The organism is Methylophilus sp. (assembly GCF_008015755.1).
Taxonomy (GTDB): Bacteria; Pseudomonadota; Gammaproteobacteria; order Burkholderiales; family Methylophilaceae; genus Methylophilus.
The window spans coordinates 1-57,318 of record NZ_SSGF01000022.1; the positions used below are offsets into that span (position 1 = coordinate 1).

General features: G+C 51.9%; 56 protein-coding genes, 1 other RNA gene and 1 pseudogene (1 of these 58 only partly in view). 37 read left to right on the forward strand and 21 right to left on the reverse strand.

Translation table 11 applies throughout. From position 1 onward, the window contains the following. From E6Q52_RS09030 to E6Q52_RS09050, 5 genes and pseudogenes are all read left to right on the forward strand, one after another. A pseudogene (locus E6Q52_RS09030) lies at positions 1-1,017 on the forward strand (PQQ-dependent dehydrogenase, methanol/ethanol family); the annotation flags it as partial. Between the two features lie 243 nt (positions 1,018-1,260). Next, positions 1,261-2,139: a quinoprotein dehydrogenase-associated putative ABC transporter substrate-binding protein gene (locus tag E6Q52_RS09035; RefSeq protein ID WP_292821251.1), complete on the forward strand. Its 879-nt coding sequence runs from the start codon at positions 1,261-1,263 to the stop codon at positions 2,137-2,139. A gap of 226 nt (positions 2,140-2,365) precedes the next feature. Beyond that, positions 2,366-2,848, forward strand: a complete 483-nt coding sequence (locus E6Q52_RS09040; protein WP_292821252.1) for a cytochrome c — start codon at positions 2,366-2,368, stop codon at positions 2,846-2,848. A gap of 150 nt (positions 2,849-2,998) precedes the next feature. Beyond that, positions 2,999-3,499, forward strand: coding sequence for a cytochrome c (locus E6Q52_RS09045; RefSeq protein WP_292821390.1), 501 nt, complete (start codon positions 2,999-3,001; stop codon positions 3,497-3,499). Positions 3,500-3,568: 69 nt separating this feature from the next. Beyond that, entirely contained in the window at positions 3,569-4,894 is a 1,326-nt protein-coding gene (locus E6Q52_RS09050; protein WP_292821253.1) for an NAD(P)/FAD-dependent oxidoreductase, read from the forward strand. A gap of 68 nt (positions 4,895-4,962) precedes the next feature. Here the strand turns inward: E6Q52_RS09050 and lplT are convergent, their stop codons facing one another. The 8 genes from lplT to moaA form a co-directional block, all read right to left on the reverse strand. Next, positions 4,963-6,129, reverse strand: coding sequence for a lysophospholipid transporter LplT (lplT, locus tag E6Q52_RS09055; RefSeq protein ID WP_292821255.1), 1,167 nt, complete (start codon positions 6,127-6,129; stop codon positions 4,963-4,965). 20 nt (positions 6,130-6,149) lie between these two features. Beyond that, positions 6,150-7,544: a PhoH family protein gene (locus E6Q52_RS09060; RefSeq protein ID WP_292821257.1), complete on the reverse strand. Its 1,395-nt coding sequence runs from the start codon at positions 7,542-7,544 to the stop codon at positions 6,150-6,152. A gap of 11 nt (positions 7,545-7,555) precedes the next feature. Continuing rightward, the gene (locus E6Q52_RS09065; RefSeq protein ID WP_292821392.1) at positions 7,556-8,017 is read right to left on the reverse strand and encodes a peroxiredoxin; all 462 of its coding nucleotides are present in this window, start codon (positions 8,015-8,017) and stop codon (positions 7,556-7,558) included. Positions 8,018-8,114: 97 nt separating this feature from the next. Further along, positions 8,115-9,587, reverse strand: a complete 1,473-nt coding sequence (locus E6Q52_RS09070; protein WP_292821259.1) for a HAMP domain-containing sensor histidine kinase — start codon at positions 9,585-9,587, stop codon at positions 8,115-8,117. Between the two features lie 6 nt (positions 9,588-9,593). After that, complete coding sequence (locus E6Q52_RS09075; protein WP_292821261.1) at positions 9,594-10,367, reverse strand: energy transducer TonB; 774 nt, start codon at positions 10,365-10,367, stop codon at positions 9,594-9,596. Positions 10,368-10,465: 98 nt separating this feature from the next. After that, entirely contained in the window at positions 10,466-11,731 is a 1,266-nt protein-coding gene (gene glp, locus E6Q52_RS09080; RefSeq protein WP_292821263.1) for a gephyrin-like molybdotransferase Glp, read from the reverse strand. 5 nt (positions 11,732-11,736) lie between these two features. Then, positions 11,737-12,324 carry a molybdenum cofactor guanylyltransferase MobA gene (gene mobA, locus E6Q52_RS09085; protein WP_292821265.1) on the reverse strand — a complete coding sequence of 196 codons (588 nt, stop codon included), beginning with the start codon at positions 12,322-12,324 and terminating at the stop codon, positions 11,737-11,739. Beyond that, entirely contained in the window at positions 12,324-13,334 is a 1,011-nt protein-coding gene (moaA, locus tag E6Q52_RS09090) for a GTP 3',8-cyclase MoaA (RefSeq protein ID WP_292821266.1), read from the reverse strand. The genes mobA and moaA overlap by 1 nt, the downstream gene beginning before the upstream one ends. A gap of 129 nt (positions 13,335-13,463) precedes the next feature. Here moaA and E6Q52_RS09095 point away from each other — a divergent pair, with 129 nt between their 5' ends. The 5 genes from E6Q52_RS09095 to E6Q52_RS09115 are packed head-to-tail and all read left to right on the forward strand — an operon-like array spanning position 13,464 to position 19,588. Further along, positions 13,464-13,943: a formate dehydrogenase subunit gamma gene (locus E6Q52_RS09095; protein WP_292821268.1), complete on the forward strand. Its 480-nt coding sequence runs from the start codon at positions 13,464-13,466 to the stop codon at positions 13,941-13,943. Next, positions 13,936-15,501: an NADH-quinone oxidoreductase subunit NuoF gene (locus E6Q52_RS09100; protein ID WP_292821270.1), complete on the forward strand. Its 1,566-nt coding sequence runs from the start codon at positions 13,936-13,938 to the stop codon at positions 15,499-15,501. Before E6Q52_RS09095 ends, E6Q52_RS09100 begins: the two co-directional genes overlap by 8 nt. Before the next feature lie 20 nt (positions 15,502-15,521). Beyond that, positions 15,522-18,443, forward strand: coding sequence for a formate dehydrogenase subunit alpha (gene fdhF, locus E6Q52_RS09105; RefSeq protein WP_292821272.1), 2,922 nt, complete (start codon positions 15,522-15,524; stop codon positions 18,441-18,443). Beyond that, a complete protein-coding gene (gene fdhD, locus E6Q52_RS09110; protein WP_292821394.1) occupies positions 18,443-19,354 on the forward strand; it encodes a formate dehydrogenase accessory sulfurtransferase FdhD in 912 nt (303 codons plus the stop codon). The genes fdhF and fdhD overlap by 1 nt, the downstream gene beginning before the upstream one ends. A gap of 15 nt (positions 19,355-19,369) precedes the next feature. Then, a complete protein-coding gene (locus E6Q52_RS09115; RefSeq protein WP_292821274.1) occupies positions 19,370-19,588 on the forward strand; it encodes a formate dehydrogenase subunit delta in 219 nt (72 codons plus the stop codon). A gap of 67 nt (positions 19,589-19,655) precedes the next feature. Here the strand turns inward: E6Q52_RS09115 and E6Q52_RS09120 are convergent, their stop codons facing one another. The 4 genes from E6Q52_RS09120 to trxA form a co-directional block, all read right to left on the reverse strand. After that, positions 19,656-21,335 (reverse strand): glycosyl transferase, encoded by a 1,680-nt coding sequence (locus E6Q52_RS09120; protein WP_292821276.1) that lies wholly within the window; start codon positions 21,333-21,335, stop codon positions 19,656-19,658. 149 nt (positions 21,336-21,484) lie between these two features. Continuing rightward, positions 21,485-21,685 (reverse strand): 50S ribosomal protein L31, encoded by a 201-nt coding sequence (rpmE, locus tag E6Q52_RS09125; RefSeq protein WP_019883509.1) that lies wholly within the window; start codon positions 21,683-21,685, stop codon positions 21,485-21,487. 105 nt (positions 21,686-21,790) lie between these two features. Then, positions 21,791-23,050, reverse strand: a complete 1,260-nt coding sequence (rho, locus tag E6Q52_RS09130) for a transcription termination factor Rho (RefSeq protein WP_292821278.1) — start codon at positions 23,048-23,050, stop codon at positions 21,791-21,793. An 81-nt stretch (positions 23,051-23,131) separates the two neighbouring features. Beyond that, the gene (trxA, locus tag E6Q52_RS09135; protein WP_019883507.1) at positions 23,132-23,458 is read right to left on the reverse strand and encodes a thioredoxin TrxA; all 327 of its coding nucleotides are present in this window, start codon (positions 23,456-23,458) and stop codon (positions 23,132-23,134) included. 279 nt (positions 23,459-23,737) lie between these two features. Between trxA and E6Q52_RS09140 the strand changes: the two genes are divergently transcribed. After that, positions 23,738-24,178, forward strand: coding sequence for a TlpA disulfide reductase family protein (locus E6Q52_RS09140; protein ID WP_292821280.1), 441 nt, complete (start codon positions 23,738-23,740; stop codon positions 24,176-24,178). A gap of 9 nt (positions 24,179-24,187) precedes the next feature. Here E6Q52_RS09140 and E6Q52_RS09145 read toward each other — a convergent pair whose 3' ends face one another. From E6Q52_RS09145 to E6Q52_RS09155, 3 genes are all read right to left on the reverse strand, one after another. After that, positions 24,188-24,475, reverse strand: coding sequence for a DUF3579 domain-containing protein (locus E6Q52_RS09145; protein WP_292821282.1), 288 nt, complete (start codon positions 24,473-24,475; stop codon positions 24,188-24,190). A 28-nt stretch (positions 24,476-24,503) separates the two neighbouring features. Further along, positions 24,504-25,088, reverse strand: coding sequence for a BON domain-containing protein (locus E6Q52_RS09150; RefSeq protein ID WP_292821284.1), 585 nt, complete (start codon positions 25,086-25,088; stop codon positions 24,504-24,506). Positions 25,089-25,163: 75 nt separating this feature from the next. Next, positions 25,164-25,520, reverse strand: coding sequence for a YraN family protein (locus tag E6Q52_RS09155; RefSeq protein WP_292821286.1), 357 nt, complete (start codon positions 25,518-25,520; stop codon positions 25,164-25,166). Positions 25,521-25,597: 77 nt separating this feature from the next. Here E6Q52_RS09155 and rsmI point away from each other — a divergent pair, with 77 nt between their 5' ends. Genes rsmI through E6Q52_RS09170 form a run of 3 tightly spaced genes read left to right on the forward strand, consistent with a single transcriptional unit; the run spans position 25,598 to position 28,024 of the window. After that, the gene (rsmI, locus tag E6Q52_RS09160) at positions 25,598-26,452 is read left to right on the forward strand and encodes a 16S rRNA (cytidine(1402)-2'-O)-methyltransferase (protein ID WP_292821288.1); all 855 of its coding nucleotides are present in this window, start codon (positions 25,598-25,600) and stop codon (positions 26,450-26,452) included. A 13-nt stretch (positions 26,453-26,465) separates the two neighbouring features. After that, positions 26,466-27,500, forward strand: a complete 1,035-nt coding sequence (pyrC, locus tag E6Q52_RS09165; protein WP_292821290.1) for a dihydroorotase — start codon at positions 26,466-26,468, stop codon at positions 27,498-27,500. A 26-nt stretch (positions 27,501-27,526) separates the two neighbouring features. Continuing rightward, a complete protein-coding gene (locus E6Q52_RS09170) occupies positions 27,527-28,024 on the forward strand; it encodes a BON domain-containing protein (RefSeq protein ID WP_292821292.1) in 498 nt (165 codons plus the stop codon). 23 nt (positions 28,025-28,047) lie between these two features. On the opposite strand, the gene ung is transcribed toward E6Q52_RS09170, so the two are convergent. Continuing rightward, complete coding sequence (ung, locus tag E6Q52_RS09175) at positions 28,048-28,734, reverse strand: uracil-DNA glycosylase (protein ID WP_292821294.1); 687 nt, start codon at positions 28,732-28,734, stop codon at positions 28,048-28,050. A 67-nt stretch (positions 28,735-28,801) separates the two neighbouring features. Here ung and rnpB point away from each other — a divergent pair. Together rnpB and E6Q52_RS09185 are read left to right on the forward strand one after the other, a co-directional pair. Continuing rightward, an RNA gene (gene rnpB, locus E6Q52_RS09180) (RNase P RNA component class A) lies at positions 28,802-29,136 on the forward strand. A 116-nt stretch (positions 29,137-29,252) separates the two neighbouring features. Continuing rightward, positions 29,253-30,932: a diguanylate cyclase gene (locus tag E6Q52_RS09185; protein ID WP_292821296.1), complete on the forward strand. Its 1,680-nt coding sequence runs from the start codon at positions 29,253-29,255 to the stop codon at positions 30,930-30,932. Positions 30,933-30,978: 46 nt separating this feature from the next. Here E6Q52_RS09185 and E6Q52_RS09190 read toward each other — a convergent pair whose 3' ends face one another. Next, a complete protein-coding gene (locus tag E6Q52_RS09190; RefSeq protein WP_292821298.1) occupies positions 30,979-31,347 on the reverse strand; it encodes a glutaredoxin family protein in 369 nt (122 codons plus the stop codon). Positions 31,348-31,679: 332 nt separating this feature from the next. On the opposite strand from E6Q52_RS09190, the gene mraZ reads away from it, so the two are divergent. From mraZ to E6Q52_RS09295, 21 genes are all read left to right on the forward strand, one after another. Then, positions 31,680-32,126 (forward strand): division/cell wall cluster transcriptional repressor MraZ, encoded by a 447-nt coding sequence (gene mraZ / locus E6Q52_RS09195; RefSeq protein ID WP_292821300.1) that lies wholly within the window; start codon positions 31,680-31,682, stop codon positions 32,124-32,126. Continuing rightward, a complete protein-coding gene (gene rsmH / locus E6Q52_RS09200; RefSeq protein ID WP_292821302.1) occupies positions 32,123-33,112 on the forward strand; it encodes a 16S rRNA (cytosine(1402)-N(4))-methyltransferase RsmH in 990 nt (329 codons plus the stop codon). Before mraZ ends, rsmH begins: the two co-directional genes overlap by 4 nt. Before the next feature lie 11 nt (positions 33,113-33,123). Continuing rightward, positions 33,124-33,402: a cell division protein FtsL gene (ftsL, locus tag E6Q52_RS09205; protein ID WP_292821304.1), complete on the forward strand. Its 279-nt coding sequence runs from the start codon at positions 33,124-33,126 to the stop codon at positions 33,400-33,402. A gap of 20 nt (positions 33,403-33,422) precedes the next feature. Next, the gene (locus E6Q52_RS09210) at positions 33,423-35,156 is read left to right on the forward strand and encodes a penicillin-binding protein 2 (protein WP_292821306.1); all 1,734 of its coding nucleotides are present in this window, start codon (positions 33,423-33,425) and stop codon (positions 35,154-35,156) included. Continuing rightward, the gene (locus E6Q52_RS09215) at positions 35,153-36,598 is read left to right on the forward strand and encodes a UDP-N-acetylmuramoyl-L-alanyl-D-glutamate--2,6-diaminopimelate ligase (RefSeq protein WP_292821308.1); all 1,446 of its coding nucleotides are present in this window, start codon (positions 35,153-35,155) and stop codon (positions 36,596-36,598) included. The genes E6Q52_RS09210 and E6Q52_RS09215 overlap by 4 nt, the downstream gene beginning before the upstream one ends. Further along, the gene (gene murF / locus E6Q52_RS09220; protein ID WP_292821310.1) at positions 36,595-37,974 is read left to right on the forward strand and encodes a UDP-N-acetylmuramoyl-tripeptide--D-alanyl-D-alanine ligase; all 1,380 of its coding nucleotides are present in this window, start codon (positions 36,595-36,597) and stop codon (positions 37,972-37,974) included. The genes E6Q52_RS09215 and murF overlap by 4 nt, the downstream gene beginning before the upstream one ends. Positions 37,975-37,982: 8 nt before the next feature. Then, on the forward strand, positions 37,983-39,086 hold the full coding sequence (gene mraY, locus E6Q52_RS09225) for a phospho-N-acetylmuramoyl-pentapeptide-transferase (RefSeq protein WP_292821312.1): 1,104 nt from the start codon (positions 37,983-37,985) through the stop codon (positions 39,084-39,086). Positions 39,087-39,112: 26 nt separating this feature from the next. Then, the gene (murD, locus tag E6Q52_RS09230; protein ID WP_292821314.1) at positions 39,113-40,483 is read left to right on the forward strand and encodes a UDP-N-acetylmuramoyl-L-alanine--D-glutamate ligase; all 1,371 of its coding nucleotides are present in this window, start codon (positions 39,113-39,115) and stop codon (positions 40,481-40,483) included. Beyond that, positions 40,468-41,634 (forward strand): putative lipid II flippase FtsW, encoded by a 1,167-nt coding sequence (ftsW, locus tag E6Q52_RS09235; protein WP_292821316.1) that lies wholly within the window; start codon positions 40,468-40,470, stop codon positions 41,632-41,634. The genes murD and ftsW overlap by 16 nt, the downstream gene beginning before the upstream one ends. Continuing rightward, complete coding sequence (gene murG / locus E6Q52_RS09240) at positions 41,631-42,731, forward strand: undecaprenyldiphospho-muramoylpentapeptide beta-N-acetylglucosaminyltransferase (protein ID WP_292821318.1); 1,101 nt, start codon at positions 41,631-41,633, stop codon at positions 42,729-42,731. Before ftsW ends, murG begins: the two co-directional genes overlap by 4 nt. Beyond that, positions 42,728-44,122, forward strand: coding sequence for a UDP-N-acetylmuramate--L-alanine ligase (gene murC, locus E6Q52_RS09245; RefSeq protein WP_292821320.1), 1,395 nt, complete (start codon positions 42,728-42,730; stop codon positions 44,120-44,122). The genes murG and murC overlap by 4 nt, the downstream gene beginning before the upstream one ends. Next, positions 44,119-45,024 (forward strand): UDP-N-acetylmuramate dehydrogenase, encoded by a 906-nt coding sequence (gene murB / locus E6Q52_RS09250; protein ID WP_292821322.1) that lies wholly within the window; start codon positions 44,119-44,121, stop codon positions 45,022-45,024. Before murC ends, murB begins: the two co-directional genes overlap by 4 nt. Beyond that, positions 45,021-45,941: a D-alanine--D-alanine ligase gene (locus E6Q52_RS09255; RefSeq protein ID WP_292821324.1), complete on the forward strand. Its 921-nt coding sequence runs from the start codon at positions 45,021-45,023 to the stop codon at positions 45,939-45,941. Before murB ends, E6Q52_RS09255 begins: the two co-directional genes overlap by 4 nt. Positions 45,942-45,958: 17 nt before the next feature. Beyond that, on the forward strand, positions 45,959-46,663 hold the full coding sequence (locus E6Q52_RS09260) for a cell division protein FtsQ/DivIB (RefSeq protein ID WP_292821326.1): 705 nt from the start codon (positions 45,959-45,961) through the stop codon (positions 46,661-46,663). A gap of 37 nt (positions 46,664-46,700) precedes the next feature. After that, positions 46,701-47,939: a cell division protein FtsA gene (gene ftsA / locus E6Q52_RS09265; protein ID WP_019883476.1), complete on the forward strand. Its 1,239-nt coding sequence runs from the start codon at positions 46,701-46,703 to the stop codon at positions 47,937-47,939. A gap of 83 nt (positions 47,940-48,022) precedes the next feature. After that, positions 48,023-49,183, forward strand: coding sequence for a cell division protein FtsZ (ftsZ, locus tag E6Q52_RS09270; RefSeq protein ID WP_194754859.1), 1,161 nt, complete (start codon positions 48,023-48,025; stop codon positions 49,181-49,183). Positions 49,184-49,286: 103 nt separating this feature from the next. Further along, a complete protein-coding gene (gene lpxC / locus E6Q52_RS09275; protein ID WP_292821329.1) occupies positions 49,287-50,222 on the forward strand; it encodes a UDP-3-O-acyl-N-acetylglucosamine deacetylase in 936 nt (311 codons plus the stop codon). A gap of 19 nt (positions 50,223-50,241) precedes the next feature. After that, entirely contained in the window at positions 50,242-50,424 is a 183-nt protein-coding gene (locus E6Q52_RS09280) for a hypothetical protein (RefSeq protein ID WP_292821330.1), read from the forward strand. A 33-nt stretch (positions 50,425-50,457) separates the two neighbouring features. Continuing rightward, positions 50,458-52,437: a transglycosylase SLT domain-containing protein gene (locus E6Q52_RS09285; RefSeq protein WP_292821332.1), complete on the forward strand. Its 1,980-nt coding sequence runs from the start codon at positions 50,458-50,460 to the stop codon at positions 52,435-52,437. An 80-nt stretch (positions 52,438-52,517) separates the two neighbouring features. Next, entirely contained in the window at positions 52,518-53,480 is a 963-nt protein-coding gene (locus tag E6Q52_RS09290) for a complex I NDUFA9 subunit family protein (RefSeq protein WP_292821334.1), read from the forward strand. Positions 53,481-53,499: 19 nt separating this feature from the next. After that, positions 53,500-54,720, forward strand: a complete 1,221-nt coding sequence (locus E6Q52_RS09295; protein ID WP_292821336.1) for a multifunctional CCA addition/repair protein — start codon at positions 53,500-53,502, stop codon at positions 54,718-54,720. A 6-nt stretch (positions 54,721-54,726) separates the two neighbouring features. Here E6Q52_RS09295 and E6Q52_RS09300 read toward each other — a convergent pair whose 3' ends face one another. From E6Q52_RS09300 to E6Q52_RS09315, 4 genes are all read right to left on the reverse strand, one after another. Continuing rightward, positions 54,727-55,662, reverse strand: a complete 936-nt coding sequence (locus E6Q52_RS09300; protein ID WP_292821338.1) for a sensor domain-containing diguanylate cyclase — start codon at positions 55,660-55,662, stop codon at positions 54,727-54,729. Between the two features lie 131 nt (positions 55,663-55,793). Further along, on the reverse strand, positions 55,794-56,018 hold the full coding sequence (locus E6Q52_RS09305) for a DUF2788 domain-containing protein (protein WP_019883468.1): 225 nt from the start codon (positions 56,016-56,018) through the stop codon (positions 55,794-55,796). A 24-nt stretch (positions 56,019-56,042) separates the two neighbouring features. Continuing rightward, positions 56,043-56,636 (reverse strand): nucleoid occlusion factor SlmA, encoded by a 594-nt coding sequence (gene slmA / locus E6Q52_RS09310; RefSeq protein WP_292821341.1) that lies wholly within the window; start codon positions 56,634-56,636, stop codon positions 56,043-56,045. A 65-nt stretch (positions 56,637-56,701) separates the two neighbouring features. Beyond that, positions 56,702-57,318, reverse strand: the 3' portion of a protein-coding gene (locus tag E6Q52_RS09315; protein WP_292821396.1) for a pyrimidine 5'-nucleotidase. Its footprint extends 46 nt past the window's final position; 617 of the gene's 663 nt are visible here — the last part of the coding sequence; the start codon falls outside the window, past its right edge; the stop codon is at positions 56,702-56,704.

The window sequence follows — 57,318 nt, forward strand, 5'->3', positions numbered from 1 at the left end:
GGCTGGCAACATGGTGGCGGTTCCGTATGGGGCTGGTGGCCATATGATGCACGTACAAACCTGGTTTACTACGGTACTGGTAACCCATCCGTATGGAACCCAGATGTACGTCCAGGCGACAACAAATGGTCCATGACAATTTTTGCTCGTGATTTGGACACTGGTGTGGCTAAATGGGGCATGCAAATGACTCCACACGATGAGTGGGACTACGACGGTATTAACGAAGTGATCCTGTTCGACAAAGGTGGCAAAACATACGCATGGCACCATGACCGTAACGGTTTCATCTACACATGGCAAGCTGGTAACGGCACATTGGTAGCTGCTGAAAAAGTACACCCATTCGTTAACTGGGCAACTGATGTTGACCTGAAAACAGGTGTGCCTAACAAACTGGCATCTGCTTCTACTCACCAAGACTACAACGCTAAGGGTGTTTGCCCAGCTGCTCTGGGTACTAAAGACCAACAGCCAGCTGCTTACTCTCCAAAAACTGGTCTGATGTACACACCATTGAACCACGTATGTATGACTTACGAGCCAGTTGAGTCTAAATACGTTGCTGGTCAACCATGGGTTGGTGCTACTTTGACTATGTTTGCTGGTCCTGACGGCGTAATGGGTGGCTTCGGCGCTTACGATCCAATGACCAACAAAAAAGTTTGGTACAACAAAGAGAAATTCTCTGCATGGGGCGGTGCTCTGACTACAGCTTCTAACATCGTGTTCTACGGTACTCTGGATCGTTGGTTCAAAGCTGTTGATGCACAAAACGGTAAAGAACTGTGGAAATTCCAAGTTGGTTCCGGCGTGATTGGTAACGCATTCACATACGGCAACAAGGGTAAACAATACGTTGGCGTACTGTCCGGTATCGGCGGTTGGGCTGGTGTTGCGATGAACTTGGGTATGACCAACGACACAGACGCACTGGGTGCTGCTGGTGGTTACAAAGAGTTGACCAAGTACAACGCTGCTCCTGGCGGCGGTGCACTGAACGTTTTCTCACTGTAATTTGAGCTAGTCTTAAGTTACACGTAGTAATACGTTGACTCCTCAACACCCTGCTTCGGCAGGGTGTTTTTTTTCATGAATATCATGATTCAAAACAATGGGAATAAAATTAAATGTGTTTTGGCTACAAATGAAAACGCATTCACGATAAGATGATTCAGATTGTCGTTGGTTGGCAGAACTTTTGCGCGATGCGAGGCTCCAAAAACGACAGGAAACAATCACAACAAGGATGAAGTCAAAATGAGAACTACATGGAATATACTGGGTGCGTTTGCGATGATGTTTGCCACACAAAGTGTGGTGTTTGCCGAAGAAATTGATATCCCGTCTATTAATCCGGACGAAGGCCGTATTGGTGAAGTGCGTCGTGTGGCGGATGAGTCAGAGTTTAAAGTCTGTTCAGACCCCGACAATATGCCTTACTCCAACATCAAACTTGAAGGGTTTGAAGACAAGATCGCTAAAGTGTTGGCCGATGATCTGGGTAAAAAGTTGACCTTTCAATATGCGTACAATCGTCAAGGTTTTTTGCGTAACACCATTAACGCCATGCGCTGTGATGTGATTATTGGCATGACTTCCGATTTTGATGGTTTGAGAACTTCCAAGCCATATTACCGCTCTGGTCATGTGTTTGTCTGGCGTAAAGACAGTAACTACGACATCAATAACTGGGATTCCCCAGATCTTAAAAAAGGCATTATTGGCATTGTCGATAAAAGCCCTGCAACCATTCCTTTAAACGACTTCAACTTGATGACAAACGCACGCCCTTACCGTTTGCAGCGTGATTTGAATTTACCAACCAGCTTTATTATCGATGACTTGGTTAAAGGTGATATCGATGTCGCCGTTATGTGGGGTCCGATAGCAGGCTATTTTGCCAAGCAGTCTAAAGTGCCTTTGGAAGTGCGTTTGATTCCTGAATACAATAAAGTAAACCTGAAAGGTAAGGAATACTGGAACATTTCAGTGGCTGTTCGCATGAAAGATAAAGATCGTATGAAAATGATCAATGAAGCGCTGGAACGCAACAAAGACAAGATTGATGCGATCCTCAAAGACTACGGCATTCCAACTGTGCCTGTGGTTGAAGGCGACAGTGTGTATAAAAAATAACACTCATCGTGAAAAAGTTTTAAAAACAGACAGTTGCTAATGACAAGGCAAAAGAAACGCAGTAGAATCGTTGCCTTGTTTTGAGATGGCGCAGTGAAACTTTCTGTTATTAAATTCGGAAATATTCGTCAACCGTTTCTGGAACGATTCGTTAAATGAGCATGCGTTAATGTTGGTTGGGTCTAGATATTAACGTCGCTCATTTTGTTTAGGATTAGGAGAAAACATGTTAGGCAACACATTTAAATCAGCATTGTTGATTTCCTTGATGGCATTTGCCACAGGTGCGATGGCTGATATCACTTTTTCAGCTACTCAAGACGGCTCAACCATCAACATCGACAAAGCAATGTTTGATACAGATGCTTCAAAAGAGTTTTTGGCTACAGGCAAAAACCCTTATATCGGTAACGAAGAAGCGATCAAAAAAGGCAAGAAGATTTTTAACTTGTACTCTTGCGTTGCTTGTCACGGTGGTAAAGGTGAAGGCGCAGTTGGTCCAGGCTTGATCGGTGCAAACTTCCGTTATGCGAAAAACGCAACTAACAAAGGGATGTTTGAAACCATCTGGCACGGTACTAACGGCGGTATGGGTGCTAAAGGCTTTGGCTTGATGGCTCCAGATGACGGCATCAAACCAGACGAATTGCTGAAAGTGATTGCTTTCATTCGCAGCAATAGCAATGTAGGTACGACAGGTAACGAATAATTCGTTACGAATAAAAACGGTCACTGAGGTGACCGTTTTTTGTTTTTGTGGCACAATAAAAACAGTCGGTTTGATTATAAAAAACAAATAAAAACCGTTTTATTTCAAAGAACATGGATCTTAAGAAAGTTGGGGGTAATCATGAGAAGTATGCTTTTGACAGCGCTGCTCGCCACGATGCTGGCAGCATGTAATAACGGTGGTCAATCTGGTGCAGCCGCAGATGCCGGCGGTGATATCAAAGCGGTTCAGTTTGTGACCACACAAGATGGTCAGCCGTTGGTAATTGATCAAAAAATGTTTGATACCCCTGCTGCCAAGGAGTTTTTGGCAACGGGTAAAAACCCTTACATTGGTAATGAAGAAGCGATTAAAGAGGGTAAAAAAAGATTTAACTTGTTCTCTTGTGTGGCTTGCCACGGTGGACATGGCGAAGGCGCTGTTGGTCCAGGCTTGATTGGTGAAAATTTCCGTTACGCCAAGAATGCGACTAACAAAGGCATGTTTGAAACCATCTGGCATGGCACGAATGGTGGCATGGGTGCCAAAGGCTTTGGTTTGATGGCGCCGGATGATGGCTTGAAGCCGGATGATGTATTGAAGGTCATCGCTTTTATTCGTAGTCATGCCAAAATTACTGGTAACGAATAACGGTATAATTGAGATGTTGTGCGCGCTTGGCAGTACGGCAGGCGCGCTTTTTTATTGAAGGATGGAAGCGTGACAGACGAAAATGATTTACACCATGTCATCATTGTAGGTGGCGGAGCCGGTGGCCTTGAGTTGGCGACCAAACTGGGTGACTCTCTGGGCAAAAAGAAAAAAGCCAGCATTACGCTGATTGATGCAACCAGAACCCATGTATGGAAACCGCTACTGCATGAAATTGCAGCGGGTAGCATGGACCCGGATCGTCATGAGCTGGAGTATTTGGCACAGGCGCACTGGCATCATTTTAAATTCCGTCTTGGCCGCATGGATGGACTGAACCGCAGCACGCGTGAAGTGTTGCTAGCGCCAGTGCATGATGAAGATGGTAATGAGATTATTGCGCGCCGTTCGTTCAAATATGACACCTTGATTATTGCCGTGGGTAGTACCACCAATGACTTTGGGATTAAAGGTGCGCGTGAGTTCTCAATGGCGCTGGACACCCAGTCACAAGCCCAGAAATTCCACCGTTATCTGCACAACGCTTTGTTGCGTGCACAAACGCAGCCTGAGCCATTAAAACCAGGTCAGCTGGAAGTCGCGATCGTGGGCGCAGGCGCGACTGGTGTTGAGTTGGCAGCTGAATTGCATAATACAACACGTGAGTTGGCAGCGTATGGCCTGGATAAAATTGACGCAGATCGTGATGTGAAAATCTCACTGATTGAAGCGAGCGATCGTATCTTGCCTGCATTACCCGCTAAATTGTCGTATGCGGTGGATGTTGAATTGCGTAAATTGCGCGTCAACGTCTTCACTGGCGAGCGCGTGACCGAAGTCTCAGCGAAAGGGATTACGACGCATAGCGGTCGTACCATTCCAGCAGAATTGGTCGTATGGGCGGCAGGCATCAAGGCACCAGATTTCTTAAAAGATATCGATGGCCTCGAAACCAACCGTATTAACCAGTTGGTGGTGAATCAGCACCTGCAAAGCACGCGTGATGAGAATATTTTTGCCTTTGGTGATTGCGCGGCTTGTCCATGGCTGGGCCATGATACGACAGTACCACCGCGTGCGCAGGCAGCGCACCAGCAGTCTTCACTGCTGGTTAAAACAGTTAAAGCGCGTGTGGCTGGCAAAGCACAATTACCTGAGTTTCATTACACGGATTACGGCTCATTGGTGAACCTGGGTAAGTACTCTACCGTGGGTAGCCTGATGGGCGCCGTGGCCGGTGGCAGCATGTATATTCAAGGCCTGTTTGCGCGAGTGATGTATCGCTCGTTGTACAAGATGCATTTGATGGCATTGCATGGCATTCTGGCAGTGATTGTGCATACAATTGGACGCATTATTTCCAGACGGACTGAACCGCATGTCAAATTGCACTAACTAGTTCGATTCGCATGACAACAAAAAAGGCGCCATATGCGCCTTTTTTGTTGTGCAGTATTACAGCCTTATTTTTGAATTTGCTTGCGGTAAATCACGGTAATCAAAGACATGCTGACGATAATAAACACACCAAAAATAGCGACAATGGTGTTGATATCGAGTTTTGCGCCTACCATCCAAGTGTAAGCACCCAATAGCAGTAATATGCCTATGTTTTCATTAAAGTTTTGCACCGCAATGGAATGACCAGCACCCAGCAAATGATGTCCTCTATGTTGTAACAGCGAGTTGAGCGGTACCAAAAAGTAGCCTGACAGTACGCCAATCACGAACAGCAAAATACCGGCCAGCACCGCGCTGTGGATGACCATCATGCTGATGACCAGAATGCCCATATAAATACCTGCAGGTAATACTTTGACCGCGTTTTCCAGCTCAACATAGCGCGACGCAATGATAGAGCCAGCCGCAATCCCAACCGCTAGAATGGCAATCAAATAGGTTGCTTGCTGTTGCGAAAACCCTAAGCGGACATCAGCCCATTGTAGTACGACAAACTGTAGTGTAGCCCCTGCGCCCCAAAACAAGGTGGTTACTGCCAGTGAGACTTGTCCTTGCGGATCTTTCCACAGTGTGACAAACGCATGCCAAAAGTCTTTGAGTAAAAAGCGCAGTGTTTTTTGCTCAACCTTGTGATCAATCGGCACTTTTGGAATGTAATAGTTAAACCCCGCCGCCAGCAAATACAGCAGCATGATGAAGGCGATGCCGATATAAGGGTTATTTGCCGACAAGGTAGAGCCAAGCACAGGTCCCAGGATAATGGCCGTGACGGTGGTGCCTTCCATCCAGGCGTTGGCTTTAATCAGCAGCTTGGATGGCAGCATTTCGGTCAGGATGCCGTATTTTGCCGGGGAGTAAGCAGCAGCACCGACGCCGACCATGGCATAAGCATATAGAGGTGGGACGCCGACCAGTGCCATTAAACAGCCGATAAACTTCAGACCGTTGCTTAAAAACATCACGCGGCCCTTGGGCAATGCGTCAGCAAATGGGCCGACAAAAGGCGCCAGCACTATGTAAGAGATGACAAAGAACTCTCGCAGCAGCGGTTCGTGCCAGCTCGGTGCATTAAGCTGAGCCAGCAGCGCAATCGCTGCAAACAAGAGCGCATTATCAGCGATTGCCGATAAGAACTGGGCAACCAGTAAGGTATAAAAGCCTTTAACCATCACATTCAAGCAGACTGTGTCTACAGGACCTCGGCTGCAAAATCGGCCAGGCGCGAACGTTCGCCACGCACCAGGGTGATATGGCCGTTGTGCGACCAGTTCTTGAAGCGATCAACCACATACGTCAGGCCAGAACTGCCTTCGGTCAGATAGGGGGTATCGATCTGGGCGATGTTGCCTAAACAAACGACTTTAGTGCCCGGGCCTGCGCGCGTAATCAGGGTTTTCATTTGTTTGGGCGTCAGGTTTTGTGCTTCGTCGATAATTAAAAACTTATTGAGGAAGGTACGTCCGCGCATGAAGTTTAACGATTTAATTTTAATGCGGGTGCGGATGAGGTCCTGGGTAGCTGCACGCCCCCACTCACCGACATCCTCATCGGTTTTATTCAATACGTCCAGATTGTCTTCGAGTGCGCCCATCCATGGCGCCATTTTCTCTTCTTCGGTGCCGGGTAAAAAGCCGATGTCTTCGCCCACCGGCACGGTGACGCGGGTCATGATGATTTCTGAGTAGCGCTTTTTATCCAGTGTTTGTGTCAATGCCGCTGCCAGCGTGAGCAAGGTTTTACCGGTGCCGGCCTGGCCTAGCAGGGTAACAAAATCAATATCAGGATCCATCAGCAGGTTGAGTGCAAAGTTCTGCTCGCGGTTACGTGCCGTAATGCCCCACACGCTGTGTTTCGGGTTCTGGTGATCATGAACGATTTCCAGCACTGCCGAGTTGTCTTCAATTTTGCGGACAATGGCGTGAAAAGGTTTATGATATTCATAAAACACAAATTCATTGATCAGCAATGACTTGACGATAGGGCCGTTGATTTTATAAAACATGCGGCCAGATTCCTGCCAGGAGTGCATGTCTTTGCTGTGTGCATCCCAGAAATCTTCCGGCAGTTCACGCAGGCCGGTGTACAGCATATCGCTGTCTTCGAGCACTTTATCGTTAAAGTAGTCTTCAGACGGCACGCCCATGGCGCGCGCTTTAATGCGGATATTAATATCCTTGCTGACCAGAATGACATTGCGTTTAGCAAACTGTTTTTTTAGAGACAGCGCAACGCTGATGATCTGGTTATCTGCCTTGCTGCCTGCCAGGCCTGGCAGATCAGTCGGCACATGTTCCATTTGGAAGAACAGCTTACCGGTGAGGTGGCGATTGCCCTGAATGCCCAGTGGGCAGCCTTCTTCCAGTTTGTCCGTGTCTATGCTGCCGATGATTTCTTCGAGAAAACGGCTGGCCTGACGGGCATTGCGGGCGACTTCTGTCAGCCCCTTTTTGTTGTTGTCTAGTTCCTCCAATGTCACCATTGGCAAATAAACATCGTGCTCTTCAAATCTGAACAGAGACGAGGGGTCGTGCATCAGCACATTGGTATCAAGAACAAACAGCTTGGTGTGTAGAGCACTGGCCATAGAAAATCACTTTATGAGTGGGAAGACTGAATACTGGCATAGACCTCGGCGGCATGCCCATCCACTTTGACACCACGCCATTCGCGCACGATGATGCCTTGTGGGTTGACCAGGAATGTACTGCGTTCAATGCCACGTACCTGTTTTCCGTACATGTTTTTCATTTTAATGACGTTGAATGCCTGACAGGCGACTTCTTCGGTGTCAGCAATCAACTCAAACGGAAACGTGTACTTGGCTTTGAAATTTTCGTGTGATTTCAGGCTGTCGCGTGAAATGCCAAAGATCACCGCATTGGCCGCCACAAACTGATCATGCAGGTCACGAAACTGCATGCCTTGCGTTGTACAGCCAGGGGTCGCGTCTTTGGGGTAAAAATAGACAACAAGAAACTTACCTAAATAGTCTTTGCTATTAAATTGCAGGCCGGAGGTGGCCGGTAAGGAGAGTTCTGGAACAGGTGAATTCAACATAGTAGTCATGACAATCACTTCATCACATTGTTTATAAAAATACAAAATTAAGCAAGCACAAAACACACATTTTCATTTTAGCCGTCGCGCTTGTCATTTACTGCGGCAAGGTGATGGTAATACGGGTGCCTTGGCCTGGCTCGCTGTCAAATGCCATGGCGCCGCCCAGCTCTTCACAGACCTTGAACGCAAACGGAATGCCGAGGCCGGTGCCGAAACGTTTAGTGGTCGGGCCTGGTGTCAAGGCATGCGGCTCTGGCTTGAAGGGCATGCCTGGTCCCTGGTCGCTAATGGTAATCGTCAGCAGATGGTTCACCAACGCGCACATTAACTGGATTTCAGTCCCTTTGGGTGACGCTTCTGAAGCATTTAGAAGCAGGTTGTACAGCATTTGTTCCAGCAAATGTTCATCTGTGAGCACCAGCCGTTTGATAGTAGCGCTGTTTTCAATTACCTTGATCTGTTTTTCATTCAGCTTGGGCTGCAAGGTGCTGATGGCGCCCTGCACGATAGAAGACAGCAATAGCTGATTGAGCATGGGTTTGATCGGGTGCAGGTAAGACAGCAGGCTGCCTGTCCAACGTTCGAGCCGGTCTACGGTGTGGATAATGCCCTGAATCGATTCCAGCGTGTCTTTGTCGAGCAGTGGGTCATCAATCACCTGTGCCGTCGCACGGATGCTGGCCAGCGGGTTGCGGATATTATGTGCCAGCATGGGCACCAGCAGTCCAAGTGCGGCCTGTTTTTCGCTTTTAACCAGCGCGTCACGGCTCGCCGCCAGGTCTTCCGCCATTTTGTTGATTTCCCTCGACAGCACGGCCAGCTCTTCTGCGCCTGCTTCGGGAACTTGATGAGTCAAGTTGCCAGCACTGATGGCGTTAGTAGCCTGCATGATGTCGTTAATAGGCCTGACAATAGAGTTTTTCAGAATGCGCCGTGAATACACAATCAGGATGCATGCCAGAATCAGTGGCAATGACAGCACCGCGATTGAGTTGCTTCTGGCGTCATCCAGCCGATGTTTAATTTCGCCTTGCTTCACAAAAAGCAGGTTTTCGGCACGCTTGGAAACCTCTTCGTAGTGTCTGAAAATGCCGGTTTCAATATCCTGATAAATAGACTTTTGTGCTTTACGATCCGGATTATGCTGGTAGCGGTAAAACAAGGCGGGCGCTTCGTTCACCAGATTGCGGTATTTTAGTTCAATCTCCATCAAGGCATCGCGTTCTTCCTGGTCGATGGCGATGCTTTGTAAGCGCTCCAGATGGTCGAGAATGGAAGTGGTGTATTGGTTGTACTCCTGTAATGCATTTTCTTCCTGCAAAAAAAACGCATCAAACAGCTCTTTGGTCTGGCGATAGAGATCCCCGCGCACCAAGTAGATTTCCTGAATCACAAAGTTAATACGTTGTGATTGCTTGGAGGCTTTGTCCCACAAGTAAATACCATAGCCACCGCTGGCCACGGCCAACACGATAAGAGCAATAAAATACAGGTCATGAAACAGCAGCAGGTGCCGTAGCGGTTTGTCTCTGATTGAGGAGTCTAAGGATGAGCGCTTGAAAAACATGGTTGCTTAACTGGCCAGCTTAAAGCTAACCGGCACATTGGTCGACTTCAACCTGCCGCGCAAGATGTCGTTAAACAGGGATTTAAACTGCGACTTTTTGATGGTGGCAATTGCGGCTTCATCCAGTGCCTTATTGCCGCTGGACTCCACCACTTCAATGCTGGTGACATTGCCATGGTCATCAAAAGTAATGTGCAGATTAGTCACGCCTTCGATGCCACGGTCTAGCGCAATTCTAGGATAGCGCAGGTTTTTCTGGATTTCACGCTGTGCCGCTTCTTTAAAAGCATTGCGCGCCGCTTCTAAATCGCCTTCACTCGGCCCGGTGGCTTTCACCGGCTCAGGTGGCGGTGCCGGGGGCGCAGGTGGCGGCACCACCACTTCTGGCTTCGCTTCACTGACGCTTGGTTTGGCTGCGATCACTGCCGGCGCAGGCGATTCAACCACCGGGTGTGCAGTGTCTGAGGGTGGTTCCGGGGTGATGGAAGGCTTTTGTGGCGTGACTGGCTTTTGCTCAACGGGTTTGGCTGCTTGCTTTACCGGTGGTGGCTTAACAGGCTCCGGTTTAGGGGGTGTTGGCGTAGGCTCCGCTGGCGCCACGGGCACTGCAGGCGCGGGCGGTTGTTCTTTTACCAGCTCAATGCGGATTTCCTGTTTTTTGGGCGGTGGCAGGTCATAGTCTGGCTTGGGCATGGTAAACATGATCGCGGCATGGATGAGCAGTGAAGCGATCAAGCACCACTCTAATACATGATTGAACTGTTTTGATTCTTTTAACACGGCTTGCACGCCAACACCCTTATGATTAACCCCCACTGCGAGCCGACACTATAAGCTATTTTTTATGATTCATGCCAGCTTGCGCGCGTTGGGGGAGGTTAGCAAATGCCGTGAAAAGGTTGCACTTCAACCATGCTGCCTGCTGCCAGTGCAGTCGTGGATTCATCTAGCACAATAAAGCAATTGGCCTGGCTCATGCTGCTCAAAATGCCGGAGCCTTGTTCGCCTGTGGTTTTGACTTTCCAGTGTTCGCCGTCTTTGAATAATATGCCGCGCTGAAACTCGGTACGTCCGGCGGCTTTTTTAATCGCGCTCACACACTCGACCCGAAATGCAGGCTGGGTCAATGCGCTGACACCCATCAGACTTTTAAGCGCGGCTTGTACAAACTGGTAAAAGGTCACCATGGTAGACACCGGGTTGCCGGGTAAGCCAAAATAATGTGACTGGCCAATTTTGCCATAGGCCAGCGGACGACCCGGTTTCATATTGATTTTCCAGAATAAGACCTGGCCATGTTTTGCCAGCAGTTGCTTCATAAAGTCAGCTTCACCCACTGAAACACCGCCACTGGTGATCACGACATCATGCGCTGCGGCTGCATCTAGTAATGTTTTTTCGAGGGCGGCAGGATTATCAGCGACATTGCCGAGGTCATGCACGTCTGTGCCCAGCGCCTGCAACATGCCCCATAAGCTATAACGATTGCTGTCGTAAATCTGGCCCGTTTGCAAGGGCTGACCGACGCTGACCAACTCATCGCCGGTACTGAAGAAAGCTACTTTCAGGCGGCGATAAACCTGAATCTCGGCAATGCCGAGGGAGGCCAGCAAGCCCATGTCGGCGGCTTGTATTTGATGCCCACGCAACAGCACAGACTGGCCCAGCGCAATATCTTCTCCGGTCAGGCGGATGTTGGCGCCAACGGCTGGCGTTTTGAGCAGCGTGACCTTCCCATTTTCAGTTGCGGTATGTTCCTGCATCACAACGGTATCCACACCGGGCGGAATCACTGCGCCGGTCATGATTTTGACACAAGCGCCTGTAGGCAACTCACCGCTAAAGGGATTGCCCGCAAATGCAGTGCCGACGATTTTCAGTGGCTGCGTGGCTTCTGCATGTCTAAAAGCAAAGCCGTCCATGGCCGAGTTGTTGTGCCCGGGCACATTCATGCCGGAAGTCACGGCCACTGCCAGTGTGCGCCCCAGCGCCTGCTTGATACCGATGGTTTCGGTGTCTTGTACGGGCGATAAAAATTGCTGGATATACTGACGCGCTTGCGTCACCGACATCGCGTTAGGGTCGTAATCGTCTGCGCAGGAAGGGTTGCTGGCCAGTTGCTGCAAAAGGGGTTGGTTATTCATGACGGCTAAGAGGGGGATTGGTTGATGTTAGTAAACGCTTGCTCATCTTCGAAGCTCACAAATACGTGGGGATGTTGGGCTTGCCAAGCACTGACTTTGCGCTGGCCTTGTGCCAGAAATGCATCAAGGTCTGCGCTTAATTGTCGTGGCATCAGGCAAAACACTGGGTGCGTACCACTGGCACTGCGCGCAATGGCCAGCATGGTGGGCGTGTTGTGAATAGCGGATGCCTGTTCTATCGCGCGGCGTAAGCGGCTGACCAAATCCAGAGGTAATAACGGCGAGTCACAAGGGACGCTGAGCACCCAGTCGGTGGTGGCATGGTGCATGCCTGCCAGCATGCCTGCGAGTGGGCCATCAAACTGATCGTTCGCATCGGTGACCACGGGGAGACCGTATTCTTGGTATTGATCGAGGTTGCGGTTGGCGTTAATGATGACCTGGTCTACTTGTGGCTGTATGCGTTCCAGCACGTGCGCGACCATGGGTTTATGCGGCTGGTCGGGTTTATGCTGATAGTCGACCAGGCCTTTATCCACGCCACCCATACGCATGCCGCGACCACCGGCCAGAATCACTGCGGTAATCTGCATTAACCACCTGTATGCGACATAAAGCGGATCACCGCAGGCGTGGCCCGCTGCAAATCAAAATCATGGCCTTCAGGCTTGATGCGCATGCCATGCAAAATGCCCTCAATCAGCGGTTGATCATCGTCAGGGTGATTACGTAGCAGCGGCAGTAAATTTACTTGGTGATCTTGCCCCAGGCACAAAAACAGCTCGCCCTGGCAGGTAATGCGCACACGGTTACAACTCTCACAAAAGTTGTGACTATGCGGCGAAATAAAGCCAATTTTGGTTGGCTGGCCATTGACCTGCCAATAGCGTGCTGGCCCGCCTGTTTTGTGGGTGCTGGGTGTGAGTGAGAACTTACTTTTTAGCAGAGCGAGCGTGTCAGTATTGCTGACGCAGCTTTGTTCGCGGTCATGCGCCACGGCGCCGAGCGGCATCTCTTCAATAAAGCTGATATCCACCTGTTTTTCAATCGCAAAGTTGACCAATGCTTCGGCCTCATCGTCGTTGATGCCACGCATCAGCACGCTGTTGATTTTAATGTTGTCAAAACCAGCAGACCTGGCTGCGTCTAGCCCGGTCAGCACTTTGGATAATTCACCCACGCGGGTAATGGTTTTAAAGCGTTCTGCTTGCAGGCTGTCGATAGAGATATTGATGCGTTTGACGCCAGCGGCTTTGAGTGCCACAGCATACTTATCCAATTGGCTGCCATTGGTGGTGAGTACGCATTCATCCAGCCCGGGCAAATGGCCAATCTCTTCAAACAGCCATAAGGCATTCTTGCGTACCAAAGGCTCGCCCCCCGTAATGCGAACTTTACGCACACCCATACGGACAAACAGTTTAACCAGGCGTGCGCATTCTTCGAGTGATAACACGGCATCGCGCGGCAGAAAAGTCATGTCTTCTGCCATGCAGTACTGGCAACGGAAATCACAACGGTCAGTGATCGACAGGCGGATATAGTCCACCCGCCGACCAAACTGGTCGATCAATTGTGAAGGAATGTTGGCAATGGTTTGCATGACGGTATCAAGGTCTAAAGTAATTCGTATTTTATGCCCTTTTTAGGCTTTCACAAGGCATAAATAGAGGATATGATTCGAGGGTGATGGAATGTAACTAAATTGTAACTAGTTAAATGTGAGGTCGGTTTGGATAACACATTAAGCCATAAGCAACACGCGAAAATTCAGGCGCATATTCAAGCACACCAGCATGTGCCAGGTGGGCTCATGCCTTTGTTGCACGCGATTCAGGACGATATCGGCTACGTGCCAGAAGCCGTTTATCCAGAGATCGCCAAAGCGCTGGCCCTGTCGGTGGCCGAGGTGCATGGTGTCGTCTCTTTTTACCATCATTTTCGTACGCATCCTATTGGCAAGCATGTGCTGCAAATCTGTCGCGCGGAGTCTTGTCAATCCATGGGGTCTGACAAACTGGAGGCTGCGCTTAAAGCCAATCTGGGGGTTGATTACCACCAGACTACCGCTGACGGCAATGTGACCTTGTTACCGGTGTATTGTCTGGGTAACTGTGGTTGCTCGCCAGCCGTTATGCTTGACGATGAAGTCTACGGACGCATGAGCGCCGAAAAAGTCGCTGATTTAATTGCCGAGGTGTGCCATGGTTAAAATCTATGTGCCGATTGACTCGACAGCGCTGTCATTAGGGGCTGAAAGCACGGCGAAAAAAATCATGCAAGAGGCGCAGGCGCGCGGTATCGAAATCACGCTGGTGCGCAACGGTTCACGCGGCTTGTTCTGGCTCGAGCCGCTGGTGGAAGTTGAAACGGCGCAAGGCCGTGTCGCTTTTGGCCCGGTGCAGCCCTCAGATGTCGCTGGCATGTTTGATGCAGACTTCACTCAAGCGCAGGCTGACAAAGCTAAAGCGCATCCTTTGTATTTAGGCCTGACCGATGAACTGTCCTGGCTGAAAAAACAGCAACGTTTAACCTTTGCCCGCGTTGGCATTACTGATCCATTGTCGCTAGACGACTATCTGGCGCATGACGGTTACCAAGGTCTCAAGAATGCCCTGGCCATGTCCGGCACCGATATTGTCAAGGCGGTGACCGACTCTGGGTTGCGTGGTCGTGGTGGCGCCGCTTTCCCGACCGGTATCAAGTGGAATACCGTACTTAATGCCCCGGCTGAACAGAAGTATGTGGTGTGTAACGCTGATGAAGGTGATTCTGGTACCTATTCTGACCGCATGATCATGGAAGATGATCCTTTTGTGTTGATTGAAGGCATGACGATTGCGGGGATTGCCGTGGGCGCGACACAAGGCTATATTTATTTGCGCAGCGAATATCCGCATGCGCTCAAAACCTTGAATGAGGCGATCCGCAAAGCCAATCTGGCAGGTTATCTGGGCGACAATATCCAGGGCTCTGGCCATACATTCCATCTCGAAGTGCGCCGCGCTGCCGGGGCTTACGTGTGTGGTGAAGAAACCTCTTTGCTGGAAAGCCTGGAAGGCAAGCGCGGCCTGGTACGCTTTAAACCGCCGTTGCCTGCGATTGAAGGCTTGTTTGGCAAGCCGACCATTGTTAATAACGTGATTTCACTAGCGACCGTGCCGATTATCCTGGACAAGGGCGCGCAATATTATGCTGATTACGGCATGGGCCGTTCGCGCGGTACGTTGCCTATCCAGTTGGCAGGCAATTTAAAACAGACCGGCTTGGTCGAGTTGGCTTTTGGGGCGACCTTGCGCGAGCTGCTGTATGAATATGGCGGTGGTTCTGCATCAGGGCGGCCGATTCGTGCCGTACAAGTCGGCGGCCCATTGGGGGCTTACCTGCCGGAGAGTCAGTTTGATACACCGCTGGATTATGAAGAATTTAGCAAAATTTGGGCGGTGTTGGGCCATGGCGGCATTGTGGCGTTTGATGACAGTGTCGATATGGCCAAAATGGCACGCTACGCCTTTGAATTTTGTGCCGTTGAAAGTTGCGGCAAATGTACGCCTTGCCGCATAGGCTCGACGCGCGGCGTTGAGGTGATGGACAAGATTGTGGCAGGCCAGAACCGTGCCAAGCAGGTGCATTTGCTGCGTGATTTGTCTGACACGATGCTCAACGGGTCTTTGTGCGCGCTGGGCGGCATGACACCTTACCCGGTGCTGAGCGCCTTGAATCATTTCCCTGAAGATTTTGGTCTGAGTAATAAAGAAGCTGCTGCCTGAAGGTAGCAAAGGATGACGTTATGGATGACATCAACTACACCTCTTCCCAACCGCAAGCACCGAAGTATGATCCTGACAAGGATTACGGTACGCCCAAGTCAGACAGCACCACCATGGTGACGCTGAATATCGATGGCGTCGATGTGACGGTGCCTGATGGAACCTCGATTATGCATGCGGCACAGTTAGGTGGTGTGACCGTGCCCAAGCTGTGTGCAACAGATTCTCTGGAACCGTTTGGCTCCTGTCGCTTGTGTTTGGTCGAGATTGAAGGCCGTCGTGGTTACCCAGCCTCTTGTACGACGCCAGTCGCGCCTGGACTCAAGGTCAAAACGCAGACGCCGAAACTGGCTGATGTGCGTCGCGGAGTGATGGAGTTATATATCTCTGACCATCCGCTGGATTGCCTGACCTGTGCTGCCAATGGGGACTGTGAATTGCAAGACATGGCAGGCGCTGTGGGGCTGAGAGAAGTGCGTTATGGCTATGATGGCGAAAATCACCTCGGTCAAGCCAAGGATGAATCCAATCCGTATTTCACCTTTGACCCGTCTAAATGCATCGTCTGTTCGCGTTGTGTACGTGCCTGTGAAGAAACCCAGGGTACTTTTGCGCTCACCATTCAGGGCCGTGGTTTTGAGAGCAAGGTGTCTGCCGGTAACACCGATTTTCTAGACTCAGAATGTGTGTCTTGTGGTGCTTGTGTGCAAGCTTGCCCAACCGCGACCTTGATGGAAAAAACCGTGATTGAGGCGGGTACACCAGAACATAAAGTCACCACGACTTGTGCTTATTGCGGGGTCGGTTGCAGCTTTGATGCCGAAATGAAAGGCGAGCAGGTGGTGCGTATGACACCGAGTAAAGAGGGTGGCGCCAACCACGGTCATAGCTGTGTCAAGGGACGTTTTGCCTGGGGATACGCCACCCATGCTGACCGCATCACCACGCCTATGATCCGTAAAAGTATTCATGACCCCTGGCAAAAAGTGGGCTGGGATGAGGCGTTTAATTATGCTGCCAGCGAAATCCAACGCATTCAAGCTAAATATGGCAAAGAGTCAGTAGGGGGTATTACCTCCAGCCGCTGTACCAATGAAGAGGTGTATGTCACACAAAAGCTGATTCGTGCGGTGTTTGGCACTAACAACGTAGATACCTGCGCCCGAGTTTGCCACAGCCCGACTGGCTATGGCTTAAAACAAACCCTGGGTGAATCCGCTGGTACGCAGACGTTTGACTCCGTGATGAAGTCAGATGTGATTTTTGTCATGGGCGCCAATCCGACCGATGGTCACCCGGTGTTTGGTTCAATGATGAAACGCCGTTTGCGCGAGGGCGCCAAACTGATTGTGGTCGATCCGCGTGAAATTGACCTGGTAGACAACTCGCCGCACGTGCGTGCCGACTATCACTTGAAACTGCGTCCTGGGACTAACGTGGCGATCATTTCGGCCATATCACATGTGATTGTGACCGAAGGCCTGGTGCAGGAAGACTTTGTCAAAGCACGTTGTGAGTGGGATTCATTTGTGGCTTGGCGTGACTTTGCTGCCAAGCCTGAAAATTCACCAGAAGCATTGGAAAAAGAGTTAGGTGTGCCAGCCGATATCGTGCGTGAGGCTGCGCGTTTATATGCCACTGGCGGTAATGCAGCGATCTACTATGGGTTGGGCGTGACTGAGCATAGCCAAGGCTCTACCACCGTCATGGGCATTGCCAACCTCGCCATGGCGACGGGCAACCTTGGTCGCGAAGGCGTGGGCGTGAACCCGTTACGCGGCCAGAACAACGTACAAGGCTCATGTGACATGGGCTCCATGCCGCATGAGTTCCCGGGTTATCGCCATGTGTCGGATGACGAAACGCGGGCGCAATTTGAGCAAGCCTGGGGCGTCAAGCTGAGTGCCGATCCTGGGTTGCGGATTCCTAATATGCTGGACCTGGCCGCCGAAGGCAGCTTTAAAGCGGTGTATTGCGTGGGTGAGGATATTGCGCAATCTGACCCTGACACCCAGCATGTGACACATGCACTGGAGAGTATGGAGTGCGTGATTGTGCAGGACTTGTTCCTCAACGAAACCGCTAAATTTGCCCACGTGTTTTTCCCAGGTGCGTCTTTCCTGGAGAAAAACGGCACCTTTACCAATGCCGAACGTCGCATTTCACCCGTGCGTAAAGTGATGACGCCCAAGAATGGTCTCAGAGACAATGGTCAGCATGAGGCCGGGATGGAAGACTGGGAAATTACAGCTAAATTCTCAGAAGCGTTGGGTTACCCTATGCATTATGCGCATGCCAGCGAAATCATGGATGAGATCGCGGCGCTGACACCGACCTTTACCGGCGTTAGTTTCAAAAAACTCGATGAACTGGGCAGTATCCAATGGCCATGTAATGATGAAGCACCGACAGGCACGCCGACCATGCACGTCGATGAATTTGTGCGCGGTAAGGGTAAGTTTTTTATTACCCAATATGTGCCGACCACGGAGCGTGTCAATCAGAAATACCCACTGATTTTGACCACCGGTCGTATTTTGTCGCAATACAATGTAGGCGCACAAACCCGCCGAACACATAACGTGGCCTGGCATCATGAGGATGTGATTGAAATTCATCCGCACGATGCTGAAGATCGCGGTATTGCTGAGGGCGATTGGGTAGGCATTAGCAGCCGTGCGGGTCAAACCGTGTTGCGTGCCAAAATTACCGAGCGCGTGCAGCCAGGCGTGGTGTATACCACTTTCCACCACCCTGAGTCAGGCGCCAATGTGATCACCACTGACAACTCCGACTGGGCAACCAATTGCCCTGAATATAAAGTCACGGCCGTTCAAGTATCCAAAGTGAACCAGTTATCTGATTGGCAACAGCATTACCGCGCATTTAGCGATACGCAAGTTGAATTGTCGGGAATGGATCCGCACACGGTTGTGTCTTGATGACAGAGGTAGTCGATGTGAAAGATTGCCCATTGCCAGTGAGCAGTGAGTGGTCATCGATGTCTGCCGAGCAGGCGGTGAGTACGCTGAACGTCACCCGCTGGCGCGAAGGGCAACCTGTTCTTGTGCCCGATGCCGTGGCACAAGAAGTGCCGATTGCGCTGGTGTATAACGGTATTTCGCATGTGGTGATGCTGGCGACGCCGGCCGACCTTGAGGATTTTGCCTATGGCTTTTCGTTTACTGAGGGCATTATCACGCATCGTGGCCAGATTTATGGCGTAGAAGCAAAAGCTTTGTTTGATGCGCAGGGCCAATTGCAAGGCGTAGAGCTGCATATTGAATTGGCGACGCAGCAATTTACGGCGCTCAAGGCCCAGCGCCGCAATTTAACCGGCCGCACAGGCTGTGGCTTATGCGGTGCAGAGAGTTTGCAGCAAGTATTTAAACAGCCCAAGTCAGCCACCAGTGCGTTGGTGGCCGTGTCATCGTCGGCCATTGATGCCGCAATGCTGGGCTTGAAGTCACAACAACCGCTACAGCAACTGACAGGCGCGACCCACGCCAGTGCGATTGCGGATGCCAGTGGGCAGGTGGTATGCGTGCGCGAGGATGTGGGCAGGCATAATGCACTGGATAAACTGATTGGCAGCCTGTTGCGGCAGGACTGTGATTTTTCAATGTTTTGGCCGCAACATTGGGTGTTGACGACCAGCAGGGCCAGTTACGAAATGGTGCAGAAAGTAGCCATGGCTGGCGGGCAGACCTTGATTGCTTTGTCTGCGCCTACCGCACTGGCGGTGAGTCTGGCACAAGAGTATGGATTTTTGCTGGTGGGTTTTGCCAAAATCGGGCAGTGCGTGGTGTATAGCGGCGCCCTGTCAGAAACTGACGCACGTGAGTCTTGCTAGAAAGAGTGTAAGCCTATGGAAGTGGAAAAACTGATTAAGATGGCCAACCAGATTGGTGATTTCTTCGAAGCCAATCCAGATGTGGAAGAGGCGAAGCTGGAGATTGCCAGTCACCTGAAAAAATTCTGGAATTCAGTGATGATTAAATCATTGGTTGCGCATGTGCAGCAGCATCAAGGGCAGGGCCTGCATCCCAGAGTGCTCGCTGCCATCCAGCAACACGTGCAGGCATAAGTGATTTCGGTCTGCGCGTATGATTACTTAGCGCGATGTGCGTCAAACCCTCCGCCTTAAAAAATCCTTAATGGCGCTGTAGTAACCTGAAAGACTCCCTATTTTGGCGGGTTTGTTCGCCTTCCCAAATGACACGCCATTCTTCGCCAGGCAGTAGATGGCGTTTACCTGGCTGGTCTTCAATCAGATATAAATCACATTGCGTTGATTTTGCTTGTTCATTATCTTTGAGGTGTATGCCCGCGTGATAATGCAGCAGGTCCTCTTGTGAGGCGCCTATATTCTGGGCGTGTATGCAGTTGTAATGCGCAGGCAGATGTTTGCGTAAGTCTTCAAACAGCGGCTGGTAGGTACGTGCCGCTTCTATCATCGGTAGCCATAAGCTCATGAAAACTGTCCAAGCGCAGGTCATGCCGATCGCCCAGTTGGTCGCGCTGGAGCGGTTGGAGTGTTTGGCGCGCAACACGATGGATAGCCAAATGAGCGTTACGGCGACGGCAATCGCACCATAGAGCAGGCTAAAGCGGATGGTTTCCAAGCCGGATAAATAACTCAGGCGCTGGTAAAGTTTTACCGGTGAACCATTCAGCATGGCCCACCATCCCAGCCAGGCCATGGCAATCAAAATGCCAAACAAAATCAAGCCAAACCAGTTTAAGGCACCGGCGGCGCCACGTTTGAGCGTTTCTATACTGCCCGCAGCCAACACTGTTAATGGCACCAGCAGCGGCAATGCACTGACTTCGCTGCGGTCGCTCATAAAGCCAATCAATATAAACGCGATGCTCAAGAAAATGAGGCTTAGCTGAAAACGGTAGGTGGTCAATACGGAGTGTCTGAATCGCCAAACGCCCCACATGGCAAATGGCAGTGCTGGCCAGGCATACCAGGCCAGCGTTCTTAAAAAGTAGCCATGGTTACCAGGTAGCTGTAATTGCCATTGCGATTGCCACCAAGCGTGCCATAGCCCAGGCGCCCATTGCTGGCAAAGCCAGCACCAGAGCCATATCCCTGGCATGGCAAGCAACGTGCCCGCCAGCATGGCACGATAGGTCGGGCGATGCTGGCGTATATCAGGTACCAATAACAGGCAGATGACTGACAGCATGATGGTCAGTGCAGGCACAATGCCACCTGCTAAAAAAGCGATTAACAGGCCTGTGCCTAGCAACCACATGGCGCGTATCGGTTTGCGCATGACCAGCGCCAGCGCGTAAAAAGCCATGCTGATGCCACTGAGTGCAGCCACCGCGGGCATCATGGTGTGCGCGCTGACGACCAGCCCCAGGCAGCCGATGAAAATAAAATTGGTTTGACGGCCGACGCCAAGATTCCATAACTCGCGGCCACTGAGGCCGGTCATAATCAGGGTGACCAGCATCCAGATACCGACACTGAGTCTGGCGGCGTCGTGCGTAGGCAATAGGGGAGATAATAAATGAGCAAAGCCAGTGGCCGCCCAATAGAACAAGGGTGGGGTTTCCAGCAAGGGATGTCCGGCAGAGACTGGGGCGATCCAGTGGCCGTGCGTCCAACTATCTGCAGACAGAAACGGGTAGTCGATCAGGGTTTGAATGATGCTGGCTGATTGCGACTCAAAAGGTTTCCATGGCGAGTGGCCGATTAATCCGACGCACAGCCAGATGGCACATAGCAAAATTAGCAAATGCGTTTTTGCGCGTTCGCCCACTTTGGCGCGAGGCGTGGCCATGTTTTCTTGCCAGTCGTGATCAATATAAAACTGCATGGATGTGAAGCTGTCTGGTTGAAACCTATCTGGTTGAGTGCGCGTCGCAGAATGCCTGCATTATGACAGTGTGATATTACGCCTGAAATGCCACGCTATAAAAACAAAAAAGGCAGCCATGCTGCCTTTCTGGACCAACTTCGCCGAAATTACATGCCGTATTTTTGGCGGAATTTCTCAACGCGACCTGCCGTATCCACGATCTTCTGTTTGCCAGTGTAGAACGGGTGGCATTGTGAACATACTTCAATGTTCAGGTCTTTACCTGTAGTAGAACGGGTTTGGAATTTGTTGCCACAGCTACATGTGACGTTGATTTCCGGGTAATTTGGGTGAATGTCAGCTTTCATGCTTTTCTCTCTAATCTGTAAGCAGTTGCAGTAAACGCGCGATTATCTATGATTTTTATGGATTTATCAATAGTTAAATCATAAATAATCGCATCTAGGGCGACATTAGCCGCGACGCATGCTGTCGAAGAAGTCGTTGTTGCTCTTGGTCGCCTTGATTTTGTCGAGCAAGAACTCCATCGCCTCGAGGTCGTCCATTGGGTAGAGCAGTTTGCGCAATACCCATATTTTTTGCAGTACGTCTTTATCCAGCAGCAGCTCTTCGCGGCGGGTGCCAGATTTGTTGACGTTGATCGCAGGGTAGGTACGTTTCTCGGCCATACGTCTATCCAGATGGATTTCCATGTTGCCGGTGCCTTTAAACTCTTCGTAAATCACGTCATCCATACGTGAGCCGGTGTCCACCAGCGCTGTCGCGATAATGGTCAGTGAACCACCTTCTTCGACGTTACGCGCAGCACCAAAAAAGCGTTTCGGCTTTTGCAGGGCGTTGGCATCCACACCACCGGTCAATACCTTGCCTGAGGAAGGAATCACGGTATTGTAAGCACGGGCCAGTCTAGTAATCGAATCCAGCAGAATCACCACGTCTTTTTTGTGTTCTACCAGGCGTTTGGCTTTTTCTAGTACCATTTCGGCCACTTGTACGTGACGGGTGGCAGGCTCATCAAACGTCGATGCCACCACTTCGCCGCGCACAGAACGCGTCATTTCAGTCACTTCTTCCGGGCGCTCATCAATCAGCAGTACGATCATGATACAGTCAGGATGGTTGGCGGTAATGGCATGCGCAATGTTTTGCAGCATGACGGTTTTACCACTTTTCGGGCTGGCGACCAGCAATGCGCGTTGGCCTCTACCAATCGGCGCAATCATGTCGATGACGCGGCTGGTAATGTTCTCTTCGCCGCGGATCTCTCGTTCCAGCTTTAATGGCACGGTCGGGAACAGCGGCGTCAGGTTTTCAAACAAAATCTTATGTTTGGTGTTTTCTGGCGCCTCGTTGTTGACGCTATCCACTTTGACCAATGCAAAATAGCGTTCGCCGTCCTTGGGGGTGCGAATCTCACCCTGGATGCTGTCACCTGTGTGCAGGTTAAAGCGGCGGATTTGCGAAGGCGAGACGTAAATATCGTCCGGGCCCGCCAGGTAGGATGTATCTGGAGAACGCAAAAAGCCGAATCCGTCTGGTAATACCTCCAGAGTGCCATCGCCAAAAATGCTGTCGCCTTTTTTAGCCTTGTTTTTAAGGATCGCAAAAATAAGATCTTGCTTGCGCATGCGGCTGGCATTTTCAATGTCATTGGCAATGGCCATGTCGACCAGTTCGGTCACGGGGAGATGTTTGAGGTCGGATAAGTGCATTGAGTAACTCGCTAGACTGAGAAACGGCGGAGAGATTGAAAAGAAAACCCGGTTTCGCAGACTGGAAACCGGGTAAGTAGATTAAATGTTGCTGTCGATAAACGCGCTGAGTTGAGACTTGGACAATGCGCCGACTTTAGTCGCTTCTACATTGCCGTTTTTAAACAACATCAGGGTTGGGATGCCACGAATGCCGTATTTTGGCGGCGTATTCTGGTTATCATCAATGTTCAGTTTTGCCACTTTCAGACGGCCAGCGTATTCTTTGCTGATATCGTCCAAAATCGGTGCAATCATTTTACAAGGGCCGCACCATTCTGCCCAATAATCCACCAGGACAGGAACCGTGGATTGCAATACTTCTTGTTCAAAGCTGGCGTCGCTTAAATGGGTAATGTTGTCGCTCATTATTGCCTCTTAAGAATGGTGAAGAATTTAAATCAAATGTAGACTGGATTTAAACAGAAAATTTTTGAAAGTGTGGCTAAATTTTGTTTGAATTAGTAATTTGCTGAAAGATGAAATTACCAAACGAGATAACAACTAGTATAGCAACAGTTTTCAAGCATAATCAAGTTTTTTCGGTCACTGGTATTCAGTATGGGGAGTGTTTTGAATAAAAACAAGGGCTGGCGTCTGTTAAATCTTCTGTTCACACATTTGTTGGTAGCGGTGTTGAGTGTTTGCATGCAGGGTCATTGTCTGGCAGCAGCGCCGGCGGCGAACTGGGTAATGCAGGATATGGCTGGGCAGACACATCAGCTCTCGCAATACAAAGGACGCTGGGTAGTGGTGAACTATTGGGCGCCATGGTGTCCGCCATGTCTGGAAGAAATGCCGGAGCTGGTGACGTTTTACGATGCGCAGGCAAACCACAATGTCATGTTGCTGGGGGTGGCGGTGCAATACGAAACTGTGCAAAGCGTGAAAAAGTATGCCGACGATATGCTGATTTCTTATCCGATTATACTCGGCGATGCGCAGAAAATTGCGATACCGACACCAGAAGTGCTGCCCACCACTTATATTTATACGCCGGATGGCTCGCTGTACAAAGTCAAACGCGGCGCGTTAAGCAGGCAATGGTTAGAAAGCTTGCTTAAAGCCGCCGCGTCAGCGCCTAAATAACGTTTAACACTAAATGGTGACAGTTTCGCCAGCTGGATTAATGACGCTGAGCTGGTTTTCTTTGGCAAATTGAATCAGCTGCTCAAATCCAGCCGGGTTCACGTCCTTTAATTTCATATCCACCGATAAACTGCGCACGTTATTGACCAACTTTGGTTTCAGGTAGGGCGAGTAGCGCAGTTTTTTGTCATCGCCAAACGTGGCGTAGGTACTGCACATGCGGTCCACCCAGTCACTCGGGCGAAAAGGCTTGCCGGCCAATGTAATGCCCTGAATAATAATTTCCTGATTTTCCATGCAGATTCCTTAAAAGCGAAGTTAACAATTAATTGGTGTATTCAAATACTTTGACGACTTTAGTCACGCCTTCGGTGGTTCTGGCGATTTCAACGGCGTCCGCGGCTTCTTTTTCAGACACAATGCCCATCAGGTAAACCACGCTGCCTTCGGTGACGACTTTCACCACGTTGGCTGGGAACAGGCGCTCACTAACAAAGCGTGTTTTGACTTTGGTGGTGAGGTAAGTGTCGTTACTACGGTCGCCAATCGACGAGGCAGGGGCAACGGTCAGCCCATTGTGAATGTTGCGCACATTGGAGATTTCACGTGTCAGCGTTTCTGCTTGTGTCAGTTGGCCTTCGTTAGGCACTTCGCCAGACAGCAGCACAATGCGGTTGTAGCTGGTGACATTAATATGCGAGGCTTTATCCATATATTGCGACAAGCGTTTGAGGGTTTTTAATTCGATGTTTTCATCTTCTACATAAATACCAGAGGTGCGGCGATCTGCTGCCATCGCGCCGCCTGCGGCTGCGCCACCGACCACGGCTGGAAAGCAGCCGCTCAATTGGGTGCTGATCAATAACAAAGCAATGGCAGAAACTTTTCTGGTGAAAATTGGTTGGGTCATGAAACTTCCTTGATCGACGACAAAAACTAAAGATGCTGGGTGTGACAGCAGAAGATTAATAAAATTCTACGCTTTTTATGTGTCGATTGCATTACGAATCCAGTCAGGTGCGCGGTATTCGGTGTTATTAAACAAAATGGCATCGAAGCGGCAAGGGCTGTTGAGCGCGTTTGCCTGCAGGTAATACTGTGCGGCGCGGATCAATTTTTGTTGCTTGCGATGGTCTATGCTGTCGGCCGCACTGGCGAACGCGCGGTGGCTACGCAGCCGCACTTCGACAAAGACCAGTGTTTGTTTGTCGCGCATGATCAAGTCAATTTCGCCATAGCGGCAGCTGTAGTTTTGCGTGATCAGCACCAGGCCTTGCTGTTGCAAAAAGTGGGCGGCAGCCGTCTCTGCGGCCAAGCCCTGATTGTTTGAGTTAAGTTTCATCGTGCGCCTGACTGTGGTCGTGATGCTTGCCTGCTTTAATGCTTAGCGAAACTGGCGTGATGACATAAAATGCCAGCATGAACGAGATTGGTACATTATATGTGGTGGCAACGCCCATCGGCAATCTGGGCGATATCACCCAGCGAGCCCTCACCACCTTGCAACAGGTGGATGCGATTGCGGCCGAAGATACGCGCCATAGTGTGGGCTTGTTGCGGCATTTTGGCATTAGCAAGCCCTTGCTGGCGGTGCATGAGCATAATGAGCAGCAGTCGGCACAGGGCTTGATTAAGCGCTTGCTGGCAGGCGAATCTATCGCGCTGATCACGGATGCCGGTACGCCAGCCGTGAGTGACCCGGGTGCCGTGGTGGTGCAGGCCGTGCGCCAGGCTGGGGTCAACGTAGTGCCTATTCCTGGCGTAAGTGCGGTGATTACGGCCTTGTCAGCAGCAGGCATCACCCAGGCCGGTTTTTACTTTGATGGTTTTTTGCCTGCCAGTGGCTCGCAACGTCGCAAGCGCCTGCAACTGCTCAAAGGCATACCGTCTACGCTGGTGTTTTATGAAGCACCGCACCGCATTGTTGAATGCGTGCAAGACTTGCATGATGTATTGGGTGGTGCGCGGCAACTGACGCTGGCACGCGAGCTGACCAAAACCTTTGAAACCATCCATACCTGCCTCTTGACAGACGCGGTAGACTGGTTAAAAGCTGATTTAAATCAGCAGCGTGGTGAGTTTGTGCTGCTGGTGCATCCAGACATGCAGGAAAAAGCCGAAGGCCTGGATGAGGAGACATTAAGAGTCTTGCAGCGATTGTTGCAAGAGCTGCCGCTCAAGCAGGCAGTCGCGTTGGCGACGGATATTACCGGCCAGAAAAAGAACGAACTATATGAAGCAGCGCTTGCGCTTAAAGCCGCAAGCCCAGATTAAAAGGTAACAAGTTATGACCACTGAAATCACCCTGACCCGTCCTGACGACTGGCATTTGCACCTGCGGGATGGTGCCGGTTTGCAGGCTGTGCTGCCAGATACCGCTAAACAATTTGCGCGCGCGATTGTGATGCCAAATTTGCGCCCGCCAGTGACGACTGCCGAACTGGCGCTGGCGTATTATCAGCGTATCCAGCAGGCCTTGCCTGCCGGGCTCAGCTTTGAGCCGTTGATGACCTTATATTTAACCGACAATACGCCCGCGCAAGAAATTGCGGCCGCTCGCGCCAGTGGTGTGGTGCAGGCGGTGAAGTTGTATCCGGCCGGGGCGACCACCAACAGTGACTCTGGTGTGACCAGTTTAAATAAATGTGCCGCGGCACTGGCCGAGATGGAAAAACAAGGCATGCCTTTGCTGATTCACGGTGAAGTGACCGATGGTGATGTCGATGTGTTTGACCGTGAGAAGGTGTTTATCGAGCGTCATTTGCAGCCATTGTTAAAAGACTTTCCAGGCCTCAAAGTCGTGTTTGAGCATATCACCACCAAAGACGCAGCTGAATTTGTGGCGGCTGGCCCGGCCAACCTGGCCGCAACGATTACCGCCCACCATTTGCTGATGAACCGTAACGCCATGTTTACTGGCGGTATCCGCCCGCATCATTATTGTTTGCCAGTGCTCAAGCGCGAAACACATCGTCAGGCCTTGGTGAAAGCCGCGATTTCAGGGTCGGCCAAATTCTTTTTGGGCACCGACAGTGCGCCACATCCAAAATCGGCCAAAGAAGCCAGTTGTGGTTGTGCGGGCATGTATACCGCCCACGCGGCGATTGAGTTATATGCTGAAGCCTTTGAAGAGGCCGGTGCGCTGGACAAACTGGAAGGCTTTGCCAGTTTTTATGGCGCAGACTTTTACGGTTTGCCGCGCAACACGGATCAAGTGACCTTGCGCAAAGAGCGCTGGCTGGTGCCGGAGAGCATTCCGTTTGCCGATGATGTGCTGGTGCCGTTACGCGCCGGTCAAACGATTGCCTGGAAGTTGGTGTAACACTTTAAAACATTGGAGAATAAGCGATGAACAACACATGGTTGGTTGCAGGATTCGGTGTCATGTTAAGTACTCAGGTGTTTGCGGTCACGATTGATGACATGCGTGGTGAGCAAACGCCGTATGCACAAGCGTTTAAAGCACTCGATAGTGATGGCAATGGTAAGTTATCGAAGAAAGAAGCTGTTAAAGATAAAGATTTTGCGCATAGCGCGTTTGCCAAGGCGGATAAAAACCATAATGGCAGTCTGGATCAGGATGAGTTTGCCGCATATAAGTCCAAGGTCGATAACGCAGAAAACAAACAAACAGCTGCGGACAGCGCCATCACCGCCAAAATCAAATCCAAATACCTGGTAGAAAAAAACTTCAGCAGTTTGAAGGTCAGTGTTGAAACCAAGGACAATGGTGTGATTTTGAGCGGTTTTGTCGATAGCGAAGAACAAAAAGCCCGTGCCGAGAAAATTGCCATGGGTGTCAGCGGCGTCAAGTCGGTCAAGAATGCACTGGTCGTCAAGCCCTAACGGTTAAAGGTGAGGGCTTGGATTTACAATTGCCAGTTAATCGGTGTTTGTCCGTGCGCGGTCAGGTATTCATTAATTTGTGAAAACTGGCGCGTCCCAAAAAAGCCGCGGTGTGCCGATAAAGGCGAAGGATGTACAGATTTTAAAACCAGATGTTTATTGGGGTCGATCACGGCCCCTTTTTTTTGTGCATAACTGCCCCACAGCACAAACACCAGGCCTTCGCGCTGTGCATTGAGGGCGGCGATGGCGGCGTCGGTAAATGTTTCCCAGCCGCGCTTCTGATGCGAGCCTGCATTGGCCATTTGCACCGTCAGGGTCGCGTTCAATAACAATACGCCCTGGTCTGCCCATGGCGTTAAATCGCCGCTGCCGCTCATGCGGATGTTGAGGTCGGATTGAATCTCTTTAAAAATATTCATCAGTGACGGCGGCAGTGGCACGCCAGCCTGCACCGAAAAACTGAGTCCATGTGCTTGCCCCGGGCCGTGGTAAGGGTCTTGGCCGATAATCACCACGCGCACTTGATCAAACGGCGTATGGTTAAACGCGTTGAAAATCAGTGGCCCGGGTGGGTAGATCGTTTTGCCAGCAGTTTTTTCCTGCTGCAAAAATGCCTTGAGCGATTGCATATAGGGTTTGTCGAATTCTGTGCCGAGCACGGCTTGCCACGAAGGGTCTAGCTGGCCGGGTTTTTCCTGTGTGATCATGTCAGCAATATCAATAAAGGGTTTTGTGCATTATAGGCGCTTCAGCCAAGCGTGGTAAAATAGTCATGAAGCCAACCAGACAGTCGCCGCTTAGTGTTTGCTAGGGGGAGGAAAGTCCGGGCTGCACAGAGCGGGATGACGGCTAACGGCCGTACGCTGAAAGCTGGTAACAGTATAAGGTGAGGAATAGGGCCACAGAGACGAGCGTATTAAGTTACGGTGAAACGCGGTAACCTCCATCTGCAGCAATATCAAATAGGCTGGCACTTTACGCAAGTAATAAGGCGTGGCTCGCGCTGCCAGCGGGTAGATAGCTTGAGCGTGTGAGCAATTGCACGCCTAGATGAATGACTGTCGCCACGCAAGTGGATACAGAACCCGGCTTATCGGTTGGCTTTACTTTCTCTTGCCTCACCATTTTTGCCTGAGGCAGCTGCCTCAATTTGAATGAGCTTGCGCACCGCCGCCTTGAGCGTTTGCTTGGTTCAGCTCAGCGGGCCATTGCGCTGTGCGTTGGCATGACTTTCTTGTATAGTGATACGAACGAATGCGCAATCAGCGGTGACTTTATCATGGGGATGTTAAGTATTTTGGGCCGTGTGTTGGGGGCGGTCATGATTGCTTTGCTATCTGTTAGCATCGCACACGCTTCCCCGCAGTCTATCGCGGGTGATTGGCATCTTGTAAGCCCGTATCACGGCGCGCAAAGTCACCAGCAATTTCTTGCTAATCCGCTACATCAGCAATATCCCTCTTCTCAAGCAGTCAGCCTGACGGGTGGCCACTATCTTTATAAAGGCTCTTTTGAAATCCATACTGCGCAAGCCTATGTGTTTGATTTCAAAAACACCAGCACCATAGAATATTTCAGGCATCAGGTGTATGACCAGCAAGGGCGCGAAGTGGCCAGCCTCGAGGGTGGCATTGGTCGTCACATAGAGAATCCTTTTTTCTTGCGGCATGGGCGCAGTGTCAGCTTGGTGCCAGGCAAATACGTCCTGGCCACGCAAGTGATCTCTACTAATTATCTGGCCATTCCTGAACCCTATCTGCAAGACCAGGCAAGTTATATGCATGCGATCAAGCGTGGCAATGCGCTGACGCTATTTGCGCTGGGTATCTTTTGCGGGCTTGGCATCTATTATGCGGTACTCGCAACAAGCCGTAACCGCAGCGTCGAAGCCATGTATGCCATCTTTATTGCGGGTAATTTTATTTATAACAGTGCGGCGCTACTGGTTCTCTCCGACCTGTTTAATATGCACTCGATTTATTGGGTATCGATGCCAGTATTGATCTCCAGCATGGCGTACATGCTGTTTGTGATTCATCTGCTGGAAATCAACCGTTATCAGCATCGGCAGCTGTATCATGCGGGCGTGGTGATCTTGGTGGTGATGGCCTTATTTCTGCTGCTGGCCATGGTTTACCCGAATTGGGCGCTGCAGTTTTGCCGCTATGAGGTGGGCTTGTTTTTATGCTTTGGGCTGGCCGCAGCAATCAGGCTCAGTCAACGTAACAATCCAACCGCCAAGCGCTATTTAATTGCGATCAGTCTGTTTTTTGTCTGTGGCATTATGGCGATTAGCCTGAGCAGATTGCATGAGCAGTTTGATCTGTATATTGAGCATCTGGGATTGGTGAGTGTGGCCATTGAGGTGGTGCTGCTGGCATTGGTACTTTCCTTTCAGTTTTCTCAATTGCGTCAAGAAAAAGAAGAGGCGCTGGAAGCGCTGGGCATGACAGAAAAAGTGGCGCATTCGGATGCTTTAACCAGCTTGCCGAATCGCTATGCTTTCGTCAAAGCGCTGGAGCAGATGCCTTTGCATGGCACCATGACCTTTATTGATCTGGATGGACTCAAATTCTACAACGATCATTATGGGCATGCGCGTGGCGACGCGTTGCTGGTGAGTTTCGCAAAACACTACCAGCATTATTTGGGTGGCCATCTTGTGTTGTACAGACTGGGCGGCGATGAGTTTGCAGTGTTGAGTCACAAAGGCGAGGTACTGGTAGTTGAGCAGGCCTTGCAAAAAACCATTGAAAGTGTCCGCCTTGACGGCTTTGAGTTTTCTGGCGCCAGCGCAGGCTCAGCTTATTATTATGAGGCTGAAAACATCACCGAACTCATGCAGTTGGCAGATGAGCGTATGTACGAAAATAAGCGCGCGCGTCAGTCGGCGGTGACTGCTTGACGCTCACAGGCGCTGATGATGGCACTCTGTCTATGATGTTCAGCCGTTATTTCACCGAGATGGCTGCTTGCCGTTGCCAGCGATCCAGTGCCGCTTCCATTATTTGTGGGTGATAGCCTCGCACCACTTCCCCAGCCACCAGTAATACCGGGACGCCCTGCGCGGCCAGTCGTTGGTATTGGCTGCGTGCTTCCGCCGAGGTTTCAATATTCATTTCCTGGTATGGGATACCTTTGGCTGCCAGCAGCGCACGTGTTTTTTCGCAATATGGGCACCAGTCGGTGGCGTAGAGCACCACTTGTCCGTGGCTAAAATCTGGTGGTGGCGTCAGGTAAAACCACCATGTGCGCCATTCCATCGCCAGCAAAATGACGGCGCCGATGATCAGGAATTTCAATCGTGGTGAACGCGGCATCTTAATCGTCTATGTAGTATGAGGGACATGCTGAAGTTGACCTGTTTTTTGCATCAATATTCATCAAAAAATAACATTTTTTAATTATTCAATATTTTCAATGAGATAGCTATTTTTATTAAACAACTTTATGTGTTTACTGCGCCAATATGTTGATTTGAATTGCTTTGTTAAAATGCTCTAAGTCGTTGTCTTTAAAAGAGATTTTTTCACCCAAAGTGCTTGCCAAGCACTTTTTTTTTAACTATAGTGTGCAAAAGGGTGATTTTGTGTTGAATTGTGGGGAATTTATCCCTCTTTTAAACAAAATGGGCAGATAAAGGTCAATATTGATGTTTCGCGGGGCGGTACAGTTAAGTTTGGATGCTAAGGGACGGCTCGGTGTGCCGGCCAAGCATCGTGACGCCCTGACGGCTGGCGGGCAGGGCGAGGTTGTGCTCACCGCCCATCCGCACCGTTGCCTGATTTTGTATCCCCAAGCAGCTTGGGAGCCGATTGAGTCCAAGCTGACCAGTTTGTCCAGTTTTAATCCTCAAACCAGTGGTATTCAACGCATGATCGTCGGTCAGGCAGATGTGATGCATCTGGATTCTGCCGGTCGCTTGCTGGTGAATGCCGTCCTGCGCAAGTTTGCCAAGCTCGATAAAGACGTGATGATGGTCGGGCAGGGTAGTCATTTTGAATTGTGGGATCTGGCCGCATGGGATCAGCAGTTGGAAAGCCTGATGGCGACCGACCAGTTGCAGATCCCGCAAGAGCTAGAAGGATTCTCGCTATGACGCGGGGCGCGAAGTCAGCGCCCGCGTCCTTGACGGAAACGTCAGAGTCACCAGTCGCCGCCAGTCATATCACCGTGTTGTTGCATGAAGCGGTGGATGCGTTGAATGTGCAGGCCGATGGCATCTATGTCGATGGCACCTTTGGTCGTGGTGGGCATAGCCGACTCATTCTTTCCAAATTAGGCAGCAATGGGCGTTTGATCGGCTTGGATCGCGATCTGGCGGCGGTGGCGCATGGGCAAACAATTGCCGATGCGCGTTTTACGATGGTGCATGCACATTTTTCTGCCATGGCCACGGTATTGGCAGAGTTAGGTGTGCAGGCGGTAGACGGCATTTTGCTCGATTTGGGTATTTCGTCACCGCAAATTGATGAGGGTGTGCGTGGGTTCAGTTTCCGTTTTGACGGGCCGCTGGATATGCGTATGGATCAAAGTCGGGGCAAAACCGCCGCTGAGTGGCTGGCGACGATGTCTGAAAAACAATTGGTTGAGGTGATTAGGGATTATGGTGAAGAACGGTTTGCTAAGCAGGTTGCAAGGGCGATTGTTAAAGAGCGCGAAGATGGGCATGCCATCACCACTACAGGGCAGCTTGCCAAGATCGTGGCAAGCGCCATCCACAAGAATGAGCCGGGCCAGAACCCTGCAACGCGCACATTTCAAGCTCTACGGATTTTCGTCAATCAAGAGCTTGAGGAGCTCTCGCTAGTGCTGCCAGATTGCTTGCAGTTGCTGCGTCCGCAAGGCCGCTTGTCGGTGATTAGCTTCCATTCGCTGGAAGACCGCATCGTCAAACGCTTTATCCAGTCTGAAGTGGATAGAGACAATCTGCCAGCCGGATTGCCGGTGCGTGCCAGTGAGTTGCCGCAGCCGCGCATGTTGTCGGTTGGGCGCGCGATCAAGCCAAGTGCTGCTGAAGTAAAAGCCAATGTGCGTTCACGCAGTGCCGTGTTGCGCGTGGCTGAGCGCACAAGTGTGCAGTAAGTAGTTGCAGGATGATTCGGCTCAATTTGATTTTATTTGCGTTGACGATTGCCATGGCCCTGGGTGTGGTGACGGCGCAATACAAAGCGCGCAAATTGTATTTTGAGCTGGATAGACAAGAGGTGTTGACCAAGCAGTATATGACGGAACATGACCAGTTGCAGATCGAGCAAAGCACCTGGGCCATGCATTCGCGGCTGGAAGACTTTGCCACCACACGTTTGCATATGCATAGCCCGAGCATGCAGCAGACGCAAGTGATTATGGTGGATGTGGCGCCTGCGCCATAGCCCACGATATTGCGAGGTGAATGGTCATGCTGCTTAAAGAGAGTCAACACAAGCTGGTGAAATTGCCGGCCTGGCGCAGAAGAACGCTGCTGGTGTTGCTGCTATTGAGTTTTGTCTTATTGCTGGGACGCGGGTTTTACCTGCAAACCCTGCATAAAGACTATCTGATTAAAAAAGGCGAAGCGTTTTCGCGGCGCAAAGTGGTGTTGATGCCGCATCGCGGCAAGATTTATGACCGTAATTTCAAGCCATTGGCGATCAGTTTGCCGGTGGAGTCGGTGTGGGCTAACCCGACCGATGTGCAGATTTCGGCCGCGCAGTTGAAGCAAATGTCCACCTTGTTGGATATGCGGCCAAAAGAGTTGCAGCTAAAGCTGCAAAAAAAGAAAAAAGAATTTGTTTATGTTAAACGGAGAGTGGCGCCCGATGTGGCAAAACAGGTGATGGCGATGAAAGTGCCCGGCGTATTCAGTCAAAAGGAATACAAACGCTTCTACCCGGCGGCAGAAGTGACGGCGCATATCGTCGGTTTCACCGGCGTCGATGACACCGGCGTGGAGGGCATGGAGCTTTATCGCAACCACGTGTTGTCTGGTAGCCCAGGCAAACGTGACTTTGTGCGTGACCGCAAAGGTCATGTGGTAGAAGACCTGGTGGCCGTGAAATTGCCACACGATGGCCAAGACCTGGTGTTGAGCATAGACCGCACCGTGCAATATGTGGTGCATCGCGAGCTTTCACGTGCCGTTGAAAAACACAAGGCCAAAGCCGCCGCGGCAGTGGTGCTGGATGCCAAAACCGGTGAAGTGCTGGCGCTGGTGAATATTCCAACCTACAACCCGAACAATCCCGTCAATGTGGCCAGCAAGTTGCGCAACTCGGCGATTGTCAATATTTTTGAACCCGGCTCGACCATGAAGCCGGTCACTGCAGCCGCGGCCATGGAGTTTGGCCCTTATCAGCCGGATACCAAGATTCAGACCGCGCCTGGCTATCTGCGCATAGGCACTGCGACGATTCATGATGCACACCCCAATCAGGTGCTGACTGTTGCGCAAGTGATTCAGAAATCCTCTAACGTTGGCTCAGCCAAGATGGCGCTCGATTTAAATCGTGAGCAATTGTGGAACACCTATGTGCAACTGGGGTTTGGTGCCGCGACCAAAATTGGCTTTCCTGGCGAGGCCGCAGGCAAAGTGCGCGACTATAAAACCTGGCGCCCGATTGAGCAGGCCACCATGTCTTATGGTCACGGTATCAGCGTGACCTTATTGCAATTGGCACGCGCCTACACGGTGTTTGCTAATGAAGGCGAATTACTGCCTGTCACGCTGACCAAACTCTCTGAGCCACCCGTTGGGCGTCAAGTGTTTTCGGCCAAAGTGGCTAACTCAGTCAAAGATATGCTGGAGCTGGTCGTGCAACCTGGCGGCACCGCTTTGAAAGCACAAGTCACTGGTTATCGCGTGGCGGGTAAAACCGGCACCGCGCACAAGCTGGGCGATCATGGTTACGAGCATGACAAATACGTCGGTTCTTTTGTCGGCATGGTGCCTGCGTCTAATCCGCGCCTGATTATGGCCGTGATGATAGATGAGCCTAGCAATGGCGAGTATTACGGTGGCAGCGTCGCTGCGCCGGTGTTTAGTGCCGTGATGAATGATGTGCTGCGTATGCTGGTGATTCCGCAGGATGGCAATGCCTTGCCCGTGGCCGCCCCGGCTGACGCGGCTGAAGTGAAGGAGGCGATGTGAGTAAGTACATTATTCCAGCGCCGGTACACGGCATCACCGCGGACAGCCGCCAGGTGGAAAAGCATGGCTTGTTCCTGGCTTACCCTGGGCAGCATAGTGACGGCCGAGACTATATTGAGGACGCCATCGCTAAAGGCGTGAATACCGTGATTTGGGATAGCCAGGGCTTTGACTGGAACCCGGCATGGACCGTCCATAACATCGCCATCGCTGACTTGAAGTCACAGGTTGGGCATATTGCCAGCCAGTTCTATAAAGATCCATCCGAGCAGATGTGGTGCGTGGGCGTGACCGGCACGAATGGTAAAACCACAGTGACCCACTGGCTGGCTCAGGCTTACCACTTTTTGCAGCAAAAGTCTGCCGTGATTGGCACCCTGGGCAATGGGGCGCTGGATGATTTGCAACCGACGCAAAACACCACGCCCGGCCCGGTAGAGTTGCAAAAAATGCTGGCTAATTTTGTGCTCGATGATGTGCGCATGGTTGCCATGGAGGTCTCCTCGCATGGCCTCGATCAAGGCCGTGTTAATGGCGTGGCTTTTGATGTCGCGGTGCTGACGAATATCACGCGTGACCACCTTGATTACCACCTGACCATGGAAGCTTACCAGGCTGCCAAACGCAAACTGTTTGACTGGCAAACCCTGGCGGCGGCCGTGGTGAATGCCGATGACCCGTTTGGCTTGGCGCTGATTGAAGACCTGCGCAAACAAGGTAAAAAAGTATTGAGTTATGGTCTGCATCAGGAGGCGGATGTGTGTGCCACAGCCGTCACCATGCATGCCACCGGTTTTGAAATTCAGGTGCGCACAGCACAAGGCAATGGCGACATCCAGTTGCATGCGTTGGGTCAGTTTAATGTCTATAACGCGCTGGCGGTGCTGACTTGTCTGCTGGCGAATGAGGTGGCGTTACCTGCGGCGTTACAGGCTGTGTCTGGCCTGGTGCCAGTGGCGGGACGCATGCAGATGTTTGGCGGCGGTGACTTGCCATTGGTGGTGGTTGACTACGCGCATACCCCGGACGCATTGGAAAAAGCACTGCATACCTTGCGCATTCAAGCACAAGGAAAATTGAGCTGCGTGTTTGGTTGCGGCGGCGACCGCGACAGTGGCAAACGCCGCGAGATGGGCCGGATTGCTGACACTTTGGCCGATAGTGTCATTGTCACCAATGATAATCCGCGCAGTGAAAATCCTTACGCGATCATTGCGGCGATTGCCGAAGGCATGGCGCGTGAGGCGACGGTGGAAACCGACCGCGCTAAAGCCATTGCACTCGCGGTGAGCCAGGCTGGCAAAGGCGATGTGGTGCTGGTGGCAGGTAAAGGCCATGAAGATTATCAAGAGATGCAAGGCATCCGTTATCCGTTCAGTGATGCGGACTGGGTGCAAAGCGCTTTGAAAAAGCACAGTTTGAAGGCGAAGGTAAACGCATGATTGCGCTGCAAACCATTGCTGAAGTTTGTCACGGCACCTTGCATGCTGTGAATGGGCAAGGTGCTGAGGTCAGTGTGACGTCAGTCGATACCGATAGCCGTCGCGTGGTGCCAGGCCAGTTGTTTGTCGCTTTGCCGGGCGACAAGTTTGATGGCCATGATTTCTTGTCGCAAGTGGCGGCACAAGGCGCTGTCGCCGCCTTGATCAGCAAACCGGTGGAGGTGCCTCTGCCAACAGTGCTGGTGAAAGATACCCGCCTGGCGTTGGGCCAATTGGCCAGCTGGTGGCGTCAGCAGCTAGCGTTGCCTCTGATTGCAGTCACCGGTAGCAATGGCAAAACCACCACCAAGGAAATGATTGCGGCCATCATGCAAGTGCGTGTTGGCGGCGCGGACCAGGTGTTGGCTACCGCTGGTAACTTTAATAACGATATTGGCATGCCACTGACATTGCTGCGTTTGCGCGATACACATCGCTGCGCCGTGATTGAAATGGGCATGAATCATCTGGGTGAGATTGATTACCTAACCCACCTGGCGCAGCCCAATGTGGCGGTGATTAACAACGCGGGCACGGCGCATATCGGCGAGCTTGGCTCACGTGAAAACATCGCCAAAGCCAAAGGCGAAATTTTTGCCGGGTTGAGCCAAGGTGGCATCGCTGTGATCAATGTCGACAGTGAGTTTGCTGACTACTGGCGCGGCTTGAACGGCGGGCGCCGTGTACTGGGCTTTGGTTTGCATCACGCGACCGATATCCGCGGTGAAGTGCTGGGCGATGGGTCCGGTTTCAAATTGCATTATCAAGGTGAGGTGATCACGTTAACCCTGGCGGTGCCTGGTGCGCATAACGTGATGAATGCCTTGGCGGCTGCGGCTGCGAGTTTAGCTGCTGGTGCCAGTTTGGCCGATGTTGCGCAGGGCCTGCAAGGGTTTGCCGGGGTTAAAGGCCGCTTGCAAGTGAAAGTGGCTGCCAACGGCGCCAAAGTGATTGATGACACTTACAACGCCAACCCGGATTCTATGCAGGCCGCCCTCGACGTTTTAAAAACGGCAGGCGCCAGCACGGTGTTTGTGATGGGCGATATGGGAGAACTTGGCCCAGATGCCGAGGCCATGCACGCACAGATTGGCTTGTATGCCAAAGCCAGTGGTATCAGTCGTTTGTATGCTTTGGGCAGGTTCACGCCTGCTGCCACACAGACATTTGGCCCGCACGCGCAACATTTTGCCACCATTGAAGCCCTGTTGGCGGCATTGCAGGCAGAAACCACCGCGAAGGACGTGGTGTTGGTAAAAGGCTCGCGCTTTATGCAGATGGAGCGCGTAGTGAATGCGTTGGTAGAGTCACAAGCCACTGAATTAGTGGGGAAATAGGGAAGCATATGTTATTAGAACTGACCAAATGGCTGGCATCGGATGTACACGGATTTCATGTATTTAACTACATCACCTTTCGTGCTGTCCTGGCGACGCTGACGGCATTGGCCATCTCGTTTCTGGTCGGGCCTGCCATGATCCGCAAACTGACCGAGTACAAAGTTGGCCAGGCCGTGCGCGATGATGGTCCACAAACACATCTGGTCAAAGCCGGGACGCCAACCATGGGTGGCGCGCTGATTCTGGTCGCCATTGCGATTTCAACCTTGCTATGGGGCAATCTGCATAACCGCTTTATCTGGGTGGTATTGATCACCACGCTCGGTTTTGGCGCGGTAGGCTGGGTCGATGATTACCGCAAAGTGGTCTACAAAAACCCGAAAGGCTTGTCTGCCAAAGCCAAATATTTCTGGCAAAGCTTGGTCGGTTTAGGCGTAGCAGGGTTTTTATATGCCACGTCTACCACGCCAGTTGAAACGACATTGATCGTGCCTTTCTTTAAGCATCTGGTATTCCCGTTGGGCGCAGTGGGCTTTATCGTGCTGACCTACCTGGTGATTGTGGGTAGCAGCAATGCCGTCAACCTGACCGATGGCCTGGATGGTCTGGCCACTTTGCCGACGGTGATGGTAGGCAGCGCGTTGGCGATTTTTTCTTATGTTGCCGGGCATGCGGTGTTTTCAAAATACCTGGGCATTCCATATGTGGCAGGGGCCAGTGAGCTGATGGTGTTTTGTGCGGCGATGGCCGGTGCTGGCTTGGGTTTCTTGTGGTTTAACGCGTATCCGGCAGAAGTGTTTATGGGCGATGTCGGTGCGCTGGCACTGGGCGCTGCGCTGGGGGTGGTGGCGGTGATTGTGCGCCAGGAAATCGTATTGTTCATCATGGGCGGTGTGTTTGTGATTGAGACTTTTTCGGTGGCGGCACAGGTGCTGTATTTCAAATACACCAAAAAGATGACCGGCACCGGCAAGCGTATCTTTTTGATGGCGCCTTTGCACCATCACTACGAACAAAAAGGCTGGAAAGAAACGCAAGTGGTGGTGCGTTTCTGGATCATCACCATGATGCTGGTGCTGGTTGGTTTGTCTACCCTCAAGTTGCGATAAACGGAATTAACAGGTCGGCCTCGAACATGAAAAAACAGTTTGAACAACAGCGCGTTGCGGTACTGGGACTGGGTGATACCGGCTTCTCAGCCTTGCGCTGGCTGCGTCATATGGGCGCAGACGTCGTGATGTTCGACTCGCGTCCGCATCCGGCCGGGCTTGATCGCCTGCAGGCCGAGCACCCAGAGGTGGAATGCCATCTGGGGCCGTTTAATTACAACCTGCTCGCGAATATGGATTTAATCGTGGCCAGCCCCGGTGTGTCGCTCAAAGAGCCGGTCATTGCGCAACTGATGGCGCAAGGCAAAACCCTGGTTGGTGATGTGGAGTTGTTTGCGCGCTTTCGTGCACCCTATGCCAAAGTGATTGCGATCACTGGCTCCAATGGTAAAACCACCGTGACTTCATTGGTCGGTGAAATCTGCAAGCAGGCAGGCCTTAATACCATTGTGGCAGGCAACATCGGTTTGCCGGTGCTGGATACCTTGCAGATGACGGCGCCAGATGTCTATGTGCTGGAACTGTCCAGCTTTCAACTGGAAGCCGTGCATCAGTTGCAGGTCGACGCGGCGACGGTGCTGAATCTGTCAGAGGATCATATGGATCGTTATGACGGCATGGAGGCTTATGCGCAAGCCAAGGCACGTATTTACCAACACGCGCGCATTGCCATCGTTAACCGTGATGACCCGGCCAGTGCTGCCTTGGCTGGTCAGTTGCCACAAGTCTCGTTTGGCGTGAATCCGGCGCCGACGATTAACGATTACGGTCTGAACGATGCTGGCTGGTTATGTGCTGGCCACCGTCATTATATTGAAGCGGATAGCTTGCAGATTCGCGGCAAACACAATATCGCCAATGCGCTGGCGGCCATTGCCCTCACGCAAGCCATCGGCATCGACAAAGTGTCTATTCTGCACACCGTGCAATCTTTCGCTGGTTTGCCGCATCGCGTGGAGTGGGTGGCAAGCATCAATGAGGTGGATTTTTACGATGACTCTAAAGGCACTAATGTCGGGGCGACCTGCGCAGCCATTAGTGGCATGCTCAAGCAAGGCAAACCGCAAAAAGTGGTCTTGATTGCCGGTGGTGATGGTAAAGGCCAGGATTTTAGTCCCTTGCGTGAAGCCGTGTTGCATCATGCGCGGGCCGTGGTGTTGATTGGTCGTGATGGGCCAAAAATCCAGCAGGTTTTACACAACTTGCAATTGCCAGTGGTCGATGCGGTCGATTTAACGGCGGCCGTCCATATTGCCAACACGCTGGCCGAAGCGGGCGATGCCGTGCTGTTGTCCCCGGCGTGCGCCAGCTTTGATATGTTCCGTAATTACGAGCATAGGGCTGAGGTATTTGTTGAGGCTGTCAAAGCCATGGAGGCCGCATGCTCGGCCCATTAATGATGAACCGCGAGCGGTATAACTCGCCCAACTACGATGTGTCGCTGTTGTGGGTGGTGTTGTCCTTGCTGGCGTTTGGCATGGTCATGGTGTATTCCGCCTCGATTGCTTATGCCGATTCAAGCAAGATGTTTGGCCATAACAGCACCTATTTCCTGATGCGCCAGGCGTTATATATCGTGGTCGGTCTGGTCGCTGCCGTCATTGTGTTCCAGGTGCCTATGGCCTGGTGGCAAAAAATGTCGCCTTACCTGTTCATTATGGGCATTGTGCTGCTGATCATGGTACTGATCCCAGGCATAGGCAAAGTAGTCAACGGTAGCCGCCGCTGGATCTCTTTACTCATCATGAATCTGCAACCTTCAGAGCTCATGAAGTTGTTTATCGCCATGTACGCCTCGGATTACGCCGTGCGCAAGGCCAGCAGCATGCACAGCATTAAAAAAGGCTTCTTGCCCATGCTGGGGGTGATGGTGTTTGTGGGTGTGCTGCTACTCAAAGAACCCGATTTCGGCGCATTTGCCGTGACGGCGTCGATTGCGTTTTCCATCATGTGGCTGGGCGGTGTCAACCTCAAGGTGTTTATTGCCATGCTAGGCGCGTTGCCTTTGGCCGTGTTTGGTCTGGTGGTGATGGAGCCTTATCGCCTTGAGCGCATGAAAGGCTTTTTGAATCCGTTTGATGACCCATTTGATACCGGTTACCAGTTGTCACACGCGCTGATTGCTTTTGGCCGTGGCGAGTTCTGGGGCGTCGGTCTAGGCGGCAGCGTAGAAAAATTATTGTACCTGCCAGAAGCGCATACCGACTTCTTGCTGGCGGTGGTGGCTGAGGAGCTGGGGTTTGTCGGCGTGCTGGTGGTGGTGTTGCTGTTTGCCTGGCTGGTCATCCGCGCCTTTAGCATTGCCAAAGAAGCGGTAGCCAATGAACGTTACTACTCTGCATTGCTGGCACAAGGCATTGGGGTCTGGATGGGCGTGCAAGGTTTTATCAATATGGGCGTGAACATGGGCCTGTTGCCAACCAAAGGCCTGACTCTGCCATTGCTATCTTACGGCGGTAGCGGCATTTTGGCCAATTGCATTGCGCTGTCTGTGTTGCTGCGTATTGATTTTGAAAATAGACGGCTGCAAAAGGGCTTGACGACATGAGCGGTCAATCCACATTGATGGTGATGGCCGGTGGCACCGGTGGCCATGTGTATCCAGCCATGGCCGTGGCTGATGCGCTGCAGGCGCAAGGCTGGAAAATTGTCTGGCTGGCGACCGAGGGGGGCATGGAAAACCGTCTGATCGCTGACAAGCCTTATGACAAAGCGATGATGACCATGCAAGGCGTGCGTGGCAAAGGTCTGCAGGGCTGGCTGACACTCCCAGTGAAACTGGTGCGTGCCTTTGCCCAAGCCAGACAGGCGATTCGTCAGCATCAACCAGATGTCGTGCTGGGCATGGGTGGTTTTGCCGCTTTTCCTGGCGGTGTCATGGCCAAACTGGCAGGGATTCCGCTGGTGATACACGAGCAAAACTCCATTGCTGGCCTGACCAATAAAGTGTTGGCCAAGATCGCTAGCCGTGTATTAACCGGTTTCCCCGGCGCGTTGGGCCCACAAGGCGAGATGGTCGGTAACCCGGTGCGCGAAGGCATTACGACCTTACCCACACCAGAGCAGCGTTTTGCCGAGCATCATGGTGTGCTGCGCGTGTTGGTGGTCGGTGGTAGCCTGGGCGCAGTCGCGTTGAATACCTTGTTGCCACAGGCTTTTGCGCAATTGGCTGTGCATACGCGTCCACAGATCATTCACCAGGCCGGTGAAAAACAGTTTGAGGCGTTGAAAAAGGCGTATGCCGAGGCCGGTGTCGCCGCAGATTGCCGTGCTTTTATTCACGATATGGCCGAAGTATATGCCTGGGCAGATTTAGTCATTTGCCGCGCGGGCGCATTGACCGTTGCCGAGCTGGCCAATGTCGGTGCTGCCAGCATTTTGGTGCCGTTTCCTTTTGCGGTGGATGACCACCAAACAACCAATGCCGCTTACTTGCAGCAGGCGGGGGCAGCGTTGCTGATACAGCAACGCGACATGGAAGTCGTCCAACTGGCGGCAACATTGCAAACGTTGGATAGACCGACCTGTTTGATGATGGCACAAAAAGCGCGTGCACTGGCCAGGCCGCAGGCCACCAGTCAGGTTGCGGATATTTGCCAGCAACTGGCGACAGGCAATAAAAGAGGAACACCAGGGGCAGTATGAAACATAAAGTTAAAAAAATTCACTTTATCGGTATTGGCGGCTCAGGCATGAGCGGCATCGCCGAAGTGTTGCTGAACCTGGATTTTGAAGTCAGTGGTTCTGATCTGGCCAGCAATGCCACCACCAAACGCTTGCAAGGCTTTGGCGCCACAGTGTTTCAGGGCCACGCCACCGAGCATCTGAATGATGCTGATGTGGTGGTGGTCTCCAGTGCCATTAATGAAGAAAATCCGGAAATCATTGCTGCACGTGCGCGCAAAGTGCCGGTGATTCCACGGGCAGTGATGCTGGCTGAGTTGATGCGTTTCAAGCAGGGCATTGCGGTCGCAGGTACGCATGGCAAAACTACGACCACTAGCCTGATCGCTAGCATTCTGGCGGAAGCGGATATGGACCCGACCTTTGTCATTGGTGGCAAGCTGGAAGCGGCCAGCGCCAATGCGCGCTTGGGCACTGGCGAGTGGATTGTGGTGGAAGCCGATGAATCGGATGCGTCCTTTTTGCACCTGACGCCGATCATGGCCGTAGTGACCAATATCGATCAGGACCACATGGACACCTATGAACACAGTTTTGAAAAACTCAAAACTGCGTTCGTTGAATTTTTGCAGCAGATTCCATTCTGGGGCATGGCCGTGTTGTGCATCGATGATGCCAACGTGCGCGAAATTTTACCGCGCGTGACGCGCCCGGTGACGACCTACGGCACCCACGAAGAGGCCGCGATTCGCGCCGAAAATATTGTGGCTGATAACGGCAAGATGCATTTCACGCTGGTGCGTAAAAACGGCATCACCGTGCGCAACGAAGTAACACTGAACCTGCCTGGTCATCATTATGTGCTGAACGCGCTGGCGGCGATTGCGATTGCCACAGAGTTGAATGTCCCGGATACCGCCATTTTGAAAGCGCTGGCTGAGTTCCGTGGCGTGGGTCGTCGCTTCGAGCGTTATGGCGAAATCCCGGTCAACGGTGGCCATTTCACGCTGGTGGATGACTACGGTCATCACCCGATTGAAATGCAGGCAGTCATTGCTGCCGCCCGCGGGGCTTTCCCTGATCGCAGGCTGGTGCTGGCGTTTCAGCCGCACCGTTACACGCGTACGCGTGACTGCTTTGAGGATTTCGTCAAAGTGTTATCTACCGTCGATGCATTGCTGCTAACCGAAGTCTATAGCGCAGGCGAAGCGCCGATTGTGGCCGCTGATACGCGCAGTTTGATTCGTGCCATCCGCGTCAATGGCAAGGTGGAGCCACGCTTTGTGGAAACGACCGATGAATTGCCAGCAACCATACTGGAAAGCGTACAGCCAGGGGATGTCGTCGTGGTGATGGGCGCAGGCAGTATCGGTAGCGTGGCCGCCAAAACCAGGGAGTTTGCTAGCGTATGAGCGCCTCGGGATTAAAAGCGACTGGCCTGCAAGTGCTGAACAACGAGCCATTGGCGCGTTATACCAGCTGGCGCGTTGGTGGTCCGGCAGACCGTTTGGTGCTGGCTGACAGCGTCGCGCATTTGCAACAGTTTTTACAGCAATTGCCAGCCAGTGAACCGCTGACTTTTATTGGCCTGGGTAGCAATTTGCTAGTGCGTGATGGCGGTGTGCGCGGCACGGTCGTAGTCATGCACCAGGCCTTACAAGCACTGGAAATGCAAGGGGAGCGTGTGTATGCCGATGCCGGGGTCACTTGCGCCAAGCTGGCGCGTTTTGCCGCCAGCCACAATCGCGCCGGTGCTGAGTTTATGGCCGGTATTCCAGGCACGGTCGGCGGTGCGCTGGCGATGAATGCCGGTTGCTATGGTGGAGAAACCTGGCAATGGGTAGATGAGGTGAAAACGATTAATCGTGCCGGTGACGTGCAAGTACGCGCTCGGGCCGAGTACCAGCCGACTTATAGGCATGTGGTACATCCGGCGGCCGATGAGTGGTTTTTGGGCGGTTGGTTTGCGGTGCCCGCAGGCGATGGCAAGGCGTCTGCTGAGCAGATTAAACAATTGCTGGCAAAACGCCTAGCGAGTCAGCCACTGAATATGCCAAGCGCTGGTTCGACTTTTAGAAACCCTGAAGGCGACTTTGCCGCGCGTTTGATTGAAGCGTCAGGTTTAAAAGGTAACACCATCGGTGGCGCACAGGTGTCTGAAAAGCATGCCAATTTTATTGTGAATCTGGGCAACGCCAGCGCTGCAGATATTGAAGCCTTGATTGAGCACGTCAAAACGACGGTGCATAGCAAGCAGGGCGTGGCATTAATACAGGAAGTGAAAGTCATTGGGGAAGGTGTTTTAACGGCATGAGTGTAGGTCAATATACATTTGGCAAGGTCGCGGTATTGTTTGGCGGCCGTTCTGGCGAGCGCGAAGTGTCGCTCAAGAGTGGTTCGGCTGTGTTGGCCGCGTTGCAACGTCAGGGCGTGGATGCGCATGCGTTTGACCCTGCAACCCAGGACCTGTCGGCACTGAAAGCGTATGACCGTGCCTTTATTGCCTTGCATGGCCGCTATGGCGAAGACGGCACCATTCAAGGCGCGCTGGAACTGATGGATATCCCTTATACCGGCAGCGGCGTGATGGCTTCTGCGCTGGGCATGGATAAATGGCGTACCAAATTGTTGTGGACCGCTGCTGGCGTGACCACCCCTAACTATGTGCTGATGGATGACAGTACACATGCCGAGAATGTGGTCACGGCACTGGGTTTGCCGCTGTTTGTGAAACCGGCCAACGAAGGCTCCAGCATCGGCGTGAGCAAGGTCAAGCAGGCAGGGGATTTAATGGCGGCTTATAGCTTGGCCAAACAGTCTGACCCATTGGTGATTGCCGAGCAGTTTGTCGGTGGCGGCGAATACACCGTCGGTATTTTGGGTGACACCGCGCTGCCTATCGTGCGCATTGTGCCTAAAAACGAATATTACGATTACGAAGCCAAATACCTGCGTGATGACACCGAATATCGCTGCCCGAGCGGCTTGTCTGCCGAGCAGGAAAAGCAGATTCAGGCAGAAGCCTTGCAGGCGTTTAAGGTGCTGGGTTGCAAGGGCTGGGGCCGGGTCGACTTTTTGATGGATGACGCTGGTAAACATTATTTTTTAGAGGTGAATACCAGCCCCGGCATGACCGATCACAGCTTGGTGCCGATGGCCGCCAAAGCCGCTGGCCTGGATTTTGAAGCGCTGGTGATTCACATTTTGCAACAAACCGTGCGTGACGCATAAAGAGGAAAACGGACTCGATGTGGGATAGACCAACATTGCTGAACTGGATCGCCAACCTGCTGTTTTCGCTGGCAGTGGTGATGCTGCTTTACGCCCTGTTGTTTGTGGTGTTGCATTTGCCCATCTTCCCAGTCAAGCAGGTGCAGGTCGAAGGCAATCTGGATCACGTCAATCACGAGCAGATCCAGTTGATCGTGAGCAAGTATCTCAAAGGCAATTTTTATACGCTGGATTTGCAGCGTACACGGGCTGCGTTTGAAAAGTTACCCTGGGCACGCAAGGTCAGTGTGCGCCGCCAATGGCCAGACACCATTGTGGTGCAGATTGAAGAACACCAGGCCTTGGGCCGCTGGGGCGGCGTGGCGTTGGTGAACCGCTATGGCGAGTTGTTCCAGGCCGCCTCTGACGAACAATTGCCGACTTTTTACGGTCCGGGCGATGCGATTAAAGAGGTGGCACAAGGCTATGCCAGTTTTGCCCAGATGCTGGTGGATACACCGCTGCAAATCCAGCAGTTGAGTTTGTCTTCACGTCGCGCCTGGGAGATCAAGACCGTGGATGGTCGACAAATGATGCTGGGTCGCGAAGCGGCCAAGCAGCGATTACAACAGTTTGTGTCGGCGTATCGCCAGCAGGCAAGTATCGCGGAAAGTGACTGGCGTTATGCCGATTTGCGTTATCCCAACGGCTTTGCCTTGCGCATGCCACGTGGTGGCGCCTGAGAAATAAGACTGCCAGAAAGAAGTTCAAGGAAAAGACATGAGTAGAGTCAGAGAAGATAAAAATTTAATTGTGGGGCTGGATATCGGCACCTCCAAAATTGTTGCCATAGCGGCTGAGATTTTGCCGGAAGGTACATTGAAGGTGATCGGTGTTGGGCAACATGCTTCCCGCGGCTTGAAAAAAGGCGTGGTGGTCAATATCGACTCTACCATGCAGGCGATTCAGCGCGCGATTGAAGAAGTGGAGCTGATGGCCGATTGCAAAATTAATACAGTGTATTCAGGCATTGCTGGTAGCCATATCAAGAGCTTGAATTCGCATGGCATGGTGAAAATTAAAGAGAGCGAAGTCTCACAAATGGACATCGACCGTGTGGTCGAAACCGCGCGTGCGATTGCCTTGCCAGCCGACCAGCAGATTCTGCATATCCTGACCCAGGAATTTATTATCGACGGCCAGGAAGATGTGCGCGAGCCATTGGGCATGAGCGGCATCCGTCTTGAGGTACGCGTGCATATTGTGACTGGTGCGATTGCGGCGGCGCAAAACATCGTCAAGTGCATCAAGCGTTGCGGCCTAGAGGTGAGCGATCTGATTTTACAACCGCTGGCTTCCAGTGAGTCTGTACTCACCGATGACGAAAAAGAACTGGGCGTGTGCCTGGTGGATATCGGTGGTGGCACGACGGACCTGGCGGTATTTAAAAATGGCGCGATTCGCCATACGGCGGTGATCCCGATTGCCGGTGACCAGATCACCAATGATATCGCTGTGGCCTTGCGTACACCAACGCAGTCGGCGGAAGAAATTAAAGTGAAGCACGGCTGTGCCTTGCGCCAGTTGGCCGATCCGCGCGAAGTGGTGGAAGTGCCTGCGGTCGATGGCCGTGAGCCACGCCAGTTGTCTTGCCAGGCCTTGACCGAGGTGATTGAAGACCGCGTGGAAGAAATTTATGAGTTTGTGCAGCAAGAGCTGCGCCGCAGCGGCATGGAATCGATGATCGCCTCTGGCATCGTGATTACCGGCGGCGCGGCACAGATGCGCGGCATGGTTGAGTTGGGCGAAGAGATATTCCATACCCCGGTGCGCCTGGGCGTGCCCAGGGGTGTGGAAGGGTTGTCTGAAGTGGTGGGCAACCCACGTTATGCCACCGGCATAGGCTTGCTGCTGATGGCCAAGCAGCAGGTAGAAAAACAAATGGTGGGTAATTTGCAATCTGGGTCAGTGGGCAGATTGCTAGAGCGGATGAAGAGTTGGTTTACCGGTAATTTTTAAGTTTTTGTTGTTTTTTTAAACTGTTTTAGGGCGGGTGTACGGGGCAAACCAAGCACTCAAATAATAGGCAATGGAGGGTTAGTATGATTGAGATTTTTGACAAAGAGAATGACGGCGCCGTAATCAAGGTAATTGGTGTCGGCGGTTGCGGTGGTAACGCCGTGGAACACATGATGACCAAGAGCGTGACTGGCGTGGAGTTTATTTGCGCCAACACCGACATGCAGGCGCTGAAAAAGAGCCATGCCAAAGTCGTGCTGCAAATTGGCTCTGACATCACTAAAGGCCTAGGTGCTGGCGCGAAACCAGAAATCGGCCGCGAAGCTGCGCTAGAAGACCGCGACAGCATTGCAGAAACCATTGATGGCGCTGACATGCTGTTTATTACTGCGGGTATGGGTGGTGGTACGGGAACTGGCGCGGCACCGATTATTGCTGAAGTGGCGCGTGAAATGGGTATTTTGACGGTGGCTGTGGTGACCAAGCCATTCGCGTTTGAAGGCAAGCGTGCCAAAGTGGCGCAAGAAGGCCTGGAAGAACTTTCACAGTATGTCGACTCTCTTATCGTTATCCCTAACGAAAAATTGATGGACGTGTTGGGCGAAGATGTGACGGTGGTAGAAGCTTACCGTGCCGCGAACGATGTATTGCACAACGCAGTGTCTGGTATTGCTGAAATCATTAATTGCCCAGGCATGGTCAACGTTGACTTTGCTGACGTACGCACTGTGATGTCTGAAATGGGCATGGCGATGATGGGTTCCGCAGAAGCCAGCGGCCCTAACCGTGCACGTATTGCGGCTGAACAAGCCGTTGCCAGCCCATTGCTGGAAGATGTGAACCTGGCGAATGCGCGTGGTGTGTTGGTGAACATCAGCGCCAGCGGCAGCTTCAAAATGCGCGAATACTATGATGTGATGAACACCATCAAAGAATTCACCGCAGAAGACGCAACGGTGATTGTGGGTAACGTGATGGACGAAAGCATGGGTGACAACCTGCGTGTGACCATGGTGGCGACCGGTTTGAACGGTTCACTGGGTAAACGTCAGGCTAAACCTGAGTTGAAGGTCATGACAACGTTGCGTGATGGTACGACTAACCAGCCTATCTTCAGTGCAGTTGAAGAAGATGAGCCAGCCGTATTTACCAGCAACAGCCGTCGTGCACAGGTTGAGGCCATGAAAAATTCCGGGATTGAAGAATATGATATCCCAGCGTTTTTGCGTAAACAGGCTGACTAATCGTTTAACCAATCATTGGTTAGAGCCATGCATGGCTTGACTAATTCATTGGTGATGACGGATTGGCTTATAATAGAAGTGATTAGTTAACACAGAGAAAACCATGTTAAAGCAACGCACGCTTAAACAATCGATCAGCGCCACTGGCGTTGGGCTGCACAGCGGTGAGAAAGTCACGCTGACGCTCAAGCCTGCGCCCGCTGATCATGGAGTGGTGTTCCAGCGTGTCGATTTGCCCGATACGCCTGCCATGCGGGTCGCCCCGACGGCAGTGAATGACACTCGCCTGAGCTCCGCCCTAGAGTTTTCAGGTGCGCGCGTTGCTACCGTGGAGCATTTGATGTCTGCCCTCGCCGGTTTGGGGGTGGATAATGTGCTGATAGAGCTGACGGCCGCTGAAGTGCCCATCATGGATGGCAGTTCAGGGCCGTTTATCTATTTGCTGCAGACAGCCGGTCTGCAAGAGCTGGACGTGCCCAAGAAGTTTGTGCGCATCCTTAAACCGGTTGAAGTGATTGATGGCGATAAATGGGCAAAGTTTACGCCGCACCATGGCTTTAAAGCCGAATTTACCATTGATTTTGCGCACCCTGTGTTCGAGTTCTCCGGCAAAACCGTGACCATTGATTACGATAGCCAGAGTTATGTCGATGAAATCAGCCGTGCGCGCACGTTTGGGTTTATGCATGAGGTGGAATACCTGCGCGCCAACGGTTTAGCCAAAGGCGGCAGTCTGGATAACGCGATTGTGCTGGATGAATATAAAGTGCTCAATGGCGGTGGTTTGCGCTATGACGACGAGTTCGCCAAACACAAGGTGCTGGATGCGATTGGTGACCTGTATATCCTGGGTTATCCGATTATTGGTCAGTTTACGGCCTTTAAGTCTGGCCATGCCCTGAATAACCAGTTGTTGCGTGCTTTGCTGGCCGATGAGAGCGCCTGGGAATATTGCAGCTTTGATAATGATGCTCACGCCCCGGTCGGCTTTTTAAAACAGCGCGACTACTTTAGTCCCGTGCCACTGTTGCCCGCATAAAACGGCGAGCAGATTAATCATGTGGTGGATACGTATTTTGTTTACAGTGCTGGTGCTCAGTACGCTGATACTGGTGCTGTTAGGGTGGCAAACTGGCCAGCCACGTTATTGGCGTTGGCTCAAAACCATCTGGCGTAGTGGCTTTGTATTATTACTGCTGCTGTTGCTGTTTTTCTTTCTGAGTCGCTTGGCCAGAATTTAATTGTCCTCACGTCTTGCACGTGATGGTTGACACATGAAGACTAGACTCACTTCCCTCCTTCTTCTGGCTGCCTGTTTACTGGGGCTGGCCAGCACCGTCTCTGCTGGCGACAGCGATACGTATGCGCAAGCAAAACAGGCCTATCAAACCAGGAACCTGCCGCAGTTAATCGAAGCCACTGAAACACTCAAGCAGCGTCGTTCACCGCTGCTACCTTACCTGCAATACTGGCAAATGATCCTGACCATGGACCAGTTATCTTATTATCAGGTACAGGCATTCTTGCAAGAAAATAACGAGTCCTTGTTGTCACAACGTGTGCGTGAACTGTGGCTCAAGCGGCTGGGTCGTTTACAGTTTTGGGACCAGTTTGTCGAGATGCAGGCGCAGATGCCTATGTATTACAGCATCAATGATGTCGGTAACCAGTGCTATCAGGTGCAGGCTGGCATAGCGCTGGATGATCCCAACGCCTATGAAGACGGCAAAAAGTTGTTGCTGGCTGGTAAAGATTTACCTGCAGATTGCCAGGGCATGCTCGAAGCGTTACAGCAGGTAGGCGTGCTGGATGAAAAATTATTACTCACCTTGTATCGCGATGCCTTGTTCAGCAATAAAACAGGCTTGGCCAAAGTGCTGGCCAAACGCAGCAATAAAACCGATGCCAGCTTGCTGAAACAAATCGACGACATGGCGCAGAACCCGACGCTCACGCTGAAAAAAGGCGGCATTCAAGAGCGCTCGCCGTATGCGCGCGCCTTGTATATGTATGCCATCCATCGTCAGGCCAAGGCAGATACTGGTGTGGCGAAAACCAGCTACCAGAAATACAGCGGTTTGCTTGATAACGATGAAAAACAACTGGCCCAGGCCTACATCGCCTTAGAAGCGGCGCGCAAGCATGAGCCGGAGGCGTTGGCGGGCTTTGGCAAGGTCAATGCTGCCTTGTTGAGCAACGAACAATGGGAGTGGTATGCACGCAGCGCCTTGCGCCAGCAAGACTGGGGCCTGGTGTTAAAGGTGATTAATGACATGCCTGCAGGTTTGGCTGATGAATCTACCTGGCGGTATTGGAAAGCGCGTGCGCTGATGGCCAAAGGCCAGGTCGCAGATGCCAACCAGATACTGGCCAAGCTTTCTCAGGAAAGGCATTTTTACGGCTGGCTGGCGGCAGAAGATTTAGGACCGGTCGCGGGTGAGCCCATGGCCACTTATCAGCCTACAGATGAAGAAGTGCGGCAATTTGCCAGACAACCGGCAGTCAAACGTATGGAGGCTTTGTTTGATGTCGAGGCCCGCTATGAAGCCAGGCTGGAGTGGATGTATTTGCTCGAAGCGCTGGATGACCCAACCCGCATCGTCGCCGCGCAATATGGGCTCCTCAAGGGCTGGTATGACCTCGCGGTGCTGGCGGCAGACAAAACCAGTCGCACGCACAACTTTGAGTTGCGATACCCGACGCCTTATCGTGATTATTTGCAAAAAGCCTCGCGTAGCCGGGCCATTGATGAGGCCTGGGTGTATGGCATTATTCGCCAGGAAAGCCGCTTTATGCACTACGCCAAGTCGTCTGTGGGCGCGGGTGGCCTGATGCAGGTGATGCCAGCCACCGCCAAGTGGATTGCCAAGAAACTGGGCTGGAGTAGCTATCATGATGGCATGTTGCATGATATTGATACCAATGTGAACCTGGGCACTTACTATATGCGCTACACGTTGGACACCTTTAACGGCCAGGAAGTGATGGCGACCGCCGCCTATAATGCGGGTCCCAGCCGTGCCAGGCGTTGGGCGGCGAACACGCCGTTAGAAGGCGCTATTTACGCGGAAACCATCCCGTTTAGCGAAACACGCAATTATGTCAAAAAAGTGCTGGCCAATGCGCATATGTACGCCCCGCGACTTGGCCTGCCGATGCTCACGCTTAAAAAACGTCTGGGCACGATCCCGGCCCGTAGTAGCGGCGAGAGTGAAAGCGTGACGACGACGATCAGCATTTCAGAGCAAGAGTAAATCCGTCATGACAGCAAGTTAAGTGTCGATGTGGTTTTTGGGTACAATATCATTCATTGCAAGACGAATCAGGAATAAGCATGATGAAAACAGTCACTGTATTAGGTGGTAGCGGTTTTGTAGGCAGTAGTGTAGTTGCCAGGCTGGATCAGGCAGGATATCAGGTAAAAGTGCTGACGCGGCGCCGTGAACAGGCCAAGCACCTGATTTTGTTACCTAATGTGCAAGTGGTGGAGTGTGATATTCACGCGCAGTCTGCATTAAAAGCCCAATTGCAAGGCAGTGATGTGGTGATTAACCTGATTGGCATTTTGCATCAGACCAGCGATAACGGCTTTGAAAAAATGCACCATCAGTTTCCACGCCGCGTGGCACAGTTATGTGAAGAGCTGGGGGTGCCCCGTTTGTTGCATATGAGTGCCTTGCAAGCGTCTGTGAGTGCGCCGAGTGAGTACTTGCGCAGCAAAGCCGCGGGTGACCAGGCCGTGCTGGAATTCAGCAAAAAACTGCATGTGACCATTTTCAGGCCCTCGGTCATTTTTGGTACGCGTGACCGTTTTATCAACCTGTTTGCCAAGCTGATTCAAATGATTCCGGTGCTGGTGCTTGCCATGCCGCAAGCAAGGTTTCAGCCGATTTGGGTCGAGGATGTGGCGGCGGCCATGGTCAATGCGGTGGACGAGCCTGCAACCTATGGTAAGACTTATGAACTCGGTGGCCCTGCTATCATGACCTTGCAACAAATCATGGAGGCGGTGATGAAAACCATCCATGTGCAGCGTCCTATCATGGGCTTGAGTCTGAATATGTCCTTGTTGCAAGGCAGCTTTATGCAGTTGTTACCGATCAAATTGCTCTCACGCGACAATGTGAAGTCTATGCAGGTGGATAATGTCTGCCAGGAACCCATGGCCAACGAATTGTGTGTGGTGCCAACCGATATGTTTGCCGTGATCTCAGGCTACCTGGTCAAGAACAATCCACGCGGGGCTTACGATCAGTTTCGTGCCGCGGCTGGCCGGGTGATTAATGCCAGACGCTAATGTCTGGCCCTGACGCACCATGCAGAGCTATCTGGTAGGAGGCGCTGTCCGCGACAGCCTGCTGGGCTTGGCGGTCAAAGACCGAGATTATGTGGTTGTGGGGGCCACGCCAGCCCACATGCTGGCCGCGGGCTTTCGTGCCGTCGGCAAAGACTTTCCGGTCTTTCTGCATCCGCAAACGCAACAGGAGTACGCGCTCGCGCGCACCGAGCGCAAAACCGGCAAGGGTTACAAAGGGTTTAGTGTTTACGCAGACCCAGACGTGACGCTGGAAGAAGACCTTGCCCGACGCGATTTCACCATCAATGCCATCGCGCAAGCCGAAGATGGCAGCCTGATCGACCCTTTTAACGGCCAACTGGATATCCAGAAAAAACTGCTGCGGCATGTCACCGCCGCTTTTAGCGAAGACCCGGTGCGTATTTTGCGCGCCGCACGTTTCTTGGCACGCTTTACTGACTTTAGCGTTGCCGCCGAAACCATGCTGCTGATGCGTGAGATGGTCGCGGCTGGAGAGGTGAACGCGCTGGTGCCTGAGCGGGTGTGGCAGGAAATTGCCAAAGGTCTGATGGAGAAACAACCCAGCCGCATGTTTGAAATGTTGCGCGACTGTGGCGCCCTCAAGGTGATATTCCCTGAACTAGACCGGTTATGGGGCGTGCCACAAACAGCGACCTATCATCCCGAAATTGATACCGGCATCCACGTCATGATGGTGATTGATTATGCTGCCAAACAAGGTTATAGCTTGCCGGTCAGGTTCGCAGCACTCACGCATGACTTGGGCAAAGGCACGACGCCCGCTGATGTGTTGCCACGCCACATCGGCCATGAACTGCGTAGTGTTGATTTGATTCGTGACGTGGTTGCCCGCTTGCACGTCCCCAATGATTGCAAAGACTTGGCACTGGTGGTGGCAAAATACCATGGCAAACTGCACGCTGCGCGGCAGATGAAAGCCAGTACCTTGCTACAGTTTTTAGAGGAACTGGATGCATTTCGCCAGCGTGCGCGTTTCGAGGATTTTTTACTGGCTTGCGAGTGTGATAGCCGTGGGCGTTTAGGACTGGGAAATTGTCCTTTAGACGATGCAGCACATCTAGCCTACGCCTTACAAGCGGCGCTCACTATTGATGCGGGCGCAATTGCCAAGCAATGTAGCTCCCCCGTACATATTAAGCACTCAGTGGCTGAAGCACGCATACATGCCATACAATCTGCACTGCATTTATCGCGCTGATTTGCTTTAGGCGCCTTTCACTACAATACGGTTTCTGCCATTGCGTTTGGCCTCATACATCAGCGCATCCACAGACTCCACAAAGGTTTTAAGTTCATCATGCTGGCTAGGCGTGATACTGCCAGCGCCTACGCTAATGGTCAGAATCTGGCTGACTTCAGATTTTGCGTGGGGAATTTGATCCTTGAAGACCAGGTTACGGCAGCGCTCGGCAATTTTACTGGCGGATACCTCATTCGTCTCCGGCAAAATCAATGCAAATTCTTCACCACCAAAGCGGGCAAAAAAGTCTTTGCCGCGCACCCCAGCATGTGCCAACGTATTGGCTACTTGCTTGAGCACTTCATCGCCGCGCAAATGGCCGTAAAAGTCATTAAATTGCTTGAAATAGTCGATATCTATCATGATCAGTGAGAGCGGCTGCTGGTGCTGCCTGGCTTCCAGCCATTCTCGCTCTAGCACGCTGTCAAACATGCGGCGATTTGCAACGCCAGTTAAACCATCTTTGTAAGACAGCTCTTCAAGTTTTTTTTGCATGATGAGCAATTGCTCTTCGGTCTTTTTACGTTCGCTAATATCAAACATAAAACCGACCAAGGCTTCAGGCTCGCCGCTGGGCGTACGTATTACATGCACCACATCACGAATCCAGACAAAGTCACCGGTAGCTGTCAGTGCGCGGTAGTCCGCTTCATGATCCAGGCCTTGCAATGATTGCTGCACGCAAAAATGAAACACGCGCTCGCGATCATCTTCATGAATGCGGTTGACCCAGTCTTCGACCGATTGCCAGCTTGCAGGTGCCCAGCCTAACAAGGGCTCGATTTGCGGGCCGATGTAAGTGAATTGTTTGCTCGCCCAGTCTATCCGCCATGGAATCGCCTTGGTCGATTCGAGCAGGGTTTTGTAGGTATCGCTGTCGTTAGGGGGTGAATTGTCCATATCACACAAGTATTTATCACTATCTATGGTTTAGATTAGCGGACTGCAACAGACACCGCAATAGTCCACTGGCGCCATGCAGGTAATAAAGCGTTAACGCATAGTTTGGTCTAAGCGCTATCGCAGCAGCTTTAATGGATATTCAGATAATGCTGAATCACCAGCTTGGCCAGAAAACCGACCATGCCTAAGGTGAGCGCGAGAAACAGCGCAAATGTGCCGGTTTTGCCTGCTTTGGATTTCCAGGCCAGGTTGCCAACAATAAACACAATAAACAAGATCAGCCCGGCCAGGCCCCAGCTCATGCCAAACTCGGTGAGCTGGGCTTCATTCATGCCAAAAACGGTGGTTTCCATCGATTAAAACTTTCTACATCTCTTTTATTGCAAGCAGCCGGTGATCAGTTGTGTGACATGCTGCTCAAGGTTGTCACTGGGTTTGCGTTTAAATCCGCTTTTGGCAAAAGCATGCCAGCGGCCAAGCACAAAGCTGATCATGGTGTTGGCGGCGATGCCAGCATCGGTGATTTTATTGCCTTGTGCCTCAGCAATGCGTAATGACTGTTTGAGGCTGGCTTCCAAGCGATCCAGCAACTGGTTAATGCGCGCCTGCAGGGCATCGTCTTCGTTGACCAGCGCATCGCCTATCAGGACGCGGGACATGCCTGGGTTGCGCTCGGCAAACTTGAGCATGGTTTGCAGCATAAGCTGTACTTGTTTGAGGCCGTCGGTTTCGTCAGTGGTGATTTTGTTCATCACACCAAACAGCGCGCCTTCAATAAACTCAATCAGGCCTTCAAACATTTTGGCTTTGTTGGCAAAGTGGCGGTATAAGGCCGCTTCGGAGACATCCAGCTTGGCTGCCAGCGCGGCAGTGGTGATTTTTTCACCACGCGGCGTTTGCAGCATGCCTGCCAGGGTTTCCAGAATTTGCTGTTTGCGGTTTGCGCGTGCTTCTTTATTGATGGTTGCCATTGTGATTTCCTAGACCAAACCCATGTGAGTGTTGTTATTTTGGCAGGTATTTTAACCGCATTCGCTCAGCTCGGGAATGTATGTGGCGCTTTTTTCAATGCACTGTGAGTGAGCGCCAACACATGCGGCAACCTATATTGCACAAAGTTTGGTTTATGCAGGCGACGGCTGATCCATACCGTACGCATACCCAAACGCTTGGCGGTCATCAGGGCAGGCAGGCTGTCTTCAAACAAGGTGCAATCTGCTGCCCGGCAACGCAATTGCCGTAATAGCAGTTGAAACCCGCGCACGCTGGGTTTGGCATGAAAACGGCTAGACTCGACGCTAAACACCAGTGAAAAACAATCGGCGATGCCCAGTACCTCCAGCACGCGCAAGGCATACACGCGTGGGGCGTTGGTAAACACACATTTACGGCCTGGCAGGGCTTTGAGCAGTTGCCGCAACTGCTTGGTGGTTTGCACCATGTCGTCGGTTAAAAAGGCGTGTGTCTCGGCCAAAAAATGGTGTGGATTGATGCCGTGGTGGCGCATCAAGCCCTTGAGGGTTGCGCCGTAAATGCGCCAGTAATGCTGGCGCAGTGAACAGGCAGCAGGCTCTTCAAGCTGTAAATGGGTTTGGATATATTGCGTCATTGCCCGGTTCATCACCGGGAAGATGTGCGCGGAGGCGTTATGCA

Bases quoted from the DNA above. Each gene is read 5' to 3' on its own strand.
- E6Q52_RS09035 (WP_292821251.1), top strand. From the start codon at position 1,261: ATGAGAACTACATGGAATATACTGGGTGCGTTTGCGATGATGTTTGCC.
- E6Q52_RS09040 (WP_292821252.1), top strand. From the start codon at position 2,366: ATGTTAGGCAACACATTTAAATCAGCATTGTTGATTTCCTTGATGGCA.
- E6Q52_RS09045 (WP_292821390.1), top strand. From the start codon at position 2,999: ATGCTTTTGACAGCGCTGCTCGCCACGATGCTGGCAGCATGTAATAAC.
- lplT (WP_292821255.1), bottom strand. From the start codon at position 6,129: ATGGTTAAAGGCTTTTATACCTTACTGGTTGCCCAGTTCTTATCGGCA.
- E6Q52_RS09060 (WP_292821257.1), bottom strand. From the start codon at position 7,544: ATGGCCAGTGCTCTACACACCAAGCTGTTTGTTCTTGATACCAATGTG.
- E6Q52_RS09065 (WP_292821392.1), bottom strand. From the start codon at position 8,017: ATGTTGAATTCACCTGTTCCAGAACTCTCCTTACCGGCCACCTCCGGC.
- E6Q52_RS09070 (WP_292821259.1), bottom strand. From the start codon at position 9,587: ATGTTTTTCAAGCGCTCATCCTTAGACTCCTCAATCAGAGACAAACCG.
- glp (WP_292821263.1), bottom strand. From the start codon at position 11,731: ATGAATAACCAACCCCTTTTGCAGCAACTGGCCAGCAACCCTTCCTGC.
- mobA (WP_292821265.1), bottom strand. From the start codon at position 12,324: ATGCAGATTACCGCAGTGATTCTGGCCGGTGGTCGCGGCATGCGTATG.
- moaA (WP_292821266.1), bottom strand. From the start codon at position 13,334: ATGCAAACCATTGCCAACATTCCTTCACAATTGATCGACCAGTTTGGT.
- E6Q52_RS09100 (WP_292821270.1), top strand. From the start codon at position 13,936: ATGGTTAAAATCTATGTGCCGATTGACTCGACAGCGCTGTCATTAGGG.
- fdhF (WP_292821272.1), top strand. From the start codon at position 15,522: ATGGATGACATCAACTACACCTCTTCCCAACCGCAAGCACCGAAGTAT.
- fdhD (WP_292821394.1), top strand. From the start codon at position 18,443: ATGACAGAGGTAGTCGATGTGAAAGATTGCCCATTGCCAGTGAGCAGT.
- E6Q52_RS09115 (WP_292821274.1), top strand. From the start codon at position 19,370: ATGGAAGTGGAAAAACTGATTAAGATGGCCAACCAGATTGGTGATTTC.
- E6Q52_RS09120 (WP_292821276.1), bottom strand. From the start codon at position 21,335: ATGCAGTTTTATATTGATCACGACTGGCAAGAAAACATGGCCACGCCT.
- rpmE (WP_019883509.1), bottom strand. From the start codon at position 21,685: ATGAAAGCTGACATTCACCCAAATTACCCGGAAATCAACGTCACATGT.
- rho (WP_292821278.1), bottom strand. From the start codon at position 23,050: ATGCACTTATCCGACCTCAAACATCTCCCCGTGACCGAACTGGTCGAC.
- trxA (WP_019883507.1), bottom strand. From the start codon at position 23,458: ATGAGCGACAACATTACCCATTTAAGCGACGCCAGCTTTGAACAAGAA.
- E6Q52_RS09140 (WP_292821280.1), top strand. From the start codon at position 23,738: ATGCAGGGTCATTGTCTGGCAGCAGCGCCGGCGGCGAACTGGGTAATG.
- E6Q52_RS09145 (WP_292821282.1), bottom strand. From the start codon at position 24,475: ATGGAAAATCAGGAAATTATTATTCAGGGCATTACATTGGCCGGCAAG.
- E6Q52_RS09150 (WP_292821284.1), bottom strand. From the start codon at position 25,088: ATGACCCAACCAATTTTCACCAGAAAAGTTTCTGCCATTGCTTTGTTA.
- E6Q52_RS09155 (WP_292821286.1), bottom strand. From the start codon at position 25,520: ATGAAACTTAACTCAAACAATCAGGGCTTGGCCGCAGAGACGGCTGCC.
- rsmI (WP_292821288.1), top strand. From the start codon at position 25,598: ATGAACGAGATTGGTACATTATATGTGGTGGCAACGCCCATCGGCAAT.
- pyrC (WP_292821290.1), top strand. From the start codon at position 26,466: ATGACCACTGAAATCACCCTGACCCGTCCTGACGACTGGCATTTGCAC.
- E6Q52_RS09170 (WP_292821292.1), top strand. From the start codon at position 27,527: ATGAACAACACATGGTTGGTTGCAGGATTCGGTGTCATGTTAAGTACT.
- ung (WP_292821294.1), bottom strand. From the start codon at position 28,734: ATGATCACACAGGAAAAACCCGGCCAGCTAGACCCTTCGTGGCAAGCC.
- E6Q52_RS09185 (WP_292821296.1), top strand. From the start codon at position 29,253: ATGACTTTCTTGTATAGTGATACGAACGAATGCGCAATCAGCGGTGAC.
- E6Q52_RS09190 (WP_292821298.1), bottom strand. From the start codon at position 31,347: ATGCCGCGTTCACCACGATTGAAATTCCTGATCATCGGCGCCGTCATT.
- mraZ (WP_292821300.1), top strand. From the start codon at position 31,680: ATGTTTCGCGGGGCGGTACAGTTAAGTTTGGATGCTAAGGGACGGCTC.
- rsmH (WP_292821302.1), top strand. From the start codon at position 32,123: ATGACGCGGGGCGCGAAGTCAGCGCCCGCGTCCTTGACGGAAACGTCA.
- ftsL (WP_292821304.1), top strand. From the start codon at position 33,124: ATGATTCGGCTCAATTTGATTTTATTTGCGTTGACGATTGCCATGGCC.
- E6Q52_RS09210 (WP_292821306.1), top strand. From the start codon at position 33,423: ATGGTCATGCTGCTTAAAGAGAGTCAACACAAGCTGGTGAAATTGCCG.
- murF (WP_292821310.1), top strand. From the start codon at position 36,595: ATGATTGCGCTGCAAACCATTGCTGAAGTTTGTCACGGCACCTTGCAT.
- mraY (WP_292821312.1), top strand. From the start codon at position 37,983: ATGTTATTAGAACTGACCAAATGGCTGGCATCGGATGTACACGGATTT.
- murD (WP_292821314.1), top strand. From the start codon at position 39,113: ATGAAAAAACAGTTTGAACAACAGCGCGTTGCGGTACTGGGACTGGGT.
- ftsW (WP_292821316.1), top strand. From the start codon at position 40,468: ATGCTCGGCCCATTAATGATGAACCGCGAGCGGTATAACTCGCCCAAC.
- murG (WP_292821318.1), top strand. From the start codon at position 41,631: ATGAGCGGTCAATCCACATTGATGGTGATGGCCGGTGGCACCGGTGGC.
- murC (WP_292821320.1), top strand. From the start codon at position 42,728: ATGAAACATAAAGTTAAAAAAATTCACTTTATCGGTATTGGCGGCTCA.
- murB (WP_292821322.1), top strand. From the start codon at position 44,119: ATGAGCGCCTCGGGATTAAAAGCGACTGGCCTGCAAGTGCTGAACAAC.
- E6Q52_RS09255 (WP_292821324.1), top strand. From the start codon at position 45,021: ATGAGTGTAGGTCAATATACATTTGGCAAGGTCGCGGTATTGTTTGGC.
- E6Q52_RS09260 (WP_292821326.1), top strand. From the start codon at position 45,959: ATGTGGGATAGACCAACATTGCTGAACTGGATCGCCAACCTGCTGTTT.
- ftsA (WP_019883476.1), top strand. From the start codon at position 46,701: ATGAGTAGAGTCAGAGAAGATAAAAATTTAATTGTGGGGCTGGATATC.
- ftsZ (WP_194754859.1), top strand. From the start codon at position 48,023: ATGATTGAGATTTTTGACAAAGAGAATGACGGCGCCGTAATCAAGGTA.
- lpxC (WP_292821329.1), top strand. From the start codon at position 49,287: ATGTTAAAGCAACGCACGCTTAAACAATCGATCAGCGCCACTGGCGTT.
- E6Q52_RS09280 (WP_292821330.1), top strand. From the start codon at position 50,242: ATGTGGTGGATACGTATTTTGTTTACAGTGCTGGTGCTCAGTACGCTG.
- E6Q52_RS09285 (WP_292821332.1), top strand. From the start codon at position 50,458: ATGAAGACTAGACTCACTTCCCTCCTTCTTCTGGCTGCCTGTTTACTG.
- E6Q52_RS09290 (WP_292821334.1), top strand. From the start codon at position 52,518: ATGATGAAAACAGTCACTGTATTAGGTGGTAGCGGTTTTGTAGGCAGT.
- E6Q52_RS09295 (WP_292821336.1), top strand. From the start codon at position 53,500: ATGCAGAGCTATCTGGTAGGAGGCGCTGTCCGCGACAGCCTGCTGGGC.
- E6Q52_RS09300 (WP_292821338.1), bottom strand. From the start codon at position 55,662: ATGGACAATTCACCCCCTAACGACAGCGATACCTACAAAACCCTGCTC.
- E6Q52_RS09305 (WP_019883468.1), bottom strand. From the start codon at position 56,018: ATGGAAACCACCGTTTTTGGCATGAATGAAGCCCAGCTCACCGAGTTT.
- slmA (WP_292821341.1), bottom strand. From the start codon at position 56,636: ATGGCAACCATCAATAAAGAAGCACGCGCAAACCGCAAACAGCAAATT.